The sequence below is a fragment of the Viridibacillus sp. FSL E2-0187 genome (genome assembly GCF_038006425.1).
GTDB lineage: Bacteria > Bacillota > Bacilli > Bacillales_A > Planococcaceae > Viridibacillus > Viridibacillus arvi.
This window is the reverse complement of the sequence record NZ_JBBOVG010000001.1, coordinates 2,076,175-2,133,845: the sequence shown is the minus strand read 5'-3', so window position 1 is coordinate 2,133,845 and position 57,671 is coordinate 2,076,175. Positions and strand designations below refer to the sequence as shown.

At 34.3% G+C, this 57,671-nt stretch carries 56 protein-coding genes and 3 pseudogenes; 41 read left to right on the top strand and 18 right to left on the bottom strand.

Translation table 11 applies throughout. From position 1 onward, the window contains the following. Positions 1–170: 170 nt before the first annotated feature. On the bottom strand, positions 171–329 hold the full coding sequence (locus MHH85_RS10335; protein WP_193739436.1) for a DUF1540 domain-containing protein: 159 nt from the start codon (positions 327–329) through the stop codon (positions 171–173). 232 nt (positions 330–561) lie between these two features. Continuing rightward, positions 562–891 (bottom strand): DUF3889 domain-containing protein, encoded by a 330-nt coding sequence (locus tag MHH85_RS10330; RefSeq protein ID WP_193739437.1) that lies wholly within the window; start codon positions 889–891, stop codon positions 562–564. A 737-nt stretch (positions 892–1,628) separates the two neighbouring features. Between MHH85_RS10330 and MHH85_RS10325 the strand changes: the two genes are divergently transcribed. The 4 genes from MHH85_RS10325 to MHH85_RS10310 are packed head-to-tail and all read left to right on the top strand — an operon-like array spanning position 1,629 to position 4,306. Beyond that, complete coding sequence (locus MHH85_RS10325) at positions 1,629–2,450, top strand: substrate-binding periplasmic protein (RefSeq protein ID WP_340706971.1); 822 nt, start codon at positions 1,629–1,631, stop codon at positions 2,448–2,450. 9 nt (positions 2,451–2,459) lie between these two features. Further along, entirely contained in the window at positions 2,460–3,101 is a 642-nt protein-coding gene (locus tag MHH85_RS10320; protein ID WP_340706970.1) for an amino acid ABC transporter permease, read from the top strand. A 12-nt stretch (positions 3,102–3,113) separates the two neighbouring features. Continuing rightward, a complete protein-coding gene (locus tag MHH85_RS10315; RefSeq protein ID WP_340706969.1) occupies positions 3,114–3,860 on the top strand; it encodes an amino acid ABC transporter ATP-binding protein in 747 nt (248 codons plus the stop codon). A 20-nt stretch (positions 3,861–3,880) separates the two neighbouring features. Then, the gene (locus tag MHH85_RS10310) at positions 3,881–4,306 is read left to right on the top strand and encodes an OsmC family protein (RefSeq protein WP_340706968.1); all 426 of its coding nucleotides are present in this window, start codon (positions 3,881–3,883) and stop codon (positions 4,304–4,306) included. A gap of 79 nt (positions 4,307–4,385) precedes the next feature. On the opposite strand, the gene MHH85_RS10305 is transcribed toward MHH85_RS10310, so the two are convergent. Next, on the bottom strand, positions 4,386–5,729 hold the full coding sequence (locus tag MHH85_RS10305) for a TldD/PmbA family protein (RefSeq protein ID WP_340706967.1): 1,344 nt from the start codon (positions 5,727–5,729) through the stop codon (positions 4,386–4,388). 3 nt (positions 5,730–5,732) lie between these two features. After that, positions 5,733–7,121: a TldD/PmbA family protein gene (locus tag MHH85_RS10300; RefSeq protein ID WP_340706966.1), complete on the bottom strand. Its 1,389-nt coding sequence runs from the start codon at positions 7,119–7,121 to the stop codon at positions 5,733–5,735. A 252-nt stretch (positions 7,122–7,373) separates the two neighbouring features. Between MHH85_RS10300 and MHH85_RS10295 the strand changes: the two are divergent. Continuing rightward, positions 7,374–7,841: pseudogene (locus tag MHH85_RS10295) on the top strand (AraC family transcriptional regulator); the annotation flags it as partial. Between the two features lie 18 nt (positions 7,842–7,859). Further along, positions 7,860–8,354 (top strand): DinB family protein, encoded by a 495-nt coding sequence (locus tag MHH85_RS10290; RefSeq protein WP_340708151.1) that lies wholly within the window; start codon positions 7,860–7,862, stop codon positions 8,352–8,354. Positions 8,355–8,406: 52 nt separating this feature from the next. Here the strand turns inward: MHH85_RS10290 and MHH85_RS10285 are convergent, their stop codons facing one another. Beyond that, positions 8,407–9,360: an alpha/beta hydrolase gene (locus tag MHH85_RS10285; protein WP_340706965.1), complete on the bottom strand. Its 954-nt coding sequence runs from the start codon at positions 9,358–9,360 to the stop codon at positions 8,407–8,409. Positions 9,361–9,659: 299 nt separating this feature from the next. Here MHH85_RS10285 and MHH85_RS10280 point away from each other — a divergent pair, with 299 nt between their 5' ends. Next, complete coding sequence (locus tag MHH85_RS10280) at positions 9,660–10,490, top strand: hypothetical protein (protein ID WP_340706964.1); 831 nt, start codon at positions 9,660–9,662, stop codon at positions 10,488–10,490. 108 nt (positions 10,491–10,598) lie between these two features. Here the strand turns inward: MHH85_RS10280 and MHH85_RS10275 are convergent, their stop codons facing one another. Further along, on the bottom strand, positions 10,599–11,135 hold the full coding sequence (locus tag MHH85_RS10275; RefSeq protein WP_340706963.1) for a GNAT family N-acetyltransferase: 537 nt from the start codon (positions 11,133–11,135) through the stop codon (positions 10,599–10,601). A gap of 324 nt (positions 11,136–11,459) precedes the next feature. On the opposite strand from MHH85_RS10275, the gene MHH85_RS10270 reads away from it, so the two are divergent. Then, a complete protein-coding gene (locus tag MHH85_RS10270; protein ID WP_340706962.1) occupies positions 11,460–12,074 on the top strand; it encodes a histidine phosphatase family protein in 615 nt (204 codons plus the stop codon). 68 nt (positions 12,075–12,142) lie between these two features. Here MHH85_RS10270 and MHH85_RS10265 read toward each other — a convergent pair whose 3' ends face one another. The 3 genes from MHH85_RS10265 to MHH85_RS10255 all read right to left on the bottom strand — a co-directional run bounded on the left by MHH85_RS10265 (position 12,143) and on the right by MHH85_RS10255 (position 15,583). Beyond that, positions 12,143–12,568: a ferritin-like domain-containing protein gene (locus MHH85_RS10265; RefSeq protein WP_340706961.1), complete on the bottom strand. Its 426-nt coding sequence runs from the start codon at positions 12,566–12,568 to the stop codon at positions 12,143–12,145. Between the two features lie 801 nt (positions 12,569–13,369). Then, a complete protein-coding gene (locus MHH85_RS10260; protein ID WP_340706960.1) occupies positions 13,370–14,581 on the bottom strand; it encodes an MFS transporter in 1,212 nt (403 codons plus the stop codon). Positions 14,582–14,722: 141 nt separating this feature from the next. Continuing rightward, complete coding sequence (locus tag MHH85_RS10255) at positions 14,723–15,583, bottom strand: metallophosphoesterase family protein (RefSeq protein WP_340706959.1); 861 nt, start codon at positions 15,581–15,583, stop codon at positions 14,723–14,725. An 850-nt stretch (positions 15,584–16,433) separates the two neighbouring features. Between MHH85_RS10255 and MHH85_RS10250 the strand changes: the two genes are divergently transcribed. Further along, positions 16,434–18,050: an extracellular solute-binding protein gene (locus tag MHH85_RS10250; protein WP_340706958.1), complete on the top strand. Its 1,617-nt coding sequence runs from the start codon at positions 16,434–16,436 to the stop codon at positions 18,048–18,050. Between the two features lie 135 nt (positions 18,051–18,185). On the opposite strand, the gene MHH85_RS10245 is transcribed toward MHH85_RS10250, so the two are convergent. Next, on the bottom strand, positions 18,186–18,719 hold the full coding sequence (locus MHH85_RS10245; protein WP_340706957.1) for a GNAT family N-acetyltransferase: 534 nt from the start codon (positions 18,717–18,719) through the stop codon (positions 18,186–18,188). Between the two features lie 211 nt (positions 18,720–18,930). On the opposite strand from MHH85_RS10245, the gene MHH85_RS10240 reads away from it, so the two are divergent. The 3 genes from MHH85_RS10240 (at position 18,931) to MHH85_RS10230 (ending at position 20,574) form a co-directional block, all read left to right on the top strand. Beyond that, positions 18,931–19,758 (top strand): DNA alkylation repair protein, encoded by an 828-nt coding sequence (locus MHH85_RS10240; protein WP_340706956.1) that lies wholly within the window; start codon positions 18,931–18,933, stop codon positions 19,756–19,758. Positions 19,759–19,990: 232 nt separating this feature from the next. Continuing rightward, a complete protein-coding gene (locus MHH85_RS10235) occupies positions 19,991–20,212 on the top strand; it encodes a transcriptional regulator (RefSeq protein WP_053415221.1) in 222 nt (73 codons plus the stop codon). After that, on the top strand, positions 20,209–20,574 hold the full coding sequence (locus MHH85_RS10230; protein WP_340706955.1) for a hypothetical protein: 366 nt from the start codon (positions 20,209–20,211) through the stop codon (positions 20,572–20,574). The genes MHH85_RS10235 and MHH85_RS10230 overlap by 4 nt, the downstream gene beginning before the upstream one ends. A gap of 309 nt (positions 20,575–20,883) precedes the next feature. On the opposite strand, the gene MHH85_RS10225 is transcribed toward MHH85_RS10230, so the two are convergent. The 3 genes from MHH85_RS10225 to MHH85_RS10215 form a co-directional block, all read right to left on the bottom strand. Further along, the gene (locus MHH85_RS10225; protein WP_340706954.1) at positions 20,884–21,078 is read right to left on the bottom strand and encodes a hypothetical protein; all 195 of its coding nucleotides are present in this window, start codon (positions 21,076–21,078) and stop codon (positions 20,884–20,886) included. 25 nt (positions 21,079–21,103) lie between these two features. Continuing rightward, positions 21,104–21,325 carry a hypothetical protein gene (locus tag MHH85_RS10220; protein WP_193739455.1) on the bottom strand — a complete coding sequence of 74 codons (222 nt, stop codon included), beginning with the start codon at positions 21,323–21,325 and terminating at the stop codon, positions 21,104–21,106. Between the two features lie 301 nt (positions 21,326–21,626). After that, the gene (locus MHH85_RS10215; RefSeq protein ID WP_193739456.1) at positions 21,627–21,911 is read right to left on the bottom strand and encodes a translation initiation factor 2; all 285 of its coding nucleotides are present in this window, start codon (positions 21,909–21,911) and stop codon (positions 21,627–21,629) included. Positions 21,912–22,300: 389 nt separating this feature from the next. On the opposite strand from MHH85_RS10215, the gene MHH85_RS10210 reads away from it, so the two are divergent. From MHH85_RS10210 to MHH85_RS10135, 17 genes and pseudogenes are all read left to right on the top strand, one after another. Then, on the top strand, positions 22,301–22,603 hold the full coding sequence (locus tag MHH85_RS10210; protein WP_340706953.1) for a hypothetical protein: 303 nt from the start codon (positions 22,301–22,303) through the stop codon (positions 22,601–22,603). 251 nt (positions 22,604–22,854) lie between these two features. Continuing rightward, positions 22,855–23,022, top strand: coding sequence for a hypothetical protein (locus MHH85_RS10205; RefSeq protein WP_193739458.1), 168 nt, complete (start codon positions 22,855–22,857; stop codon positions 23,020–23,022). A gap of 511 nt (positions 23,023–23,533) precedes the next feature. Next, entirely contained in the window at positions 23,534–24,175 is a 642-nt protein-coding gene (locus MHH85_RS10200; RefSeq protein WP_340706952.1) for a 2OG-Fe(II) oxygenase, read from the top strand. An 11-nt stretch (positions 24,176–24,186) separates the two neighbouring features. Beyond that, a pseudogene (locus MHH85_RS22280) lies at positions 24,187–24,503 on the top strand (hypothetical protein); the annotation flags it as partial. Between the two features lie 496 nt (positions 24,504–24,999). Beyond that, entirely contained in the window at positions 25,000–26,022 is a 1,023-nt protein-coding gene (locus MHH85_RS10195) for a LacI family DNA-binding transcriptional regulator (protein WP_340706951.1), read from the top strand. A gap of 104 nt (positions 26,023–26,126) precedes the next feature. Continuing rightward, positions 26,127–27,278: a Gfo/Idh/MocA family protein gene (locus MHH85_RS10190; RefSeq protein ID WP_053415228.1), complete on the top strand. Its 1,152-nt coding sequence runs from the start codon at positions 26,127–26,129 to the stop codon at positions 27,276–27,278. 27 nt (positions 27,279–27,305) lie between these two features. Next, the gene (locus tag MHH85_RS10185) at positions 27,306–28,307 is read left to right on the top strand and encodes an ABC transporter permease (RefSeq protein WP_193739460.1); all 1,002 of its coding nucleotides are present in this window, start codon (positions 27,306–27,308) and stop codon (positions 28,305–28,307) included. Between the two features lie 12 nt (positions 28,308–28,319). After that, complete coding sequence (locus MHH85_RS10180; RefSeq protein WP_053415230.1) at positions 28,320–29,198, top strand: carbohydrate ABC transporter permease; 879 nt, start codon at positions 28,320–28,322, stop codon at positions 29,196–29,198. 33 nt (positions 29,199–29,231) lie between these two features. Continuing rightward, positions 29,232–30,848: an extracellular solute-binding protein gene (locus tag MHH85_RS10175; RefSeq protein ID WP_193739461.1), complete on the top strand. Its 1,617-nt coding sequence runs from the start codon at positions 29,232–29,234 to the stop codon at positions 30,846–30,848. Between the two features lie 70 nt (positions 30,849–30,918). Next, positions 30,919–31,593, top strand: coding sequence for a YesL family protein (locus tag MHH85_RS10170; protein WP_340708150.1), 675 nt, complete (start codon positions 30,919–30,921; stop codon positions 31,591–31,593). Beyond that, entirely contained in the window at positions 31,590–32,783 is a 1,194-nt protein-coding gene (nagA, locus tag MHH85_RS10165; protein WP_340706950.1) for an N-acetylglucosamine-6-phosphate deacetylase, read from the top strand. The genes MHH85_RS10170 and nagA overlap by 4 nt, the downstream gene beginning before the upstream one ends. A gap of 65 nt (positions 32,784–32,848) precedes the next feature. Then, positions 32,849–33,580, top strand: coding sequence for a GntR family transcriptional regulator (locus tag MHH85_RS10160; protein WP_193739464.1), 732 nt, complete (start codon positions 32,849–32,851; stop codon positions 33,578–33,580). Between the two features lie 74 nt (positions 33,581–33,654). After that, positions 33,655–34,497 carry a class II fructose-bisphosphate aldolase gene (locus tag MHH85_RS10155; protein WP_193739465.1) on the top strand — a complete coding sequence of 281 codons (843 nt, stop codon included), beginning with the start codon at positions 33,655–33,657 and terminating at the stop codon, positions 34,495–34,497. Then, positions 34,494–35,423 (top strand): 1-phosphofructokinase, encoded by a 930-nt coding sequence (gene pfkB, locus MHH85_RS10150; RefSeq protein ID WP_340706949.1) that lies wholly within the window; start codon positions 34,494–34,496, stop codon positions 35,421–35,423. Before MHH85_RS10155 ends, pfkB begins: the two co-directional genes overlap by 4 nt. A gap of 16 nt (positions 35,424–35,439) precedes the next feature. Further along, positions 35,440–36,456 carry an SIS domain-containing protein gene (locus tag MHH85_RS10145; RefSeq protein ID WP_340706948.1) on the top strand — a complete coding sequence of 339 codons (1,017 nt, stop codon included), beginning with the start codon at positions 35,440–35,442 and terminating at the stop codon, positions 36,454–36,456. Positions 36,457–36,473: 17 nt separating this feature from the next. Continuing rightward, the gene (locus tag MHH85_RS10140; protein WP_340706947.1) at positions 36,474–37,367 is read left to right on the top strand and encodes an ROK family protein; all 894 of its coding nucleotides are present in this window, start codon (positions 36,474–36,476) and stop codon (positions 37,365–37,367) included. A gap of 296 nt (positions 37,368–37,663) precedes the next feature. Continuing rightward, positions 37,664–38,109 (top strand): annotated as a pseudogene (locus MHH85_RS10135) (transposase); the annotation flags it as partial. Positions 38,110–38,228: 119 nt separating this feature from the next. Here the strand turns inward: MHH85_RS10135 and MHH85_RS10130 are convergent. Both MHH85_RS10130 and MHH85_RS10125 read right to left on the bottom strand, forming a co-directional pair. Continuing rightward, positions 38,229–39,326, bottom strand: coding sequence for an ABC transporter ATP-binding protein (locus tag MHH85_RS10130; protein ID WP_340706946.1), 1,098 nt, complete (start codon positions 39,324–39,326; stop codon positions 38,229–38,231). Positions 39,327–39,424: 98 nt separating this feature from the next. Next, the gene (locus MHH85_RS10125) at positions 39,425–40,339 is read right to left on the bottom strand and encodes a PucR family transcriptional regulator (RefSeq protein WP_340706945.1); all 915 of its coding nucleotides are present in this window, start codon (positions 40,337–40,339) and stop codon (positions 39,425–39,427) included. A 306-nt stretch (positions 40,340–40,645) separates the two neighbouring features. Between MHH85_RS10125 and MHH85_RS10120 the strand changes: the two genes are divergently transcribed. Beyond that, positions 40,646–41,683: a hypothetical protein gene (locus MHH85_RS10120; protein WP_340706944.1), complete on the top strand. Its 1,038-nt coding sequence runs from the start codon at positions 40,646–40,648 to the stop codon at positions 41,681–41,683. Between the two features lie 163 nt (positions 41,684–41,846). Here the strand turns inward: MHH85_RS10120 and MHH85_RS10115 are convergent, their stop codons facing one another. From MHH85_RS10115 to MHH85_RS10105, 3 genes are all read right to left on the bottom strand, one after another. Further along, positions 41,847–42,455 (bottom strand): hypothetical protein, encoded by a 609-nt coding sequence (locus MHH85_RS10115; protein WP_340706943.1) that lies wholly within the window; start codon positions 42,453–42,455, stop codon positions 41,847–41,849. A 372-nt stretch (positions 42,456–42,827) separates the two neighbouring features. Further along, entirely contained in the window at positions 42,828–43,652 is an 825-nt protein-coding gene (locus tag MHH85_RS10110) for a dihydrodipicolinate synthase family protein (RefSeq protein WP_340706942.1), read from the bottom strand. 154 nt (positions 43,653–43,806) lie between these two features. Then, the gene (locus MHH85_RS10105; protein ID WP_340706941.1) at positions 43,807–45,213 is read right to left on the bottom strand and encodes a sigma-54 interaction domain-containing protein; all 1,407 of its coding nucleotides are present in this window, start codon (positions 45,211–45,213) and stop codon (positions 43,807–43,809) included. Positions 45,214–45,489: 276 nt separating this feature from the next. On the opposite strand from MHH85_RS10105, the gene MHH85_RS10100 reads away from it, so the two are divergent. The 11 genes from MHH85_RS10100 (at position 45,490) to MHH85_RS10050 (ending at position 57,521) form a co-directional block, all read left to right on the top strand. Then, on the top strand, positions 45,490–46,266 hold the full coding sequence (locus MHH85_RS10100; protein WP_340706940.1) for an SDR family NAD(P)-dependent oxidoreductase: 777 nt from the start codon (positions 45,490–45,492) through the stop codon (positions 46,264–46,266). 29 nt (positions 46,267–46,295) lie between these two features. Beyond that, positions 46,296–47,684 carry an aminomethyl-transferring glycine dehydrogenase subunit GcvPA gene (gene gcvPA, locus MHH85_RS10095; RefSeq protein WP_340706939.1) on the top strand — a complete coding sequence of 463 codons (1,389 nt, stop codon included), beginning with the start codon at positions 46,296–46,298 and terminating at the stop codon, positions 47,682–47,684. Positions 47,685–47,708: 24 nt separating this feature from the next. Beyond that, on the top strand, positions 47,709–49,283 hold the full coding sequence (gene gcvPB / locus MHH85_RS10090) for an aminomethyl-transferring glycine dehydrogenase subunit GcvPB (protein WP_340706938.1): 1,575 nt from the start codon (positions 47,709–47,711) through the stop codon (positions 49,281–49,283). Between the two features lie 132 nt (positions 49,284–49,415). After that, positions 49,416–50,240, top strand: a complete 825-nt coding sequence (locus MHH85_RS10085) for an ABC transporter substrate-binding protein (protein WP_340706937.1) — start codon at positions 49,416–49,418, stop codon at positions 50,238–50,240. Positions 50,241–50,303: 63 nt separating this feature from the next. After that, positions 50,304–50,984 carry an amino acid ABC transporter permease gene (locus tag MHH85_RS10080; RefSeq protein ID WP_370588348.1) on the top strand — a complete coding sequence of 227 codons (681 nt, stop codon included), beginning with the start codon at positions 50,304–50,306 and terminating at the stop codon, positions 50,982–50,984. After that, positions 50,959–51,681 carry an amino acid ABC transporter ATP-binding protein gene (locus MHH85_RS10075; protein ID WP_038181390.1) on the top strand — a complete coding sequence of 241 codons (723 nt, stop codon included), beginning with the start codon at positions 50,959–50,961 and terminating at the stop codon, positions 51,679–51,681. The genes MHH85_RS10080 and MHH85_RS10075 overlap by 26 nt, the downstream gene beginning before the upstream one ends. Positions 51,682–51,728: 47 nt before the next feature. Further along, positions 51,729–53,393, top strand: coding sequence for a M20/M25/M40 family metallo-hydrolase (locus MHH85_RS10070; RefSeq protein WP_340706936.1), 1,665 nt, complete (start codon positions 51,729–51,731; stop codon positions 53,391–53,393). Positions 53,394–53,450: 57 nt separating this feature from the next. Then, positions 53,451–54,203 (top strand): SDR family NAD(P)-dependent oxidoreductase, encoded by a 753-nt coding sequence (locus MHH85_RS10065; protein WP_340706935.1) that lies wholly within the window; start codon positions 53,451–53,453, stop codon positions 54,201–54,203. Between the two features lie 148 nt (positions 54,204–54,351). Further along, the gene (locus MHH85_RS10060; protein ID WP_340706934.1) at positions 54,352–55,743 is read left to right on the top strand and encodes a YfcC family protein; all 1,392 of its coding nucleotides are present in this window, start codon (positions 54,352–54,354) and stop codon (positions 55,741–55,743) included. A 30-nt stretch (positions 55,744–55,773) separates the two neighbouring features. Then, complete coding sequence (locus MHH85_RS10055) at positions 55,774–56,961, top strand: M20 metallopeptidase family protein (RefSeq protein WP_340706933.1); 1,188 nt, start codon at positions 55,774–55,776, stop codon at positions 56,959–56,961. Positions 56,962–57,041: 80 nt separating this feature from the next. Then, a complete protein-coding gene (locus tag MHH85_RS10050) occupies positions 57,042–57,521 on the top strand; it encodes a peptide ABC transporter substrate-binding protein (protein ID WP_340706932.1) in 480 nt (159 codons plus the stop codon). Positions 57,522–57,671: the final 150 nt, after the last annotated feature.

Below are 57,671 nucleotides of genomic sequence, written 5' to 3'. Positions count from 1 at the left end.
GCCTGAACAATAAGAAGAAGACTCATCTGAAAATAGCGCTTTTAAAGCAGTTATGCGTGATATACTTTTCTTTCGTTCAGCCCCCCAAAAAAGTTATTGATGAAATGGCGACTTTATATAGTAATGTGAATAGAAAAGGGTAACCATGAAATTGGTTACCCTAAAAACAGTTAATTTTTTTCTGGAGAGAATGTTTTACAATCCGTTTCTTCACTATTGGATGCTTGGTTACCTTTTTGACTTACTACATAAATTGCTTCAGCAGTACATTTGTTTCCAGACCCCCAAAATGTACAGTTATTCACTTCGCAAAGAACCTGTTGAGTCATAGTATCACACCTCCTCTTTCGTTTATCTTTAACAAAAATGAAGTGATTAATACTTGATTTAGGAAAGCTCAGCAAAAACTATTTCTTCACTACGGAGTTTATAGACGCTCATTCTTTTAGTGTTAGAGCCCCATAAAGTGGTGAAAAGAGGATCGTATGTTTTACATAGATCCATGTATGACCAATGAGAAAAAATAATACTATTGAGTGTATTTAACTCTACTGAGATGGCTTATTTAGAAGTTTCTTGAAGTTCAATTTTAAGCACTTTTTCAGTATGGGTATTATACTCAATTCTTACAAAAACGCCGAACTCTCTGTTGCCTTCTTTTAACCATAATTTAAATTTTTCAGTCGTTGTATCCTTTTTCGTTTCTCTACCTTGATGGAGGTAATCAATTATTTTTGCATTGGGATATTTTGAATTTGTCTCTATTAAAGCAAGCTTTCCCCATTTAACGTATGCAGGAATCTCTTGTTGAGCATAAGCGTTTGTTGGTATATGTAGTGATGTTGAATTGGCTATAATAAAAATTCCAAGTGCAATGAATGTTTTTCGCATAATTGACCATCTCCTTTTCATATAGAATGAGTTATTTGATTAAATTCATTCTCTACGAACTAATCTTTTTAAAAAAACCTAACTACAGAATTTAGACAACTAATAAAAGACTATTACTATGTTAAAATGAAAGTAAAATATAGAAAGATATAAAAATACATAAAAACTAGTGAATTTAAGTAATAATAGTTGACTATAACTTAGTAATCTTATAGGATTTAATTGACTCGTGATTCAGTCGAGCGAGTTGACTAACATTCAAACACAAGATAAGCGCAAACAAGAACGAAACAACATTAACTTTCGATTGCTTTAGAAATGATTGCTATTGAAATATTGAACGATTGACGTTTAGCAATTTTACATACAATTTCAATTGGATATAGAGTAGAAAAGCTTCTGTTCAAGATGCATTCATATCATCAAGAAATCTTTTTGAACAACTTTGCAATTTATAGTGAAAAATCGATATTTTATGGGAATCCTACTTAAAGGAATACATTCTCAGCTGATTTTTCAACAGAAAGTGGACAAGATATAGTAAGATCCGAGAAGCTTTTGCAAGTAATAAGATATTCGAAGAGCTTCTGCCTTGAAAATGTTAAAACGTCCTGTAGATTCTTTTTCAATCTACAAATGAGGAATAGCAACAATTAGAGTTAGAGCAGTTTGTTGAATTGACCGTTCAATTTGAGTTTTTTGTACTGTTTGGTATGTAATCAAAGGAGGAAAATAAAATGAAAAAAAGCAAAATTTTCTTCGCTTTTGCTGCAACTGCTGCACTTATTTTAGGGGCATGTGGCAATAGTGAGACAAAAAAAGAAAATAATAATACATTAAGCGCAATTCAAGAAAAAGGTGAAATGACAGTAGGGATTATGGGAACGTATGCACCTTATAATTTCATGAATAAAGATAAAGAATATACCGGTTTTGATGTGGATATTGCAAAAGAATTGGCAAAACGCCTAGATGTCAAAGCAAAATTTGTTGCTCAAGATTTTTCGGGGTTAATACCTGGATTACAAAAAGGGAAATATGATGCTTTATTAAGCCAAGTAACGATTACGCCAGATCGTGAAAAACAAGTTGATTTTACTGCACCTTATATTACAAATGATGTGAAAGTTATTGTAAAAGAGGATAATACTTCTATTAAGTCGGTAGAAGATTTCAAAGGCAAAAAAATCGGTGTTGGCCTCGGTACAAATGACGAAGCATTCTTACGAAATGAATTAATGCCAAAAGTCGGGGACTTCAAAATCAACACATATGATGATGTCATTACAACGTTAAAAGATTTAGATGCAGGCCGTGTAGATGCGACAATTAATAATGTTTATGCATTAAAACCAATCATTGAAAAGAATGGTTTTAAAGTGAAAGCTGTCGGTGAGCCGATTAAATCTGATCAAGCAGCAGTTGCCGTGAAAAAAGGTAATAAAGAATTAGTTGAAGCGATGAACAAAGCATTAGCGGATATGAAAAAAGATGGAACATATAAAGAAATCTTCGTAAAATGGTTTGATGAAGAACCAAAAGCAGATTTAGGAAAGTAGGAAGTTTAGATGGATATAGTTATTGATAATCTTCCTTTTTTACTAAAAGGTGCTTATTATACACTATTAATAACAGTGGTTTCAATGTTCTTTGGCTTAATAATCGGTTTAATAACGGCGATTGCTCGTATTAAGGGCAATCGTTTCTTCCGCGGAATTGCGAGAGTTTACGTATCGATTATTCGAGGAACACCACCACTTGTGCAAATAGTCATCGTCTATTATGGGCTTGTAGATTATGGTGTCGAATTAGATGCTTTAACAGCTGCATATATTGCGTTAAGTATAAATATTGGTGCCTATGTTTCTGAAGCGTTTCGTGGTGCAATTCAATCTGTACCATCTGGTCAAACAGAAGCGGCACTTGCAACAGGTATGACAGAAGCACAGGCGATGCGTCGCATTGTCATTCCACAAGCGATTCGCTATGCCATTCCACCACTTGGTAACACTTTTGTTGGTATGTTAAAAGAAACTTCACTCGTATCAGTAATTGCGGTAACGGAACTTATGCGTTCTGCTCAGCTACTTGTAGCACAGTATTATGTATATATGCCGTTCTATTTAGCAATTGGATTGATGTATTGGATTATGAGTACAGTCTTTACATTTATATTAAATAAAATCGAAAAAAGATTATCGATCTATTAAGGGGGGAACGTAATGTTACAAATAAAAGACTTGTCAAAGAGCTTTGATCAAAATGAGGTCTTAAAGCATATATCATTGACGATTCCTGCCCATCAAGTTGTTGCAGTTATTGGACCAAGTGGTTCAGGGAAAAGTACATTTTTACGTTGTTTAAACGGACTCGAAACTATCACAGGTGGTAGTGTTACTGTTAATAATCATTTATTACAAGCAACAGATTCAAAAAAGGTTCGTCATAAAACAATTCACACTATTAGACAAGATACAGGTATGGTGTTTCAACAGTTCAATTTGTATCCGCATAAAACGGTAATTGAAAATGTCATGGAAGCATTACTAATCGTGAAAAAGCAATCAAAAGAGCAGGCAAGAAAAATGGCCTCTGCATTATTAAAACGTGTTGGCTTACAAGAGAAAGAAGATGCTTATCCTTCAAGATTATCAGGTGGTCAGCAACAACGTGTAGCCATTGCTAGAGCACTTGCAATGGAACCAAAAATTATGCTATTCGATGAACCAACATCTGCACTGGATCCAGAACTAGTCGGTGAGGTTTTACAAGTAATGAAAGAACTTGCTGAAGAGGGCATGACGATGGTGATTGTCACACATGAAATGAAATTCGCAAGAGATGTGGCAGACCGTATTTTATTTATGGCAGATGGACAAATTGTCGAAGATGCAGAACCTAAAGTATTCTTCACACATCCATCAACAGAACGTGCTCAGAAATTTTTAGCAAATTTAAATGAATTTTAATAGAAGAAAGGTTGATTAATATGCAAATAAAAGCAAAATGGCAAGGTGGACGTGCCTTTGAAGCAGTAGGGCCAACAGGATATCCAATGGTAATGGATGCAACTGCTAACTACGGGGGAGAAGGTAAAGCTGCAACACCAACTGAAATGCTACTTAGTTCTTTAGCAGGCTGTATCGGTATTGACGTTACAATGATTTTAAAACCACATTTAGATAAGATCAAATCTATCGAAATTACAGTAGATGGTGAACGACGTGAAGAACTTCCAACGGCTTTCACAGCGGCTACTTTATTGTTTGATGTAAAAGGCGATATAGATGCAAAAAAAGTTTTACGTGCAATTAAGCTTGGAGAAGAGAAGTATTGTGCAGTTTCTGCCTCTTTGAAAGCAGAAATTACTTATCGTTTAATGTTGAACGGTGAGGAAGTAGCGATAACTGAATAAGATTTAATTAGGAGCTGCCTAGGATATAGGCAGCTTTTTTTGTATTCAATGATTTTTGTCTACATATCAGATTGGCTTATTAATCAACTGTAACGGAAAGTTCCTTAACAAGTAGTGAAGGGGAACCGTAGCCGTCTGGAAGGAAGTAAAGGTCTGTACAGGTTAACTCAATATCCTTCATCAATTCATAGAAGTTACCTGCAATGGTCATTTGTTTAACTGGCGAAGCAATTTTACCTTCTTTAATATGGAAACCAGTCGCCTCAACGGAGAAATCTCCCGAAATTGTATTCGTGCCTGAATGAAGACCAGACAAGTCTGTAATAAGGATTCCTTCAGATACTGATACGAGTAAGTCATCTAAAGTTCTTTCACCTGTTGCAATGTACATATTTTGTGGTGCGATAGAGAGCGTGCTTTTGTAAGAAGGTTTATGCGCATTTCCTGTTGTTTCGCAGCCTTCTAATTTTGCTGATTTCCTGTTATGGAGTAATGTTTCAAGAGTTCCATTTGAAATAATTGCTTGTTTTTTTGTAGCAACACCTTCTCCGTCAAAACTTGATCCAGACAGTGCCTCTGGGTGGAATGGATCATTTAGTACTGTCACTAAATTCGATGCAACTTGTGTTCCCACTTTTCCTTTTAAAAGTGACTGATCTTTTTGCGCGTTCTCTGCTGAGAAGATAGGCGTAAATATTGAAAGTAATGAAGCAGCCGCGTTATGGCGCATTATTATAGGATATTTTCCAGACGGAATGGATTTTTCACCGAGATTAGATAATGCTTCTTCTGCAGCTTCTTTGGCAATTTCATCGGCATCGAGCGATTGGAAATCACGAGTCATTTTCCTGAAGCTACCTGTTTTCATTTCTTCGCCGTCTTTAACGACTGTTGAAACGAATATGATAAGTCCATTCTTTTTCTCTGTTAATGAAAGACCTTTACTGTTTGCTAATGATTGTTCTCCTGAGAATTCATGAAGTACACAATAGTCGAGTGTTACAATACGCGGATCATATGCACGTATTTTCTCTTCAATAGACTTTATTAACTTTATCTTTTCAGAGATTTGTACATTCGCAAGTTCTTCACTATAAGATTGATAGTTTGTATATTCACTACTTCCATCGAAAATATCAGTCCCATCATCCTCATCAAGCACGTCTGCATTTGCTTTTGCATTGTCTATTAAAAATGATATCGAATCCTCATCGATTTTTTCTGTATAGGCATAACCCATTTTACCGTTATAAAGACCCCGTAAACTAAGTCCACCATCCACAGATGTTTCGTAGCTATCAATTTCTCCTTCAAAAATCATACATTGAAATGATTCAGCTTTTTCATAGTATACTTCAGCTTCTTTGAAACCGGCATCCATTGCTTTTTGAAGCAGTTTTTCTTGGAATTCAGTGATTTGCATTACTTATTCCCCCTTTGTCCCACCGACTGTAATTTCACTGACACGAATCATTGGCTGGCCGACATTAACTGGAAGGCTGCCACTCATCGCCCCACACATACCTGCGCCGTGTGCAAGGTTATTCCCAACGCGATCAACTAACTGTAATGTTTTTGCTCCGTTCCCTATAAGTGTTGCTCCCCGTACTGGGTGTGTAATTTTTCCATCTTTTACGATGTATGCTTCTTCAACTGCAAAGTTGTAGTCACCTGTAGATGGATTAACTTGACCTCCACCCATATATTTTGCGTAAATGCCATACTCTGTTGAAGCGATAATATCTTCTGGTGTTGATATACCTGGAGCGATATACGTATTTGTCATACGTGATGTCGGACTGAAGCGATAAGACTGGCGGCGTGAAGAGCCAGTTGATTCAGTTTTCATACGACGTGCATTCAATTTATCAATTAAATAACCTTTTAAAATACCATTTTCAATTAAGACATTTTTTCTTGTTTTCTCACCCTCATCATCAATATTAAGTGAACCCCATTCGTTTGCTAGGGTACCGTCATCGATGTAAGTGACAATTTCCGGTGCAACTCTTTCACCAACTCGATTTGCGAACACTGAATTGTTTTTTGCGACAGCTGTGGCTTCTAGTCCGTGTCCACAAGCCTCATGGAAAATAACGCCACCAAATTCATTGTCAATGATTACTGGGAATTTCCCACTAGGGCATTCTTCTGCATGTAGCATTGTTACTGCTATACGTGCTGCTTCTCCTGCATAGTGAGTCAAATCTAGGTTTTCCATAAATTCAAATCCGGCATGAGCACCAGGTCCGTAGAAACCTGTTTGCAGTTCATTGCCTTCTGAAGCAGTTGCTTGAATGGCTAGTCTACTGTGAACACGAGTGTCTTCCACAAACTTTCCTTCTGAGTTGGCAATGAGGATATTTTGTTCTTCGTCCATATAGCGTATACCAACTTGACGAATGCGTTCATCATAACTTCTAGCAATTTCATTTGCCTGTCTCATAATAGAAGCTTTCCTTGCATGTTCTACTGTTTGAGGCATTTGCGCGATTTGGTGAACTGGATTAAATATCTCTTTTTGGAGCGGGTGAATCGTACCTGTTCCGCCGCCTTTTATAGCAAGTGCAGCCCGCTTAGCTGCGAGTAACAAGCCTTCTTCAGATATATCATTCGTATATGTGTAAATACTTTGAAGACCAGAAAAAATACGTATACCTATTCCAAAATCACGACCAGATATACTTTTTTCTATTTTGTTACTTTGTAATGCAATGTTATTTACATACTTATCTTCAATGAATATTTCAGAGAAGTCACCCCCCGTAGAAAGAGCTGCATTAAGCACGTTTTCAATAATAGATTGTTTGATCATTTACCTTGCCCCCTTTATTAAATTATAACGTAAAAGGGTATTTTTAGTTGGTATAAATAGAATTTTTTGTATATTTTAAATTTATTTTCAAGGATACTATTGATTACAATAGTCATAAAAGTCAGTGTACTTAGGATTTAAATATCCAAAAGATTAACGATAATATCGATTGGAAATATGCCTTAATAAAAAGGAGTTTTTATATTAAATATAGAAGTTAGTGTTTAGTTGAATATTTGGAGGTTATTAGAAATGAGTATAGTGATTAAAAATCTTCCAGACTATGAGGTAGCCTATATTAGACATTTTGGAAGTTATTTTGAACCTAGTAATCATTGGGAAAGACTAGGGGAGTGGGCAGCAAGGAATGGATTGTTTCCACCTACGCAAAATTATATAGGATTGTCTCTTGATAATCCTGAATTTGTAGCTCCGGAATTGTGTCGACACGATGCTTGTATTACATTACCAAAGGATTTTGTAAAAGAAGAGCAATCGGAAATACAATTTAAAACAATAACAGGGGGACTGTATGCTCTATATCAGTTCTATGATACACCTGATAAATTAGTCATCGCTTATCAAGCCGTTTTTGGAGATTGGATACCTCAAAGTGACTATGTTGCAGATGATAAGATTAGTCTTGAATTTAGTTTGAATAATCCATTAGATGATAATGAGGGGAAATGCAAAGTTGATTTATATGTACCTATAAAGAAAAAGTTATCTAAAGATGAAGTGATTACAGAATTTGAGCAAGTACAAGGCTGGGTTTATAGCTTGAAAGAGTATCCTGAGAAGGATTTTTTCAAACCCATTGAGAATGGTAAATGGTCTGTAGCTGAAATTATTGCGCATTTAGCATTCTGGGATAAATATGTACTGGAAGCAATACTGCCAAATATGAAACAGAATACTGATATTAAGAGTATAGACTTTCAAGAATTAAATGATCAGGCTTCTAACTATGCTTTATCAGGTATATCTGTGAAGAGCCTAATTGATCAATTTGTTGAAAGTAGAAAACGTCTAGTGGCAGAATTAAAGACCAAATCTGACGTTGAATTTTATGTGCAATTTAAAATTAATGGAGATAAGATTGACCCAGATTCAGGGGCACCTTTTTCAATGTATAGCTATATTAGCAGCTTTATTTGGCATGATAACCATCACAAAAAGCAAATAATTGAATTTTTTAATAGTAAGTACGCTGAAGATTTTCAGGTGAAATAAAAAACAGGAGTTAAGCTGTGTTCACATGCTTAACTCCTGTTTTTTTGATTGCTTATATTAAGCTATCTTTTGTTGTATTTTCAAATGCTTTACTAAGCGTACTGGATACAAGTTTAATAGCATCTGCACCTTCTTCAAGTAGACCAGCCATCCAAAAGAAACCGTGAATGACACCATCGTAACGTTTTAGTTGAACAGGGATGTTCGCTTCTTGTAGTTTTTTAGCATAAGCTTCACCTTCATCTCTTAAAGGATCATATTCAGCGGTAATAACTAATGCAGGTGGTAAGTCCTTTAAATTTGTTGCTTTTAGAGGGGAGACGTAAGGACTTTCTCCATCGCTATCACTATTTAAATAATGGTTCCAAAACCATTGCATTGTGTCTTTTGTTAAGAAATATCCATCTGCGTAATCCAAATAAGAAGAAGTATTTAAATTATAATCTGTCACAGGATATACCAATACTTGTTGAATGATATTGTTGACATCAAGATCTCGCGCTTTCAATGATACAACAGCTGCGATATTACCCCCGGCACTATCCCCGCCTACTGCGATTCTAGAAGCATCTACGTTTAACTCTTTTTCATGATCTATTAACCATTCGATCACTGCATAGCTATCATCAATCGCTGCTGGAAACTTATTTTCTGGCGCTAATCGGTAGTCAACAGATACGACTATACATTGCGACTCGGACGCAATTTGGCGGCAAGGAATATCCACTGAATCAAGATTTCCAATAACCCAACCCCCACCATGATAATATACAAACACAGGTAGAGCTTCTTCACTTTTAATTGGTGTATATATTCGAACGGGAACTTCTCCAACATTCGTGTTTAGAACTCGATTGACAACACTCTCTACCTCTACACGCTCACCTGCGAATTCTTCTATAGCAATACCGTTTCGTGCTTCTTCTGGACTTAATTCGTGCGTTGGTGAAGTACCCGATTGTTCTAATTGCTCTAGCAATAACTTTACTTCTGGCTTCAATGCCATATTAATATGCCCCTTCCTTTAAATGAGAGATATAGATTATTATGAAAAGTATTAATACTTTATTCTATCAATCGTTTTATTTTAATATTTAATTAATTTGGTTCTATAATATTTGAATAAGGAAATGATCTACCAATTCGCCAATTCTAGCTATACAACAAAAATTTATTAAATAATGCTAAAATAGCAATACCTCTCATTCATTTGAAAGCGACAAAAACTAACCAAGTTTATGTTGTGAAATTTGAGGGTAAAACATCTAAAAGGGTAATTAATCAGTTAAAGGGAGGAAGATAATAATGAAAGCAATAGGAAAAGTATCATCTCTGCTTGTTATTATCAATTTACTATTTGCCTGTTCCAATGATAAGGCAGAAGTAAAGACAAATGATGAGAATAGTGTAAGTAAAACTCAAGTTCAAGAGGAAAAGGATAAGGACACTAAAGGTGAAATTGAACAAAATGATACTGTCGATAATGAAGTTGTCAAAACGAATAGAGTTCTTACCGAAGATGAAGTATTGAAGGCAATCAAAACACAGTTGAAAACGGATTTATCTAAAATATTACCAAGCAAATTACCATTATCTAAAGGAAAGCATTTAACAGCAACTACTAATTCATCAGCCAATTATTATGAAGTGGTATTTATGGAAAGTGATAAGCCGATTTCTATTAATAATAAGGCATTAAAAAATAAACACAAAGCAACTGTGATTGCTCGATTAAACGGTAAAAAGTACGCTAATTTGACAAAATCTAGTGAACAAATAGCATTTGAAGATTATAGCAAGCTCGGAGGACAAAAAGTGGATCTGGGTTATGGCATTACAGGGTATCAGGATGCTGGAGCGGGTTCAGTATTTACAAGCTGGAATGAAGGAAGGTGGGCACTTAATACACGCTCGCTAACAACGAAAGGGGAGCAAGGAGTAAAACTAGCAAAAGAAGCAACAAAGTTTTTAGAAACTAATACTCTTCCAATTCCTAAACCCAATGGACTCGTTCATCTTGATGTAGAGCGCTCAGGTAACAGAATTACTTGGCAAAAAGAAAAAATCGTGTATACCATTGATCAAGTAAAAGATCCTTTAGTCGCTTTAAGAATTGCAACTTCTTTCGAAAACTAAATCATTAAGAAATGGAAAATAGAGCTGATTCTACCATGAGGAGAATCGACTCTATTTTTTTATCCTAAGCCTCAATATTTGAGTAAAGTCGCCATTATTTAAATAACACTAGTTATTTTCTTTTTTAAGCATTGAGTAAATGAATGTATCGTGAGCTTTACCATTTTGGTACATATAGTCTCGAAGAATGCCTTCTTTTTGGAATCCAACTTTGGTAAGTAACTTACTAGATGCTGCATTATCAACAAATACTATAGCCCCTATACGAGTTAACTCCATATCATCAAAACCGTAAGAAAGAATTTTAGATACCGCTTCTAAAGCATAACCATTTCTCCAATGGTCTGGATGAATTTCATAACCTATTTCTGCTCGTTTATGATTAGGTGACCAAGCATGAAAGCCAATTGTTCCAATTATGCCCTTTATGCCTTTTCTTTGAATACCCCATCGTATGCCTCTTTTTTCAGCATAGTTTTTTGAAAAAAGATCGATGACTTTTTCTGCTTGTTGTAGATCTTTAAAAGTATCTTGTCCATAATAACGTGTAACATTGTCATTAGAAAAATATGCGAAAATATCTTCTGCGTCATCTGTAGTTATTTCTCTTAATAGTAATCTTTCTGTCTCTAATATAGGAAACATCTTATTACACCCCTTGTTCTTCATTTGAATATCTTTGAATACCTTAAATATGCCTATAACACTAAGTTGAAACCTCATACAACATGTAACGTTTTGTAGGTTTTGATTTAAAAAATATTACCAAAATCCCATAACTTAACAATAATAGTAACTTAAATCTTTGCAGATTTGAAGATACAATTGTTTCTTCAAAGGATAAAAATAATTAATTTCCCCAAAAATGTATGTATTTTCATATATGAATATGTGTAAGATAAAAGGGAATTATAGCTAAGATTTATTTCCGATTTAATATTTATAAAAACTATATTGGAGGAGCAGAATATGAGACTATTGATCATTAGACATGGAGAATCAGAAGCAGATATTCTGAACGTACATGAGGGAAGAGCAGATTTTGAACTTACAGAAGTTGGACAACAACAAGTGATTCTTTTATCAGAATGGGTAAACAATCATTATAAATTAGATAAAATTTATAGTAGTTCTTTGAAAAGAGCTACTCAAACAGCCTTATTATTAGGCAACAAACAGCAAATTGAAATCGAATATGAAGAAGATTTAATGGAATGGAATAATGGATTAATAGCTGGGCTATCAAGAGAAGAAGCGGAAGAAAAGTATCCTATAGTGAATGGTCTAGCACCTCATGATGCTGTTTATAAACAAGAGTCTATATTAGATTTTAGATATAGAGCAGAAAAGATACTTTCTAAAATCATTTCTGAAAATCCTGATGATGCCACTATTGCGATAGTAAGTCATGGAGGAATGATAAACAAACTATATCAATCATTTTTAAAGCTTCCATTTGATACAAATACGATTTTTCATTGTGGTGACACTAGCTTGCACGAATGGACAATTAAAGATAATAAAAGGCATATTGTATTTTCAAATCGCTTGGAACATCTAAATAAATTATGTATAAAGAGCTGACTAATTTTCGTCAGTTTTTTATTTTTGCATATTAAGGAGAGGCAAATAATATTGCCTCTCTTTTTCAATTAACCATTGTTCATAAAATACAAAAACCAAACAGCGTGATTTTGTTCATCAAATGATACTTGCATAAATTGTTGTTGTATAAATGAATTATTAGCTTCTCTAGCAACACTGTGATAAAAGTCTACGGTTTCTTGTTCATCTTTAAAGGCATGAAGAATGCCACTCCGATAATTAGTAGGACAATTCACATTCCTTTTAGGAGTGTACTGTGTCCCTGTAAGTGAAAAATAGATTTGTGAAAAAATCTGATAATGTCTCATTTCATCACTTCTAATTTCCAAAATTCTATCTCGGATATCTTTATTTGGGGCTTGTTTTGACAATACTTCATAACACTGAATAGCTGTGAATTCCCCGTCAAGGGCTTTAGCAATATCAGCTAACAACTTGTTCGGTACTTGTTGTTGTAACGAATTATAATTCAATATCCATTCACCTCGTTGGATATTTTATGTAATGTTATGAGAAAATGTTACTAGCTTAAGAATGATTTATCGAACAAAAAAGGATGAAGATAGATATTATCTTTCATCCAATGTAAGAATCATTAATCTATAAATGATGAATATTCCAAGGTACCCCCCTGTGATTAAGAACAGAGGATCGAGAAAAACCTTGTGGATTGTAGTCATAAACACAGCATTGTCAACGATGATTTGATATATGGATGTGGATGCAATACTTCCAAAAATAATGGTTGATATAACTGCGATTATATTAAAAAGCATTGCGATCAAATTATTTTTATTCTGAAGATAAACCATAATAATAGGTAAAACTATGCTAGACAATACTAATAAAACCTTCAAAATGCCACTCCTTTAAATAAGGCTATAGTTAGCTAATTATTACCTTAAATAAACGTATATAAACAAAAATATAATCAATTTTTCTTGCATGAAGAATAATATTGAGTAATAAAAAAATTAGGAGTGACTTGTATTAGTAAAAAGGCTGTAACTAACAAATATTCTATTAATAGATGGCGTTTAGCAAGTAAGCTTAATTAGATACATAATCTCCAATTTATACTTGTTTGAGGAGAGGAGCTATGGCTAGTATTAAAAGTTTATCAATGGAAACTGCAGAAGAACTTTTAATTTAAAAAAAGTGGCAATCAGCATCAAAAAATAAATGATCTTTTTAAGACTCTTATTTCATTTTCTCCTAAGTTAAAAATACTAATTTATTTGAAATACTCGCGTCATTTAGACATCGAGTAAATCTTATAAATTTCTTAATTTCTTATCAGCACGCATCCATTGGAAAGCAAGGATTAGTAGTAGTAGGCCAGTGATCCAATAAAGCCAACTAATGCCTAGAAAATCCATCATGACAAAAGCAATCAATGCACCAAATGCTGCTCCTATATCTGAAGATAATGTATATAAAGAGAGGACAGTCATCTGTGATTGACCAGTTGCCACATCAGTTGCGATTGAATCACTCATTGTCACTAAAAGTGTTATAGCTAATTGGAAAACAAAAATAAAGAAGATAAATAGTATAGTTGAAAATCTTAAAGGTAAAATGAAAAAGCAAACAGAGGCCATCAATAAGGCGAAGATTAAGACTTTACTTCTTTCCCATTTTTGATCTGACCATTTTCCAAGTAATGGAGCTAAAAAAGGTTCCCATCCTGTTCTTATTGCTTGGAATATACCCGCAAGTGATGCTGCTCCTAAAGATAACCCAAAGACTAATAGATTTTCTTTAATTTGCATGCCGATTAAATTACTTAAAGTAGAATTAAAAACGCCAAATATGACAAAGTAAATGATTATACCAGTAGCCAAGGATAATACGATGCGCTCATTTTTCCATATACTTTGATGTTTTTTCTTCTCCTCATTCATCTGTTCCTCTTTATCTTTTGTTTTTGGTATATACTTCAAAACAAAAGGAATGCTACAAGCGCCTATGATGGAGAACACAGTTGTAACAGATTGAATGCCAATTTGTTCAGCTAGTATTCCTCCAAACAGCATCCCAATTAGCGTACCTAATCCCCAAAAACCATTAAATAATCCTACATATTCGCCTCTTGTTTTCTCAGTACTATATGTAATGATGGTTAGATATCCGCCTAAACGAAATAAAGACCATGAGAACCCCCATAAACACCTCGCTATAAGAAGCAACCATATGCCTTTTAAGTATCCATAGGAAAAAGTAGAGATTACAGCTAATACGACTGCTAACAAAATTCCCATTCGGGTGTTTACTTTACGATAGAACCAGGCAATTAATGAATTAATGACAATCCTGATGAAACGATTAACAGATAAAAGTACGCCAACCTGCCATAATGCTGTTAAACCAAAGAATTTCCAATACAATGGAAGGACAATGAAAAGCATTTCGTTGCCCAATAAACAAACAGCCATTACGAGTGCAATAACAATAACAGGCTTCTTCGAAGGTACATTTTCAATCATTTGATGTAATAACCTTCTTTCTTATTAAAGCAGTAATCCAATTTATGGGGCCCCCCACTTAGAAGTGAGGAATGGTCGTGAAAGCCCTTTTGAACCAACAAATAATCGAGAGAGTAGCTTACCATTGATGGAAGTGCTAACTTATAACATTATTTTATGATCAAATTCTTGAATCCATTGCTTGTTCGCAAAGTCACGTCCCGCAATTTGGATGCTATCGTGGAATACTTGCACATACAGCCCTTGACTTCCATCTGAGTTCACTACTGTATCTCCACCTTCTCCATCAGGGCCCCATGTATTATAAATTGCTCCTGTACTAACGAAAGTTGTTTCCTGTTTCACTAACATATTTGGGTTACGAAGATCCCAATGAGAATGCCCTGCAAAGAGAAAAGCGTGTTTCAATTTTGCTAATAAATTTCTTACTTCTTTATCTTGTATAACACCATTTTGATAATATTCTAAATCTGTTTCGTATGTAGAATAAGGTAGTGGCTGATGTAGGAATACGAAAACAGGCTTGTTATCCTGTTTCAAAGCGTTTACTTTCTCTTCTAACCAGTTTAATTGTTGCTCGCTTAATACAGCTGAATCTTTTGTAGGGCTACCAATAGGACCCCAACTCTCCGTTCCTAAAAAAAGAAAAGGATATTCGTGTATCATTGCATCATCATATACGTTTTCAAGGTTACTGAAATTCAAAAAACGTTGAATGGAAGGTTCATTTCCATCATTTTTGAAGAATTCATGATTACCAATTGTATAATACGTCTGTTCTGGATGAGGATTTTCTTCGATGATTCTTTTGAAAATTTCATAGCTTTTACTTTCACCATTATTTACTAAATCACCATTAATAATTAATGCCTCTACCTCAGGATTTACATCATTCATATCTTGTAAAGCAGAAGCAAGTTTCTGTTGAGACACTAAATCAAGCTCAGTAAGCTGAATATCACTGACTACAAAAAATGAAAATATAGGTTGTTTACTACTCATAGTATGTATCCTCCTTGATAATCAATTGTCGATCTTGCTCTTGTGAATGACTTCATTACTAATCAATGAATATTGCTATTTTCTGTATTAACTAATAGAAACTAATATTCAAATATAGATTTAGGCTTAGAAAGCCACATAATAATAATCCTTCCACAATGTAGTCTGCTGAATCAGTTATCTGGTTGAAGAAAAAATGAAAAATGAAAAGAGAGTTAGACTGTTTTAAAATGCTCAGTTTGTTTAGTTTTGAAAGACAAAAGGTCATTAGTTAGAATATTCAATTTAATAGTAACACCAAAAGTTATAGTGTCAACCCATTCAATTTTATTGTTGAAGGGGGAACATAATCAATAAAAATTCATTTAGCATTTTAGGCAATCACTATAATCTTTATCAGATTCAATAACAAATAAAAATCTAGAGGGGCATAAAGTCTCGAGTTGAATATTTGGGAAATTATGTTGACTATTGGTATATTTGACTATATATTATTTGTAGTCACAATATTCTGATTATAATTAAACGTTCTGGTGTTTTTTAATAAAACTTATACCTACAACCCGTTAGTGGTATATGTGAAATGAAAATGTTTACTAAGTTCTGTTTTTAGTAAATGAGAGTATCGTTACATATTTACTTATGCTTCATAGACAAATACATATGTAAGATCAACCAGTTGACTTGATAAAAAAATAGCGATTTCGAAGAGAAATTCTCTCAACAATGAAGAAGTGCTAGAAAACCTATTCGTTGCACCTTGAGTTACAATAGTATTTTTTCTAAAGGTGTTACGAATGGGAAATTCAAAGGGTAACAAGGAAAAGAGATAAATGAGGGGGAGATTGTATTGAAGAAAGGGTATTTTGCAGGTATTGTAACAAGTTTATTACTAACAACTAGTATTTTAGGAGCTTGTTCAAGTAATGAGGGAGCAGATGGTAAAAGTGAGAATGTAAGTAACTTAAATAAAACGGGCATGCCCATTGTGAAAGAAAAGATAGAGGTTGATGGATTTGCTGCAAAGCGCTTTTCTTCACAAGATTGGAGCAAGCTTATGCTTTGGGATGAGTATGAGAAAATGACGAACGTTGAAGTAAACTGGGAAACCGTTTCTACAGAGGTATTGTCTGAAAAGCGAAACTTAAAGCTTGCAGCTGGGGATTATCCTGAATTTTATTTTGCTTCGGCTTTTCCAAAAACAGACTTAATTAAATATGGACGACAAGGTGTATTTTTGCCCTTAAATGACTATATCGATAAGTACGCGCCAAATTTCAAAAAAATACTAGATGAATATCCGTCGATGAGAAAAGGAATTACTATGGCAGATGGGAACATTTATGGATTCCCTGCAATTTACGATCCGAACTTTGAAGCCTTACATCTTGGGACACCTTGGATCATGCAAGAATGGTTGGACAAAGTAGGGCTGAAGGAACCTGAAACGCCTGATGAATTATACAGAGTATTGAAAGCATTTAAAGAAAAAGACCCGAATGGCAATGGAAAAGCAGATGAGCAAGGATGGGGTGGAGGAGATGGTATTGCTCCATTCATTGACTATTTACGAGGGACATATGGTTTGAATAAACAAGGGACTATGAACAAAAACCTCGACTTTAAAGAAGGTACTGAAGAATTCCGCTTTGTTCCTGCTACTGATGAATACAAGGAATTACTTACATTCTTGAATAAACTTTATACAGAAGGCCTAATTAACAAAGATGTGTTCACGACTGAATCCTTACAATTTTCTACAGAATCGTCTAAAGGGGTCTATGGAATGCTAAGTGAGATTGACCCAGCAACATTACTGCAACTTGATGGTTATGTTGGTGTGCCAGTTCTTAAAGGGCCAGCAGGAGAGCGTGCATACAATGCAATGACGAACGGTCTTGGAAACTTAGGTATGTTTGTCTTAACAGATAAAGCAAAAAATCCAGAAGCAATGGTTCGCTGGATGGATTACTTTTATGGAGATGAAGGTAATAAGATGTTCTTCATGGGTTTCGAAGGTGTGACATATGAAGAAAATGCAGATGGAACAGTTAACTATTTAGATAGCATTACAAATAACCCTGACGGCAAAAATTTAGACCAGGCGGTAAGCGAGTACTTGACTTGGCCTGGTGGATATTACCCTGGAATCGTCAGAAAGCAATATTTCCAAGGAGCTGAAGGAAAAGAAGCTTCTGCAATAAATGCTGAGAAAGCGAGACCATATCGTATAAAAGATGAAGATATTCTTCCAGGACTAAACTATACATTGGAAGAGACAGACAAGATTAGTACTATTACTACTGATGTTCAAACATACGTAGACGAGATGACAGCCGGATTTATTACTGGTAAACAAGATTTTAGTAAATGGAATGATTACAAGAAATCACTTGATAAGATGGGAGTACAAACTTATCTTGAGGTTTCTCAAGAAGCATACGAACGTATGAAAAAAGAAAAGTAAAATGAAAGAACGCATACGAAGTTATTACTTTGTATGCGTTTTACTATGTAGTATTAAAAATGTTCAGATTGTATTGTAAAGTCATTTTATTGAGTTCTCAGTACAATAATCATCCATTTTATTAAGGTCTAGTTATTAATTTTTCACTTTAAAATCTTTAAGAAAATACAGAACTAAATCATCATCATTTTCACATTTTGTATATTGTTCTAATTGTTCTTCCTTATACCAAACGCCGGAACCATCAGGAATATACCCTCGTTTTACATACATGCGTTGAGCAGAACCATATCCATAATGCAATCCAACCGCAAGTGAAACAAAGTTAGTTTTCTCTTTGGCAAGTCTCTCTGCTACATCCATCATTTTGTTGCCAACACCTTTATTTTGAAATTTAATAAGGACATTTAGGTCAACGATTTCCGGTATGTTTTTATTTGCAAAAGGACCAATTTCAGTGTTTGGAAGTAATGTAACGTATCCAGCAACTTCATTGTTTACTTCAGCAACTATTACAGACCTTTCATTCTTCTCCTGCTGATTGCAATAGTTATTAAATAAATCAGAAGGTTTCTCCCAATTTTGCTCCGCGAACGCAGTGACAAACTTTTCTACATCGCTTTTCAGCATTGAACGAATAAGAACACTATTATCTTTATGATATATCATTATTATCCACCTTTCTCCAATTCTTGTTTTATATAAGTGATTGTTAATAGTTTATCTTGTTTTACTGAAAATTTCTATTTATTAAAATATTACCAAAGGTGTGAGGTGATAAGATTTTTTAAATAGTTTACAATAATATTATTGTAAAATTACCTTATTTTTATATTAAAGGTATAATTAGGGTTATTTTTGATGAAAAGGAGGGTGTTAAATGCTTGTTAGTGAAGACATTTTAAACAGAAAAGGTGCCAGAAAGGCTAGTGAAATCCCCAATGAAGTTCTAGAATTACTTAATCAAGGTGAAATAGAGAGTGTTAATTTAACTGAATGGCTTTCAATTGATCATAGGTCATTAGTAAAGAGTATTTTACCAGCGATTGGTTTAGAAGAAAAAGTTGAATTTGTCATATCTGAATTAGAGCAACAAGAAGCCCACTCTGGCATGAAAGCTATACGTATGACAGGAGCTTTGTTAGATAAAGTGATGGAAGGACAAATCGATAGAAAAAGGGAAGAAATCATTATGAAATGCTCCACTCATATGTCAGATAGTGTAAGGTGTTGGGCAACATTTATGAATAAAACTTCTAATGACTCATTAGAATTTAAATTGGAGTATATTGAGCCATTCGCAGCAGATCCTCATTTTGGTGTTCGGGAAATTGCCTGGATGTCTATTCGAGAAAACCTTACAGAGAACATAGAGCTGAGTGTGAATTTGTTAGAGGAATGGGCAAAAAGTGATGATGAGAATATTCGCAGATTCTCAGTTGAATCTATTCGTCCACGTGGTGTATGGACGAAGCACATTGAAACACTAAAACAAGATCCTCACAAAGCCCTCCCTATTCTTAATATACTCAAATCAGATTCCTCTAAGTATGTTCAAGATTCTGTTGGAAACTGGTTAAATGATGCTAGCAAAACCCAACCAGAATGGGTAATAAACGTGTGTGAAAAGTGGGAGAAAGATTCAAATACTAGGGCAACGAGTAGAATTATTAAAAAAGCCAAGAGAACAATTATGAAGGATAATTAAATTGAAAATCATATGCTTTCAACTCAATATCCTAAAGGCTAATTATTTGCCCCTGTAAAACAGCTTTCTTACTCAAAGTTGCCAAAAGTGGAATTAGCAAATATAGAGTGGATATTTGCAGTAGAAAAGAAATACATAGTCTGACCAGTTAGTGATTAAAAGCTAATTGGTTATTTTTTTATTTGAAATAAGAACAAACGTTCTGTATAATAATGAAAAAGGAGTGAACATAGTGAAAGAGCAGCTAATCAAAGCCATGCAGCGCAATCAAATTATTGATTTAATGTATATGTCGAAAGGTGGAGAGATAACTAAAAGGCGTGTGAAAATCATTAAAATGACCGATGGAATCTTCCAAGCTTATTGCTTTGTAAAACATGCTAAAAGAACTTTTATCATAGAAAATGTTCTTGCTACTAGTCCAGTAATTCGAAAAGAGAATGAAGTTGTATGATCCATCAAGACCCACAAATTCATATTCATAATGCAATAATATTAGAACTTACACTTCGCACCTTAGAACGTGATAAAAAACATATGGATTCGTTAAAAACAAATTTTGCTTTTAAAGAGTGGATTGATCAAGAGTTAAAAAATTTAACGAGAGATCTAAGAGATGTGAGCCGAACATTGGGTATGCATGGCATGAAGGTATTGGAAGGTATAAAGGAAATTGACGAATATTTCGTTGCTTATACTGTTAAGACTCGAGGAAATGACAAGGAATTACGTTACTCTAAAGTAGCTTTAAGAAATCAAGTAAATGAAGAAGTAAAGAAAAGACTAGGATTGGAATATAGAGGGCAACAGAGTTAAATTACTTAACTCAGTCGAAATGTAATAATAAAAGTAACTATAAAAAATAATTACAGAGTGAAATTCGGCATCCTTCGGGGTGCTTTTTTACTGTAGTAAAAAAAAATATTTAACTAATACTTATTGAATGTTTAATATTCCTTAATTTGAGGGCGTAAATTGGCACCACCCCAACTATGTTCAATTATTAACTAAAGGCTGTTTTCGTATAGCTTGTTGCTTTTGGACTATACTCTTAAAAGGTTTATATAATGGGGGTCAAGGAGTCGTTCAAGTATGTGGGAAGATGTTTATGAAGAGTTCAGCGAATTAATCTTTTTTATCTTTTCTAACTTTTACAGCAACCATTATACAGACAAACGCTCCCATAAAACTTGAAGAAATTGCAACAAAAGTACAGTTATCTATTTCCAACACCCCCAACACAAAGTTAAATCCAACATCTATAATAAATTTTATAGTTATTTTATCAAAATAGATGATTTTTAGAAAACAGCCTAACAAAAAAACACCCTATATGGATGTTTTATTAATATAATTTTTGGTTATGGCAAGGTGGGAATGCATTGATATCTTGAATCATGTGGAAGTCGTATTGTTTGAGGGCGAATTGTGCTTGATATAGGTATTCTGTAACAAGAAGTTTTCCGCCAGATACACCACACAAAATACCTGAAGTCCCTTGACCATTTGTGAATGAGATTCCAACAGGTTGACCTATTAAGTACCCAATTTTATAATGCCAATGCATAATTTTCAATCCTTTTTGCACAGTATATGTTTTTTGAGTTACTAGGTGCCTGTACGTTTTAAGATTTTATAAAAGAGAGGCATTGGATGTTTGCTAAGGGGCTATGTACTAATGCAACGACCTTTGAAGTCGAAGAAACAAAAAGAGAATGAAATTGGTTCTGTCTGATTGTAAGCTAAAGAAAACAATTGAAGAAACTGAGGATGAGAAATTTCAAATTATTTTGGATAAACAAGAAGAGGTGCAGTAGAACAACTGAAAGTTTACGAAAATATTCAATCATACAGTAGAATTTTTCATACTATTTCCTATAAGGTTTCTGTTTATTAACTTGATACTTTAGTTTTTCTAATTCAGTTGTTAAATAATCAATTTGCTTTTGCATATTTTTATTATCTTCCTTATTCTTTTTATCATTATTTATTTCTTGTCGTTCTGCCTCTAATGCAAGTAATGCTGAAATAGTGGATATGGTATCACCGAGTGTAGATACTATTTCTCCAAGGACGGCTAGCTCAGCTGCCTGAAGTGCTAATTGATCGCTATTATCTTGACCTTGACCTAAGCCTTTATTATTTGCATTCAAACTTTTAGCCTCCAGTAATCAATGTCATATCATAACTATTTTATGCTACATGTATTTTTTTATGAAGGATTAGCAGTGTATCTAATTCTCATTTAGGAAATTTATTGCAACAGGAAATTAATTATTAATAGTATCTTTTACTATGTTCATCATTACTAAGTGATCGCAAATAAGCGTAAGTTATTGCCATGTTTAAAAAAACATTTGTTAACAGGTTAGTTGAAGAAAAACGGGGAACCTCGACAGATGAATGTTTCCTAATTACTAAATAAAAATCAACATTTAAAAGTGTCGAAGTAATCAAGTTATATTTAACTGATGGATGTTGTGATTTACATCACAGACATGGAGTCTTTTACAACTTATAATTAGTGTGGGAGGCGAATATTATGTTAGATATCGATTATTTAGAAGATGAAGCATTTGAGAGTGTCGAAGAAATTATTAGCCAATTTATCGTGAAAATTAGTGATCAGAAGATTAAAATAAGAATTACTAAAGACGCAAATGGACATTTTCAATTTGTAAACAGCCATTACTATCAAGGAAGTAAGCAAGCAGATCCATATATTGCATATGTAACAAATTTTCCTTCTGAAAAAATAGCCATAATGAATGCAAAATTACAAATAGCTGGGTCTTATGATCCAACAGATAAAAATGGTATTTGGATAGAAAATGATTCCTTTTAAAACTGAAGCATCCTTATGGGTGCTTTTTATTTTGCTTTGATACAATGATACATTCGATATGGTATACCCATTAAACTTGCAGATAAGATAAAGGCGCTCGACTTTTTAACGTAGCTTATGGATTTGTTGAAACTAAAATAAAATTAATGGCTGATAAAAATTTTAGAAATTCAGAAAAATAAGAGGGTTTCATTAAAATACCTAGAATATTACAAAAGAGGAATAAAATACTATAAATGGAGGTTTTGTTGATGAAGAAGAAAAAATCGCTGTTTACGATCGCTGGTGCATTATTAGTTTTGAGTTTATCGTTTGCTGGAAGTGCTGGAGCATCTCTACCACATCATTTAGGTGACGGTGGAGGGGGAGTTGCTCCACCGAAATGTGATAGTAAAGGTAACTGCCCAATAAGACCATAACTATAAAGAATAAATGAGTATCCTTCGGGATGCTCTTTTTTATTGGAAAAAGAAGTTTATATATGTGTGTTTTGGTGATTGTAAGTTAAAAATCAATAGACTTATATATTAGCATTAAAAAAATGAAAAGAGAGGTAAATAATCCTTTATATTTCATTTAAATAGAATGATTAAATCGTAATAAATTGAGTTTCTTCTATACTCAAGAGTTCATTTGTAAGAAAGGTCGTATGCTTGAAGAACGTATCGAGCAAATTCAAGTTTGCTTGATTCAAATTATTTAAAGAACAAGTCAATGACGGCCTTGAAGAAACATGCGAGGCATTGTTCGTAGAGTCCTGTATTCTAGCGAATTATATGAACCTTGATTCTTAATTGAATCGAGGTTTTTTATGATGAAGTATAAATAAAACGGAACAGCACTCGTTTTTTTTTTTTTTTTTGAAAAAACTGAATATAGAGAAAAGTGTGATATATTGATAATATCCAATCAGAGATGGGGAAAAGAAAAATGGGAGATCAAACGGTTAAACATAAGGAACTAACGATTTTTAAACACATTGGAAACACAATTGTAACAGAAGATCGAGAAATCCAAATTATTTCAAGATTGGAAGAGCCTCTTATTGTAGTGTTAGCAAATGTATTAAGTAATGAAGAATGTGAAACGTTAATTGAAATGTCTGAAAATAAAATGAAACGTTCTAAAATTGGAGTTTCGCGCAAAATAAATAACGTTCGGACGAGTAGTGGTACGTTTTTAGAAGAATGTGAGGCCGTTACTAGAATCGAAAGACGAATCGCTTCAATCATGAATGTTCCTGTTGAACATGGAGAAGGGTTACATATTTTAAAGTACACAGTCGGCCAAGAATATAAAGCACATTATGATTTTTTCGCAAAAAACAGTGAAGCAGCAAATAATAATCGTATTAGTACCCTTGTCATGTACCTAAATGATGTAGAAGAAGGAGGAGAGACTTTCTTTCCAAAACTCAACCTTTCTGTATCTCCCAAAAGAGGAATGGCGGTATATTTCGAATATTTTTATCAGGATACATCATTAAATGAGCTCACTCTACATGGTGGTGAACCTGTTATTAAAGGTGAAAAATGGGTTGCGACGCAATGGATGAGAAGACGTTCGTATTAAGATAACAATTTATGGCGATTTTTTTATCATTTTCGACTTCTTGTTTATTTAAGAAAAGGGCACAATTGTGGAGACTCATTCATAAAAAAGAATACTAAAAACTATTAGCCAGTGGCGCCAAAGGGCAGGGATTTTCGTTCATCATAGGTGGCGCTACAAAGGCTAGTATTAGGCGTAATATCCTAAACGATATGGAAACTGTCATTGGTAAGGAATTGAAGACTGAACAAGGCTAATGCAGATGCTTTGAAAAAGGCCGTGGCTTACTGCTACACGCTCATTACTAAAAGAAGGTACAGCACTTCATGATTCATTCGTGAAGGAAGTTACAGAACAATTCAAGAAGGTTAATATCGTTAAATACTATGCGGGCTTTGACTGGTGTTATAATAAAATCGCCAAATACGATTTACAATTATTATAAAATACGTTTAATTATTATAAATAAGATATAAATTTAAACAGCCTTTTTAAGGTTTTGATAATTGAAGAATCAGTATAATTAAAACGTATAAATACGCTGATAGCTATAGTTTTATATTGTTTTAACATTAAACAACCCAAGAGTTTAAAGACTGGCTTAATGATAAATTATGTTAATAAAGTAAATAAAAAAATATATTGACAATTAATATTCAGGATTATATATTGTATTTAGTACCAATTTTCAGAATATAAAAAAGGTATTGAAATTTTTTTAATTTAACTTGTACCTACAACCTGTTGACCTAATATAAGGTGAGTAAAAAATTTCCTATACTACTATAAAATATGTTGTATAATAATAGGAATTGAAAACGGTTGCAAGGGAATGAGGTACAAAAATGGTTAGATTAAAAGAAATAGCGGAACATGTTGGTGTTTCAATTACGACAGTTTCACGCGTCATTAAAAATGATCCCACACGGAATGTGAACCCTGATACAAAGAAGAAAATATGGAAGGCAGTTAAAGAGCTAGGTTATATACCAAATGAATATGCAAGACAACTTGTATCATCTTCAGCGCAAGAGAAGAAACATACAAAGAGGATCGCATGGCTCGCAAGTTCGCGTTTAGCGGAGACTAACCCTTACTTTTCTAAAATTTATTCAGGTATTAACGAAACCTTAAATGATGCGGGCTATACTTTATTGTTGATAAGCAATGAAGATTTAGAAGATGATGTACTTTTTCATCAAATAATCCGAGAAAAAGAAGTAGATGGTGTATTACTGATTGATAAGGTTGACGAAGAAAAACTCACTGAAATTAAGGATTTAATTCCAGTTGTTGGCGTTGACTTTAACTATAGTGATCATGCAATTTCTACTGTGGATTACGATAGGGAAGAAGCTGCGTATCAAGCTGTTGAACATTTAATTACAAGAGGTCATGAAAAAATTGGTTTCATCGGCGGTGGAATTGGAATTGAAATGACGAAAGAAAAACGTTACAAAGGCTTTAAAAAGGCAATGAATGATTTTGAATTAGCAATTGAAAAGCACTGGATCATTAATTCTGATTGGTGCATGGAACAAAGCTATCTGGCAGCAAAAAAAATATTGAGTGAGACAAAAAATAACCGTCCAACCGCAATTTTTTGTGCAGGTGATTTACTTGCCATAGCAGCTATGCGGGCTGCTCATGAACTTGGACTTAATATTCCAAGTGATATTGCATTCATAGGAATTGATAATAACGAAATGGCCCAATACATTGTTCCTGCGTTAACAACTATATCAGTTCCACAATATGAAATGGGTGTAATAGCAGCAAAAACGTTAATGAGTCAAATCGAAGATAATCCGAATATGGCCTTAAAAACTTTATTACCATTCGAATTATTAGTTCGCCAGTCTACATAACAAATCGTAAATTAATTTTTAAAACTCTTTAGGAAAACGTTTTCCGGAAATCAGGAAATATTCCCCCGTTATTTAAATAATTAAAAAATAGATGAGGTGTAAAAATGAAAAAAGTAAGAATTGGTGTCATTGGTGCAGGTTTACGTGGTGGACTTGCTCAGTATTGGCATAAACCAGATGGTGAATCAGAAGTTGTTGCACTTGCTGATTTATCTCAAGAACGATTAGATAAGTTTCAAGAGAAAATCGGCTCACCGTTATTTTTAACAAAAGATTATAAAGAATTATTGACTCGTGATGATATCGATGCAATTGCAGTATTGTCTCCAGATTATTTACATGAAGAACATGTAATTGCGGCTCTTGAAGCTGGAAAACATGTGTATTCTGAAAAACCACTTGCTATTACGGTCGAAGGTTGTGACCGAATTATTGAAGCTTGGGAAAAATCAGGAAAGCATTTAATGGTTGGGTTCAACATGCGTTATATGAGCATGTACCAAACTATGAAAGACATTATTGACTCAGGTGCTATCGGCGAATTGAAAACTATTTGGGTTCGTCACTTCGTAGGATTTGGTGGCTATTTCTACTACCACGATTGGCACGGGAATTCAAAAAATACAACTTCTCTTCTATTACAAAAAGGTTCGCATGACCTTGATGTTATTCATTGGATTTCAGGTAAATATGCGACAAAAGTTTCAGCATTTGGTTCACTTGATTACTACGGAGGGGACAAGCCAAACACTTTAACATGTCCTGAGTGTGATCTAAAGAATACGTGTCCTGAATATGTTCCTCATACATTTACAGAATGTGCTTTCCGAGAAGAAATCGATGTAGAAGACAACAATATGCTTATTATGGAACTTGAAGGCGGCATTAAGGCATCCTATCTGCAATGTCACTTTACACCAGATTATAACCGTAACTATACGTTCATCGGTACAGAAGGTCGTATAGAGAACGATGATGTAAACGACAAAATATACTTAAAAACACGTAAAACTAACACTGTGAAAGAGTTTAGTAATGTAACATACGAAATGAAACCAGAAGAAGGAAGTCATGGCGGAGCAGATCCGAAAATTGCACAAGATTTTGTTGAATTAATCTTACGCAATAAACAACCACTTACAACTCCATTTGCTGGAAGAATGAGCGTAGCAGTTGGATGTGCAGCTACAGAGTCTATCCGTTCGGGTGGTAAAGTAGTCAACATTTCTCAAGAATCTACTATCGTACACAGTTAATAAGTTTGTAAGAAAAGGGGTGTGACCATGACTAAACTGGATGAAGGTGTAGGTTATGTAGATGAAATAGAGAAAAGTGAAATAAAGAAGCCATTAAAAAATAGACCGAAAGTGAAGAAAAGTGCTCGAATTGAATGGAAAAAATCATTCAAGAAAAACTGGGAACTTTATCTATTACTTACACCTGTTATTTTATACTTTGTTGTATTTCATTACTTTCCTCTTTATGGTCTGCAGATCGCATTTAAAGATTTTATCGCGACAAAAGGGATTTCGGGGAGTCCTTGGGTAGGATTAAAACACTTTGAGAGATTCTTTGATAGTTACTATTTCTGGAGACTTATTAAAAACACTGTAGGAATTGGAGTATTCACGCTATTAGTTTCATTCCCGGTTCCTATCATTCTAGCTCTTATGCTAAATGAAGTAAAAAGCTTACGATATAAGAAATTTGTTCAAACAGTAATTTATGCTCCGCATTTCCTATCAACAGTTGTTGTCGTTGGGATGCTTCTATTGTTCTTAAAATCAGATGGTCTTGTCAATCAAGTGATTATGTTATTTGGAGGCAATTCAATTGATTTTATAACAGAACCAGGTTGGTTTAAAACGCTGTTTGTATTCTCTGATGTATGGCAAACAATGGGGTGGAGCTCAATAATTTATATTGCTGCACTCGCAGCGGTTGATCCCGCTCAACACGAAGCAGCAATGATTGATGGTGCTTCTAAGTTCCAACGAATAATTCATATTAACATTCCGGCAATTATGCCAACAATTGTTATTCTGTTCATTTTGAATGCAGGATCAGTTATGGCTGTTGGATTTGAAAAAGTATTTCTTATGCAAAATGATTTAAATATGTCGACGTCTGATGTTATCTCAACTTTCGTATACCGTAGTGGTATCTTGGAAGCTCAATATAGTTTCTCAGCTGCAGTTGGTCTGTTCAACTCGCTCATTAACTTCATCATGCTCATCATGGTAAATCAAATTGCTAAAAAAGTGAGTGAGACAAGTCTATGGTAAGGGGTGACTAAATTGAGAGAAACGAAAACAGATCGCGCGTTTAATATATTCAACATTGTATTTCTTGCAATTGTCGCTTTACTAGTAATCTATCCATTGGTTTTTGTTCTCAGTGCATCGCTTAGTAACCCACAGTATGTATTATCAGGTGAACTGTGGTTATGGCCTAAAGAATTTACATTAGATGCATATGAAAAGGTATTCAAGAACGAGGATATTATTAATGGTTTTGTGAACACGTTGAAATATACAGTATTTGGTACTATCTTGAATGTTATTATGACCATTCTAGCTGCATATCCGTTGTCACGCAGAGATTTAAAGGGACGCGGATTCATAATGGCATTTATCGTTTTCACAATGTTCTTTAGTGGGGGGCTTATCCCTACATATTTACTTATTCGTGATTTAGGAATGTTAAATACGTTTTGGGTTATGATCATTCCGAATGCTGTTGCAGTTTGGAATATTATCATAATGCGTACGTTCTTCCAGTCTATTCCTCATGAGTTAGAGGAGTCGGCAATGATTGATGGTGCAGGGAATTTCAAAATTCTTTGGAGTATTGTCCTACCATTATCATTTCCTGTAATTGCAGTAATGGTACTTTTCTATTCAGTAGGCCATTGGAATTCTTACTTCCAAGCATTGATTTATTTGCAAGATCAAGATAAGTTCCCACTTCAATTGATTCTTCGCCAAATACTGATTCAAGGTCAAACTGATGACATGATTAAAGCAACTTCTGAAAGCTTTTTAGCTCAACAACTAAGTGTTGAAGGATTGAAATATGCAGTACTGATTGTGGCAAACTTGCCGATGCTTATGCTTTATCCGTTTTTACAACGATATTTTGTAAAAGGGGTTATGATCGGCTCACTTAAGGGGTAGCAAAGAAAAGAGATATATGAGGGGGAGATTGTATTGAAGAAGAGATATTTTGCTGGTATTGTAACAAGTCTATTATTAACATCTAGTATTTTAGGAGCTTGCTCTAGTGATGAAGGAACAACTGGAAAAAGCGAGAATATAGATAATGTTAATAAAACGGGTATGCCTATTGCTAAAGAAAAAATCGAAGTTGATGGTTTTGGAGCAAAATTCTTTGCATCACAAGATTGGAACAAACTGATGCTTTGGGATGAGTACGCGAAAAAATCGAATATAGAAGTGAACTGGAAAACAGTACAAGTTGAAGCATTAGCAGAGAAAAGAAACTTAATGCTTGCAGCTGGGGATTATCCAGAATTATTCTTTGCTTCAGCTTTTCCTAAAACAGATTTAGTTAAATACGGACAGCAAGGTGTGTTTCTACCATTAAACGACTATATTGATGAATATGCGCCAAACTTTAAGAAGATTATGGAAGAGTATCCATCAGTGAAACAAGGCGTTACAATGGCAGATGGCAATATTTATGGCTTCCCTACAATCTATGACCCGAAATTTGAATCGCTTCGAGCTGGGACACCTTGGATTAACCAAGATTGGTTAGATAAGTTAAACCTAAAAGCGCCTGAAACAACGGATGAATTATATAAAGTATTAAAAGCATTCAAAGAAGAAGATCCGAATGGCAATGGTAAAGCGGATGAACAAGCTTGGGGTGGCGGATATGGTATTCTTGAATTCATTAACTATTTACGTGGTACGTATGGCTTGAATAAGCAAGGATCTATGAACATAAACCTTGACTTTAAAGAAGGAACTGAAGAATTCCGCTTTGTCCCATCAACGGATGAATATAAAGAATTACTTACTTTCTTGAACAAACTTTATACAGAAGGTTTAATTAACAAAGATGTTTTCACAACAGAACCGCAAACGTTTTCTGCTGAAGCATCTAAAGGCAATTATGGTATGTTAAACGAAGTTGACCCTAAAGAATTGTTGAAGCTTGATGGATATGTTGGTGTACCTGTTCTAGAAGGTCCTACTGGAGAACGTGCTTATAACTCAGTTTCAAATGGACTTGGAAACCTTGGTATGTTTGTTTTAACTGATAAGGCAAAAAATCCAGAAGCTTTAGTTCGTTGGATTGATTACCTTTATGGTGATGAAGGGACGAAGATGTTCTTCATGGGCTTCGAGGGCGTAACATATGAAGAAGACAAAGATGGAAACTTCAAGTTTTTACCGGAAATCACTGATAATCCTGATGGTAAAAATATGGACCAAGCAATTAGTGAATTTTTAACTTGGCCAGGTGGGTATTATCCAGGAATTGTAAAGCAGAAGTTTTTCCAAGGTGCTGAAGGAAAAGAAAACACAATTAAAAACGCTGAGCAAGTTCGTCCATATCGTATTAAAGATGAAGATATCCTACCAGGATTGAACTATACGCTTGAAGAAAGTGATAAAGTTAGTGCGGTTATGACAGATATTCAGACATATATTGATGAAATGGCTGCAGGCTTTATTACTGGTAAACAAGACTTCAGCAAGTGGGATGACTACAAGAAGACTCTTGATAAAATGGGATTACAAGATTATCTTAAAACTGCTCAAGGAGCATACGATCGCACTAAAGGTGAAAAGTAAATTTAAAATTGCTCATACAAGGACCTCCTTGTATGAGTTTTACCCTTTAAGGGAGGTAGTATAATTGAACATGAACGGATGGAAAGGGAAGCTCTATTGGTTTGTAGAATTTGTGACGATGCTAGCTGTGCTGCAATTAATGTGGATTGGATTAGTTTTACTAGGTCTAATTATTTTTGGTATATCACCAGCTACTGTTGGTCTATTTTCAATAATGAGAAAAAGATTACATGGTCAAGATGATTTAAAAACACTTATCAAAAATTATTGGAAAGTATACAAAGAAGAGTTTATTAACTCAAATAAGATTGGTGTTATTTTAATTGGTATTGGTTATTTTTTAATAATCAATTTGAAAATTGTTTTAAATATGAGTGGTAGTTATAGTTTATTAATGTTGACGTTGATTGTCATGATTACGATTTTATATGCAGTAATGGTAATGAATATATTCCAAGTGTTTGCACATTACGACCTACCATTCTCTCGTTATTTTTCGACATCTCTTCTATTAAGTATCTCATTTCCACTCCAAATGTTAGGTTCTATTATCGGTCTCTATGTGTTGTATCGAATTTTCTTATTCATACCAGGGCTACTGCCGTTTTTTGGAATAAGTGTAACGATACTATTTCTTACATGGATGTCATCCCAAATTTTCAAGTTAAAAGGGGAATCGGATGGTTCTATACAGAACGAAGATAAAAATACTAAACAGCAATTTGAAGAAGGTACAATATCATGAAAAATATACTATTAATTAACGCAACAGTTGTTCTTGAAAAAACAATTGTTCAAAATGGATTTGTTTATATAAAAGGGGAAAAGATTGAGTCGGTAGGAGAAATGACAGATTGTCCGACATTTAGCGATGAGGACCAAGTTTTTGATTGTACCGGAAAGCAATATGTTATTCCAGGTATGATCGATATGCATATACATGGTGCTGCCGGATATGATTTTATGGATTCGACTAAAGAATCTTTTGAAGAAATAGCTTATGCACTTGCCAAAGAGGGAACAACTTCTTTCCTTGCAACAACGATGACGAATCCAATATTACATATAAATGAGGTTATTGAAAATCTTGCAAGCTATATGAAAGATAATAATCTTTCAGGTGTGGCGGAGATGCTAGGTATTCATGTAGAGGGACCATTTATTAATAAGGTACAAAAAGGGGCTCAACCGGAAGGTGCGATTCTAGTACCTAATGTTAGTTTGTTTAAAGAATGGCAAACGCTATCTGAAGACAATATTAAAGTTTTAACATTTGCTCCTGAGTTAGATAACCATTTTGAATTGCTAAAGGAACTTAAAAGTAACGGTGTCATTCCATCGATGGGCCATACAGATGGTTCATACGAAGAGTGTTTGCAAGCTATAGATCATGGAGTTGAACATGCTACGCATCTCTTTAATGGAATGAGAGGATTGCATCATCGTGATCCGGGTGTCGTAGGAAGTTCACTTTTAAATGATAATGTGTATGTTGAAGTCATTCCTGATGGTATTCATTTTCATCCAGACTTATTAAAAATGGTTGTAAAAATGAAAGGGCTTGAAAGAATGCTCGTTATTACAGACGGAATTCGAGCAAAGGGAATGTCGGATGGGGTTTATGATCTAGGTGGTCAAAGTGTGAAGGTTAATGATGGAAAATGCATTTTAACTTCTACAGGATCACTTGCAGGTAGTATAGTAACGATGAATAATGCACGTAAGAATCTTATTAAATGGCTAGGACTTACTATTCATGAACAATTACAGGTCACTTCTACTAACCAAGCTAAACGTCTAGGTTTATACGATCGAAAAGGATCTATTCAAGTTGGAAAAGATGCTGATATCGTAGTCCTAGGAGAAAATGATGAAGTGGAATTGACAATTTGTAGAGGATTAGTTGCTTTTCAACAGAAAGATGCATTCAAATAATGTCAATCTTTGTGAAATGATGATATATTGAATTTATGAAGAAGTAAGAAGAGGATGAGTAACGTATGAAACCGTTAGATCAAAAAAGTATTATTCCATTATATCATCAACTAAAGCAACGTTTAGATGCGCGCATTAGAGGAGGTGAATGGAAGCCAGGTGATAAAATCGATTCTGAAAATCGTTTAATGGAGTTGTTCCAAGTAAGTAGAAACACAGCGAAAAAAGCGATTGAAGAATTAGTTCAAGAAGGTACATTGTATCGTGTACAAGGAAAAGGAACTTTTGTTTCGAAACCTAAATTTGAACAATCACTAGGTGGTTTTTATAGTTTTAGTCGAGTTTTACAAGAACAAGGTCTACATCCAAAAGATCATGTGCTTGAAGTGAAGGAAGTCGAGCCATCAGCGACTGTAAGGCAAGGACTACAGCTTCCAGAAGGTGAAATGGTCGTTGAAATAAAACGACTACGCTGTGCGGAAGATGAACCTATTATTCTTGAATCATCATTTTTGCCAAAATCAGTTATTCAAGATATGTCCGTTTTGCATGAAGTTGGCACGTTTTCCCTTTATGATTTATTGGCTGAACGATATAATGTGATAGTTGTTCGAGCAAAAGAGGCTTTTGAACCGGTTCTAATTCGAGAGGAAGAAAGTATACTTTTAGAGACAGAAATCGGAAAGCCTGCTTTACTATTGGAACGAACAGCTTATGACACGAATAATCGCCCCGTAGAGTTTTGTATTTCAATTGTACGTGGTGATCGTTGCAGATTTTACACTGAGCTCCATTAATACTCATAGAATATTCTATGAGTTTTTAAATAATTAAAGTTAACCCAACAACCCATCTATAGGAGGATGAAATTATGTCATTAGTTACAACGAAAGAAATGTTAAAAGACGCTTACGATAATCATTATGCAATCGGTGCATTCGGTGCACACAATTTAGAAATCATTAAAGCAGTAATTGCAGGAGCTGAAGCAACAGGATCACCAGTTATTCTGCAAACTACTGCAAGCACATATAAATATGTAGAAATGCCATATATGATTGCAATGGCAAAAGCAGCTGCCGAACAAGCAAAAGTACCAGTAGCACTACATTTGGACCACGGTGAATCTTATGATGTTGTGATGGAATGTTTACGCGCAGGTTATACATCAATTATGATCGACGGTTCAAGACTACCGTTAGAAGAAAATATTGCGCTTGTTCGTAAAGTAACGGATGCAGCAAATGCTATCAATGTACCAGTTGAAGCAGAGTTAGGAACAATTGGTGGTGTAGAGGATGATCTTGAACTTGAAGAGTCTAAAGCATTTTTCACTGATCCGGTAATTGCTGAACGATTTGTACGAGAAACTGGAATCTATTCATTTGCCCCTGCATTTGGAACAGCACACGGAAATTATAAAAAAGAGCCAAAGTTGCAATTTGATTTACTAGAAGAAATTCAAAAATTAACAAATATCCCTCTAGTAATGCACGGAGCATCGGGTGTACCGGATGCTAGTTTAAAAAAAGCATTAGATTATGGTGTTGCAAAAGTGAACTTCTCAACTGAATTGAAAGACATGTTTGCAGAAGAAGTTCGAGCATTTTTCAAAGAAAATCCTAATGAAAACGACCCACGCAAATATTTCATGCCTGCACGTGAAGCGCTTATTGACTTAGTGAAAACAAAGATTGTTACTCTACAAAAATGATAACAACTATCACGTTAAATGCAGCAATCGATCAAGTGTATGAAGTTGATTCGTTAGCTGTTGGAGGTACGAATCGAGTTTCAAACATAATTCAAGAAGCGGGCGGTAAAGGGATTAATGTTGCAAAGGTTCTTAAGCGTTCTGGAGCAGACGTTACTGTCGGTGGGTTTGCAGGTGGTATAAATGGCGAGAGAATTCGCCAGTTACTTTTGAAGAAAAGTATTCCAAGTGAGTTAATTCAAGTAGAGGGTGAAAGCCGGGTCTGCTTAACAGTACTAGATTCAAAGAAAAGTAAAGTAACAGAATTACTTGAGAGTGGTCCAGAGATTACAGAGGAAGAATGGCAATCAATGCTAAATTGGATTGATGATCAGTCTAAAGATGTGAAGTGGTTTGCATTATCCGGGAGTTTACCGAAAGGTTTACCAACAACGGCGTATGCAGAACTTATTGATATTATCAATGCAAACGGAGCAAAAGCTATTCTTGATTCAAGTGGAGATGCTTTGCAAAATGGCATTAAAGCAAAACCTTATGCGATCAAACCGAATGAGTTTGAAATTGCGACAATTCTCGGTAAAGCAACTGTAAATGAAACGGATCTACTTGATGTAGGAAAACGATTTGTAGATGATGGGGTTGAGCATGTCTGCTTTAGTTTAGGAGAAAAAGGTGCGATTTTTGTCAATCAAGATGGTTATTTCAAAGCAGATGCACCAAAAGTAGAGGTCATTAACACAGTAGGAAGTGGAGATGCTTTTGTCGGTGGTTTGTTATATGGATTAGCTAATGGTGAAGAACCTTTAATAGCTTATAAAAGAGCATTAGCATGTGGTTCAGTCAACGCAATGTATAGCAAAATTGGTTTCATTGATTCTCAACAAGTTGAAGAATTAATGGCACAAATTACAATCATAAAATTATAGATTGGGGAAAAGAAATATGTATACTTATAAAGAAATAACTGGTCAAGGTGAACAACTTCAAAAAACTCTTGAGATTGTAGAGAATTTAAATCTTGAAATCGGAAATGTAGATCAAGTTTTATTTACAGGATGCGGTACATCATATTATATAGCAGCTTCTGCGGCTAAATATTTCCAAACAGTGACAGGCGTATTTGCTTCGGCAATCCCTGCATCTGAATTATTCCTTCATACATCTTCATGTATAGTACCAGGGAAAAAATATCTTATCGTTGCAATTTCAAGATCGGGAACTACTTCAGAAATACTTATTGCACTTGATCATTTAAAAGGCCATGCTGACCTTAGCACAATGGCAATTACATGTAACGGTGATACGCCGATGGCAACTGCAGCAGATAATGTGATCGCACTTGATCATATTTCTGAAAAAAGCGTCGTAATGACACAGTCATTCTCGAATATGTTGTATGGCCTACAAGTATTTGCTGCAACACTAGCAAACGCAACTCACAATTTAAATGAGTTAAAACAAATACCACAATTGGTTGCAGATGCGTTAACAAATGAAGACTTAACAAAAGTTGTTGCTGAGGATCTTACTAAAACACGCATTATCTTTTTAGGATCTGGTTCATATAACGGGATTGCGAAAGAGGCAACACTAAAATTAAAAGAGATGACGCAAACAGAATGTGAAAGCTATTCTAATTTAGAGTTTAGACACGGACCTATTTCAATTGTAGATGAAACTACAGTTGTAATCTTGATGACTCAACTAGAAACAGCAGATTATGATCAAGCGCTAGTTAAAGATATTCAAAAACTTGGTGGTCGTGTTCTTACTATTGGTACAACACCTGAAGGTTTTGAAGCGGACCATATTATTAAATTGACTGATGAAATTAGCGATTTAAATAGACATGGAATTTATGTTCCTTATCTGCAATTGCTTGCGTATCAACGTGCGATTCATCTTGGATATAATCCAGATAAGCCTCGTAACCTTACTCAAGTTGTTAAATTGGCGTAATTGGATGGTGAATGAAGATGGAATACATTTTAGCAGCCGATGTTGGTGGCACTAAATTAGCTACAGCTTTGTTTCGCAAAGATGGAACTGTTGTTGAAGAAATCGTAATACCAAGTGAAAAATATGACGGCGAAAAACTATTCCATTCACTAGTAGATTCTTTTAAGAATCTACTAGTGAATTCATGTGTGTACATGGATGATGTGATGGGGATTGCATTGGGAATTCCCGGAATTGTGGACTTTGAAAAAGGGATAGCAGTTTTTCAAAATAATCTACCTTGGAGAGACTTTCCATTAGCAGATAGATTAGCTATTGAGTTTCCCGAAACACAGATTAAAATAGACAATGATGTCTATATGGCTACTTGGGGGGAATATACGAACCGTGGATTTTCTAATGAGTCTATGGTTTATGTGACACTGAGTACTGGCATTTCTTGTTGTTCGATTCACAGAGGAGAGTTTTTACGAGGCGCAGGCATGGCAGGAGAAATTGGATTTAGCCTAACAGACAATCCAGAGACAACGCTTGAACCTCTAGTTTCTGGTCCTGCATTGGAATCAAAAGGGCGAGAACATTTTAATAATCCTACATTGCAATTACATGAAATGATGGAATTATACTATCAAGGTGACGATGCAACAGTCTCTATCATAAACGAGGCAGTTACTTCATTAGCTAAAGAAGTACATCATATTATGGTCTTTTTAGATCCGCACTGTATCGTTCTTGGCGGTGGTGTTTTCAATCATCATCCAGAGCTGATCAAGGCAGTTAAGAATGAGGTCAGAAAGCACCTTAGCCATCCATTATTAAAAGGCAAAGAAGAGCGTATTGAAGCGAGCGTGTATAAAGACGAAGCCGTATTACGTGGAGTTGCTTCAACGATAATAGATGAAAAGAGATAAAAAATTAAGAGGTTGGGACAAAACAACTAACCTCAAAAATGATAAGCCTCGAAAATTTTACAATTAGTAAAATCTTCGAGGCTTTGTTTTTTAGTTTACTTCGTAGCCGTTGTTCTCCGCTACGGCGGACGCTTTCCGCGGGCACGGCTCCAGCCTTCTCCCTCGCTTCGCTCAGTCCGAGTGCTTCCGCTCGTGCTGTTCCCGCTGGAGTCGCCGCCTTCGCTCCGAACAACTAATGAAACACGTCTATTTCAATTAAATCTATTCATAATTTCAGGCATAAAAAAAGACATCTTCGGATTAAATTTAAGTACTCTTACAAAAAATTAACACAGAAAGTGAAACAAGTGTATGAGTGGATTACACGCAAACAGAAGTATGAAAGAGGTTTTGAGATTTTTGGCACACGTAATAGTTATTCAAAAATGGAAAATGATGCGACATCTATGCGCATGAAAGATGACTACATGCAAAACGGACAACTAAAGGCAGGATATAACGTGCAAGTTGCGACGGAAGGACAATTTACGTTGGCGTATGGCGTTTTTCCTAATCTAACAGACATGAAAACACTTATACCATGCCTTGAGCTGCAATTTATCGTAAACGTAAAATTGACATAGAACCAGTTTTTGGATTTCTGAAGGCTAATTTAGATTTCACGCGATTTTCTGTTAGTGGAAAATCGAAGGTTGATAACGATATTGGTCTCGCATTAATGGCCATAAACTTAAGAAAATATGCGGTACGCGGATAATCTTCCATCATATATTGTCAAAATTAAACGCAAAAATCGAGATTGCATCATGCAATCTCGACTTTTTACGTGAACTGAAACTATTTATGTCCCAACCTCTTTTGTTATCTAATGCGACTCTTACTTTCTTTATCAAAGAAATGACTTTTTGAAATATCGAACGCAAGCTTAATTTTTTGACCAGGTTGGATTAGTGAATCAGAAGATAATCGAGCAATATATTGTTGACTATCTAATGTAGAATAGACCATTAATTCAGCCCCTGTTAATTCGGATACTTCAATATTTGCCTCAACTGTAGACTCAGTATGTTGAGCTAGTACTAATGGATCTTCAGAAATATGTTCCGGTCTAACACCGAGAATAATTTCTTTACCGTTATAGCCTTGGCTATTTAAGATTGCTAGTTTATCTTGAGGGATTTTCAATAAGATACTTCCAGCTTTGAAGTAACCACTATCTATTGTGCCTTCAAAAAAGTTCATTGCAGGTGATCCAATAAAGCCACCTACAAATACGTTTTCGGGATTCTCATATACATCTTTTGGTGTACCAATTTGTTGAATTAGACCGTCTTTCATAACAACTAGGCGTGAAGCCATTGTCATCGCTTCAGTTTGGTCATGTGTTACATAGATTGTTGTCGTTTTCAAACGCTTATGCAATTTTGCAATTTCAGCACGCATTTGAACACGTAATTTTGCATCCAAGTTTGATAATGGTTCATCCATTAAGAATACTTTTGCATCACGAACGATTGCGCGGCCTAGTGCAACACGTTGTCGTTGTCCACCTGATAATGCTTTTGGTTTACGATCTAAGTAAGGCTCAAGATCAAGAATACTCGCTGCATTTTTTACACGTTTCTCAATTTCTGCTTTTGAGAATTTTCTAAGCTTTAAGCCGAACGCCATATTGTCATATACACTCATATGAGGATATAGTGCATAGTTTTGGAATACCATTGCGATATCGCGTTCTTTTGGAGGAACATTATTCATAGATTTACCATCAATGCTAAATTCCCCTTCAGAAATTTCTTCAAGTCCAGCAATCATACGAAGTGTTGTCGATTTCCCACATCCAGAAGGACCTACAAGAACGATAAACTCTTCATCTTGGACACGCAAATTGAAATTAGAAACTGCCGTACTTCCGTCATCATAAACTTTAAAAATATCTTCAAGAACCATTTTCTCCATATTAAGCACCCCTTTAATATCAATATTTCTTTATATATTAAAGTTTAACAATCATAGGTGAAACATCATATGTATAATGTGCACAATTTTCTGACGTATTAATTGTGCGCTTTGTCTTCATCCTCACTAGCTATCAAACTTGCACAATATGAAACAAGTGCTCCATCAAAATACCTTACAGAAATACCGGTAATATCTTGGAACTTTGTAAGACGATACTGGAGTGTATTTCTATGCACATGCAATTCTTTAGCCGTAACTGAAGCATTAAATCCATTCTCAAAAAAGAGCTGGACTGTTTGAAGTAACTCCATATCAAATTCAATTGGCTCTAATACTTCTTTCCGGATTATCTGTTTCATTTCGTCAGACATTTGTTCAATTAGATTAATAGGGAAAGTCTTTTCCATCGTATAGATTTGTTCAGCATGATTTCTTCCAAGACCTTTATTAAACCATTCTTTTTCTTTTATAAAATGACTCGAAAATAATGTAGCTGTCGAATGGAATTTTCCGATATATATCTTGACCTGTAAGAAAAAATCACTTTCAAGTGCAACGATAAAAGAAGAGAAGTCATCAAAAGTATGTATATATGAAGCTTTCTGTTCAATGAGGACGGCTTCATGTGTAGAAATAAAAATAAGTTGCATAGCATCATTAAAATACGCTTGAACAGCTTGATTCAAGTCGGATTTTAAGATGTCGTCAGTTTTAAAATGCAGCTGAATAATACGGATATCACAATCCTCTTTTAAAGGAGAAGGACCACTTTGTAATAAAAATTGAATCCATTTCTCCGAGATAGAATCATTACTAAATAATGTAGGTTGAATCTCTTTAAAAAGTGAAGTTAACAGAGCATAATCACGAGCTGTTAATTCTTTTCTGTCGACGGTCATCCAAGTATTGTTGAATTGATTATGGAATATATGAACATTTTCTTCAATATTGACAGGACATTCGGTAAGTAGATTGATAGAAGGAAAAAGAGCTGCTAAGTTAGTTGACATTATATGTAATCTCCTATCCTAAAGCCATTACAGCTTATGATATTAGTGAAGTAATTCGATACTAGGAAGTACCTATATTCTATTATAAATCACAGAACACTATTTGACATAACTGAACAGTTAAAATATTTAAAAGATATATAATAGTTATTTTCATTTATTTTTAAGCATATCTATTAAGGCTAGGGGTGTATTAAAAAAGCCAAATTTAACAATGAATAAAAACAGAATATCGTAATTTTATCGATCTAATAATTTTAAGCAACAGTCAATAGAAGTTAGTTTAATAGGAAGGGGAGAAAGTATTTGAAAAAGGTTATCTTTAGTTTCTTATTATTTATTGCATCCATTGTGTTTCTTACACCCGAAGAAATTTTGGCAGCTGCAAATGAATATTACATTTCAAAAGATAGTGAAAATGTTACCAAAGGGATGTACTATGCAAAACCAAATGGCAAAGCAAAAATGGTTGTTAAATTTACTCGTTATAATACTAATAAAAAGGTGAAGAAATCACTTGGATTAAAGGATATGACAGCTCAGTATAAACTAACGACAAAATCTGGTGACCTAATTCATGATTTTGATCGTTCCATATATAAACTACAAAAAGTTGGGTCTAAACTCTACCTCCCAAAGCCTGTCTATCGAACTGAAAGTATTTATGGACCGGCAGAAGGATACGCTCTAAAGTTATATGAAATGACAGCTAACGGCAATAAAAAACGTGTGATAAAAGATTATATCCCATCTAATACTGTCACTCCATTTATAATCGAAGGTTCTAGCCTGTTTTACGTTACTTATAACAAACAATCCATGAAGGAATATGATTTAAATGTATATGATCTAAAATCAAAAAAGAAAAAGACTCTGAAGAGATTGGTAGATAGTTTCTGGATACAATCTGGAACCATTTATTTCACGGAAAAAGGTAGTTTGTATTCGATGCAACAGAATGGAGAAAAAATAAAACAATACAAATCAATTGATTACTTATATAATGCTATTGGTTTTGAGGCTAGGAGCTATGGTGTTACGATAAATGATATTCTCATTTATTATAGTGGTAGAGAGGGTAGGTATTATTATTTAGACACCAATACAGGGAAAAGTATTAAGTTGCCTTATATTAATATTTATGAAGGCAATCAATACATCGACTATTCTTCACAACGCATTTTTTATACAGATAAAGAAGGCTTGAAAATGTATGATAGTAAAATTAGAAAGACTAAGTTGATTAAACGAACAAAAACCATTGTTTACATTCATCAAGTAAAAATGAATGCTAAAAAAATTCAATATATACAAGGTAATCGGTTGTATGAGATTGGGTTTTAACATGTGAATTAATATTATTTAGAGGATGTATAAATAACGTTAGTTTCAAAACAAATCTTGAGTGTTTTTTCATTTACTTAAATTTATTAAAAAAGCGTTTGTATCTCTAAATAGGATACAAACGCTTATTTCTTTCATAAAAGGAATACGTACATTTCGTATTTTACTTAACAGGAGCTAAAACTTTATATTCCTCGGGAATATGTAAAATTGTTTCGTAATATGCATGTTTCGTATATACTTTAGAGATGTTTTTATTTATAGATTTATATGTTATATAAGGTTCTTTAATTGGTTCTTTTTTAATAATAGTCTGAACAGATATTGTTTTAGAAGTGTTATTTTTGTCAAGAATATCTAATTCAACCCAAATCGTTTTAACGTTATTATTTAAATAGATAGATTTAATTTTTTTGTTGTGATTTTTTTGTATTTCTAATATTTGTGTAAAATCTTGTACATATGTTTTGTTTTCAGGTAATGCAGTTATGTACGGCTTTAAATAATCATCTTTCCATTGTTTTTCATCCATTGAAAAATCAGCTTTCATAATATTAATAGTGAAAAACCCTACTAATGATAGTGTGAAAATAAAGAAAAGTCCTCTCATTATAAAGCCGGAAGATGAAATTGTTTTTTTGTTTTTTATTAAATCCATCAGGGAATAAATACCGATTATGATCCATAACAGTTCAGCAGGTATTAATATGAATGCTGAATCAGCTTGTGAGATACTTTCTTGTATTTCAATTACTTTGTCAATACTGGACACTTTAAAATCCTCCAATTTTACTTCATGTATAATTTGTATGAAAAAAATAATTTACATGGTTTACTTTCAAGCTATACGATATACTATCGCGAAGTTAATGTATATAATAATTTCCTTTTATACTATATTTATAGCGAAAATATATGATAGAAGAAATGCCATAGTTATATTTTGGGAGAGCTAGATGATGTAGAATTTGCACTTATAAACGTAATAAATAAAATACCTTTTATTCCATGCAATATATACAATCATCTTAAAAAATAAGAATAAAAAGAAGCCAATATCACTCACTTGTCGTACTGAGGATATTGGCTTCTGAAATTTTAAAAGCGGCCTCATTAGTAGGGGAGGAACATAAAATATAGTATTTTAAATTTTACCTAAAGGACTTCTACAAATACCTATGTCTATTCCTTTTTCATTTATCCTTTCTTTTAAATTTACTAAAGCAGAACCTGTATAGATTTGTTCAATAATGCTTGATATTTCAATTTTTTCTTGATCGGTTAACGGTTGATTAGTTAATAATTTTATAAACCAATTTTTGATTGCATCAGGATATATATTTGCTGCAATTGAGGATAATCGATTAAACCCCATTTGAACTTTTTCTTCTAAATCTATTTCGCCACCGGCATAATAATAAAAGTCATTTTTAATTTGATCCTTCATTTTTATTATTTTATCTTTAAGACCTGCTTCTTTAATTCCTATTACATTTTCATTCTTACTTAATATAATGATATTTTCTATCGATAAATCAAATCCTGTTCTTCTTGGATTATTGTAGATTATTGTTGGTTTGTTAGTTTGTTCAATAATCTTTTCAGAATATCTCAATGCTTCTTCTTGAGTCGGAAGAATATAAGGTGGATATCCCAGTAAAATTCCTGCAATCTTTGTCTTACTTATCGCTTTAGCAAACTCCATAGCCTCCAGCTGTCTAATAGAAGAAACACCAAATAATATTTCCATGTTGTTTATGAGTTCTTCTTCTATTGAGACAGCTTTAAGCAAGTCCAACTTTTCTTTGAGATTTAAACTATGTTGCTCTCCAGTAGACCCACCTACAAGAACAGATTTTATTCCCTTACTATATAAATATTTAATATGGTCTATTGTACCTTGTATGTTTAACGATTCATCTTTTATAAATGCGGTAGGTACAGCAATATGAAAGGATTCTTTTAACATTTAAATCATTCCTCATTTCTAATAAGAATAATAAACTATTTTTAGTTTATTTAAAGTAATACAAAGATTAGGTGATAAAGCCTTTCCGATGAATGATAGTTAAAGACTTTCATATAAATGGGTACATGATAGTAGGGCTATTGTTAACGACAAATCATCTGACAGGAACAGAAATATTATATTTCTCCATTTTTCTATATAGTGTACGTACACTTATGCCTAATTGCTCGGCAACTAACTTTTTACCTTCAAAATCAAAGCCATATCGATTGAGGGCTAGAATTATCCCATCCTTTTCCATATCCTTTAAATCGTTTTTTTCTTTTAGTTTCTTAGGTGGTTGGAGTAGTGTGGGATTTAAGTAGTCGGGAAGTGAAGATTCTGTTAGTTGATGACCCCTCTCCATATTCATACTGTATTCAATGACATTTTCTAGTTCGCGAATATTTCCTGGCCAATGGTATTGTTGTAATCTTTTCAAATATTCGTCTGAGCATGTTTGAATGAATTTTCCTGTACGATTTTGAAGTCGATCTATCAAGATGGGGACTAATGTGTCTATATCTTCTTTTCTTTCTCTTAAAGCAGGTAAGTGAATTGGGATGACATTTAATCTATAATACAAATCTGAACGGAATTGTTTAGCCTCCATCATTTCCTCTAGGGGCTGATTCGTGGCAGCAATCACACGGATATTTACTTTTTTTGGATTGATTCCACCGACTCGATTAACCATGCCATCTTGTAAAACTTTTAATAACTTAGGCTGTAAATGAACAGGTAAATCTGCAACTTCATCTAAAAATAATGTCCCTCGATCTGCAAGTTCAAAATAGCCCGGTTTGCCTTTTTTATTTGCCCCTGTAAATGCTCCTTCCTCATATCCGAATAATTCACTTTCAAATAATGTTTCAGGAATGCTAGCGCAGTTAATTTCGATAAATTCACCTTTTCTTAACATACTTTGCTCATGTATAAACTTTGCTAAAAGGCTTTTTCCTGTACCCGTTTCACCTGTAATAACAATTGAAGAAGTACTGTTAGCAATTCTAGAAAGAAGTTCTTTTAGCTTTTTTAGCTGAGTATTGTTCCCGATAATATAATTAATATTTTCCTTCGAATTTCTCCCTGTATATTTAAATTCACCTGAACCGTCCAATATCGTTAAAATAATTTCGCTTAATTGTGTTAACCAGTATTTAAATTGATCTTGTTGTGCAATCAACTTTTCTTGTCCCTCTGAAGTGAAACTTACAAAGGAAAGAAAGCCATAATGGTTATCATTTTTTGTGATTTTAATTAAAATTTCTGCTTTTGAGGGGCATTTCGATTGGAAGTGGCAACCTTTACACATTTTCATATGTCCGGGATCTTTTACAAAACTAACAGCTTCTTTGTTTTGTTTTTGAAAAAATGGTAAATAGACTCGATCTTTTTTTTGAACTTGATATTCTTCAGTGGATGCTACTAATACACCTTCATAATTGAAGAAAGCAATTTCAACCTGTAAAAGTTCTGCAAATGTTCGAATAGTCTTTGCAATTGAGGAAATAGATGACATTCATACAACCTCCCACTTTTAGTGTGTAATTATTTGTGAATAGTAAGTTTAGACATAGAAATATCAATCAATCATTCTACATTATTATTAGGATTTTTAATTATATGAATAATTTAGTTGTCATAATTGTAGTTTAATGAAGTTAAAATTGTCAATTTTCAGTCAATTATGGCAAAAATAATATTTTATTTTGAACAAAAGCTAGGAATCATCACGAATGAGAGTTGGCACACTAATTGCTTTATTACTAATAAAACAGTTCAAGGGGGTTTTTACATGGAAAAGGATTATTTTAAGTTAACTAACAAAGTAGCTGTTGTAACAGGAGCGGCCTCTGGAATTGGATATGCTACAGCAGAACTATTAGCTGAAGTAGGATTGCAAGTCATTTTACTAGATATTGATGAAGTTAAAGGTGAGCAAGCTGCTAGTACAATTCTAGAGAATGGTTTTCAGGCTCAATTTATGAAATGTGATGTAACAAGTGCAGCAAATTGCCAGGCAGTAAGTGAAGAGATTAAGCAAACATATGGCAATGTAGATGTACTTTTCAATAATGCAGGGATTATTAAGCGAAAAACTGTAGTGGATTTAGAAGAACATGAATGGGATGCCGTTATAGATGTTTCCTTAAAAGGTGTGTATCTCCTATCTAAATACATCATTCCTATTATGGCTGAAGGTACAGGTGGAAGTATTATCAATACTGGATCTGGTTGGGGACTAAAAGGTGGAGACAAAGCTGCATCATATTGTGCGGCAAAAGCTGGTGTTGTCAATTTGACAAAAGCAATGGCCATTGACCATGGACCACAAAATATCCGTGTCAATTGTATCTGTCCTGGAGATACAGATACACCTTTATTAAGAAGTGAGGCACAACAGTTAAACCTTGAAGAAGGCTCTTTCTTAAAAGATTCTGCAGTGAGCCGTCCATTGGCACGATTAGGAACACCACAAGATATTGCTAAAGGAGTGCTCTTCTTAGCAAGCGATTTATCTAGTTGGGTAACAGGAACGGAATTAGTCGTTGATGGTGGCGGCTTGGCATAACGATAACCAAAATACTAGGAGGTAATACTATGACAAAAAAGGTGCACCCATACATCCCAAATATGGTACCTAAAGTTAAAGAAGAAATGCTGAAAGTTATTGGGGTAGAGAACAGTATGGAATTATATTCATGTATCCCTGAAGAACTTCAGCTGAAGGAAGAGATGAATATACCAAAAGCATTAACAGAATACGAATTACGAAGACATATTGAAGGTCTTTTGAAGAAAAATATTAGTACAAACGACTATATTAACTTTTTAGGTGCCGGATGTTGGCAACATTTTGTTCCAGCGGTTTGTGACGAAATAAATCAAAGGTCGGAATTTCTAACAGCTTATGCTGGAGAGCCGTATGAAGACCATGGTAGATTTCAGTCTTTATTTGAATATCAAAGTCTATTAGCTGAGTTAGTAGATATGGATGTTGTGAATGTTCCTACATTTGATTGGGGGCAGGCTGCAGCAACTTCAATTAGAATGGCAGCTCGCATTAATGGAAGAAAGAAAGTTTTGATAGCTACAACAGTTGCTCCGGAAAGAACAAAGATTATTGCTAATTACGGTTCACCAGAGCTCGAATTTACCAATATTGCTTTCGATCTTGATACAGGTTTAATGGATTTAGATGACTTGAATAGTAAAATTTCAAATGAAGTAGCAGCGATTTACTTTGAAAATCCATCCTATTTAGGATTTATTGAATCACAAGGAAATGAGATTTCTGCAATCGCTAAAGAACATGATGTAATACTTGTTGTAGGGGTGGATCCTATCTCATTAGGTGTATTGGCACCACCGAGTCATTATGGTGCTGATATTGTTTGTGGAGATTTACAACCACTTGGTATGCATATGAATTACAGCGGAGGTCAAGCCGGTTTTATCGCTACTCTAGATGAAGAAAAATTCATTAATGAATTTCCATCACGTTTATTTGGTATCGTACCAACAATAAAAGAAGGGGAATATGGATTTGGTGATGTGGCGTATGAACGGACTTCTTTTGCCCAAAGAGAAAAAGGAAAAGAATCGGTTGGTACTCAAACGGCATTATGGGGTATTACAGCTGGCGTGTACTTATCTTTGCTTGGGCCTGAGGGGATGTATGAATTAGGGCAAACCATTATGCAAAATAGTCAATACACCGTAAAGAAATTGAATAAAATTGCGGGTATACAAGGTTCAAGAATTGTTTCGCCATTCTTTAAAGAATTTATTGTGGACTTTAATGAAACGGGAATCTCGGTTCAAACAATTAATGAAATGTTATTAGAAAAGAAGATTTTTGGAGGTAAGGATCTTTCTAAGGAGTTCCCAGAGTATGGACAATGTGCTCTGTTTTGTGTGACAGAGGTGCATACGAAAGAAGATATGGATTGTTTGATAGAGGCTCTTGAAGATATTGTCACAAAATAAACGTCTACAAAAGGAGTTTTGAGAATGAAACCAATAATTAGAACTGAAGCTACTCGCGATTTTCATCAAGCGAAATGGAATGAACCTATAATTTTTGAACTTCATCAAGAAGGAGAAAAAGGTGTTGAAGTACCACTAGCAAATGAAGAAGTGGTATCTACTATTGGTGACGGTGTATCTACTATTCCTGCATCTATGTCTAGAAGAAATAGACCGAATCTTCCGGAAATTGGTCAAGCACGTGTACTTCGCCATTACTTACGACTTTCTCAAGAGACATTGGGATCAGACTTTAATGTAGAAATCGGTCAAGGTACATGTACGATGAAATATATCCCGAAAATAAATGAATTATTGATTAGAAATCCCAAGATGATGGACCTTCACCCGCTTCAAGAAGAGAGCACTGTACAAGGTATGTTGGAAATTATTCATAATTTAGATTTGTGTATGCGTGAAATCTCAGGGATGGGCGCTTTTTCATTCCAGCCAGGTGGAGGAACACAAGCGCTATTTGCTATGGCTTCCATCGTAAGAAAATATCATGAGACACATGATGAAGGAAATCAGCGTGATGAAATCATCACAACTATCTTCTCGCATCCATCACAAGCAGCAACAGCTGTTGTGAAAGGATATAAAGTGATTACATTACATCCAGATGAAAATGGCTTCCCGGATATTGAAAAATTAAAAGAAGTTGTTTCTGAAAGAACGGCTGGGTTTGTTGTAGCAAATCCTGAAGATACAGGAATCTTTAATTCTAAAATTAAAGAGTTTACTAAGATTGTACATGAAGCGGGTGGTATTTGTTATTACGATCAAGCAAATGCAAATGGGTTATTAGGTATAACAAGAGCAAAAGAAGCGGGCTTTGATATGTGTTTCTTTAACCTTCATAAAACGTTCGCTGCACCTCATATGTGTGGGGGGCCAGCAACAGGAGCTCTAGGGGTTACTGAAGCATTAAAAGAATATTTACCAGGACCAATTGTAGAATATGATGGAGAAAAATATTCATTAAATGATAATCTACAACATTCGATTGGCAAAGTACGTGCATTCCATGGAGTAGCCCAAACAATCTTAAGGTCTTATGCATGGATACGCGCATTAGGTCCAGATGGCTTACGAGAAGTAGCCCAAACAGCAGTATTGAATAATAATTACTTATACCATAAAGTACAAAAAATTCGTGGTGCAAGTGCTCCCTACGTTCAAGGCCAGCGATTAGAACAAGTTCGATATAGTTGGGAACAGATGACTAGTGAAACAGGTATTACTACAGAAGATGTACAAAGAAGGATGACTGATTTCGGTCTACATTACTGGACTAGTCACCACCCGTATATCGTTCCACAACCATTTACACTTGAACCAACTGAATCTTATTCAAAAACGGATTTAGATGAATACATTAATGCGCTTCAGCAAATTTCAGATGAAGCATATAACAATCCTGAAATTGTGAAAAATGCTCCGTACAATAGTACAATTCATCAACTAGTTGAAGAAGATTATTTAGATAATCCCGAAAAATGGTGTATTACTTGGAGGATGTATCAAAAGAAAGTATTAAAACCAGAACTTATTAAGTAAAAGCAGCGGCAATCAATTGATAAGAATTGATTGCCTTTGTTACCTGGAAAAGAGTGAGGGGTGGAAATACTTAAGTTTTTCGAGTAGAGTCCAGATGATTTTTATTTAATAAAAATAAGGAGTGGATGAATAATGAAGAAGAATAAAAATGCTTTATTATCTCTTTTTGTTGGATTATTAGTTATTTTTGTTTTAAGTGCTTGTAACAGTAATTCTTCTAACAATTCTAAAGGAAACGAAAAGACAGATGATAATAAAGTGAAAATGGAACTTGTTAATGAGGGGAAATTGACTTTTGCAATGAGCGGTCTATTAAAGCCTCTAAACTATAAAGAAAATGAAAAACTAGTAGGGTTTGATGTTGAAATTGGGACCGAGATTGCAAAACGAATTGGACTAGAGGCTAATCCAGTAACAAACCCTTGGGAAACGATTATACAAGGGTTAAAAGGGAAAAAATATGATGCGATTATTGGCAGTATGACAGCTACAGAAGATCGCTCTAAACAAGTAGATTTTTCAGATCCTTACTACACTTCGGGAGCACAAGTTTTTGTAGCAGAAGGAAATAATGAGATAAAGGCGAAAGAGAATTTAAAGGACAAAACGATTGGTGTTATGCAAGCGAGTACTTATACAGACGATGCAAAAAAATATACGACTAAAATTAAGAGTTTTCCAAGTGATATATATGCATTGCAAGATTTGCCACCAGGTCGTGTAGATGCAGTAATTACAGACCGTATTGTTGGCGTTTCTGCAATTAAAGAATCAGGATTGAAAATTAAACCAATCGATGATGTGATCAAAACTGAAGAAATTGCAGTTGCAATAAATAAAGGAAATCCAGAGTTATTAAAAGCGATTAATGAAGCGATAGCATCTATGGTTGAAGATGGAACATATGAGAAAATCAGCACAAAGTGGTTTGGAGTAAATCTACTTGATAAAAAATAGAGTTTAAATTGAACAGTACAAGATTTAGAAAGGAGGAGATTGCTATTGAACTTCTTAACCAATATTGCTTCAATATTTCAAACTCATGGAATTGAATTTTTAAAAGCGACATTAATAACAGTAGAACTTACCTTTGTGTCATTAATAATTGCTACTATAATTGGTTTAGTTTTCGCATTCTTTAAAGTCTCAAATATTAAAATACTAGGAAAAATTGCAGATATATATATCTTCTTAATTCGAGGAATGCCATTAATTGTTCAATTAATGTTTTTATATTATGGTATTTCAAGTGTTTTTGTATTATCAGATTTTACAGCAGGAGCTTTAGCATTAGGAATACATTCAGGAGCTTATATAGCTGAGATTTTCCGTGGTTCTATCCAATCTATTGACCGTGGACAGGTGGAGGCAGCTCGCTCATTAGGAATGCCATATATGCTGGGAATGCGCCGCATTATACTCCCTCAAGCTTTTAAAAGAGCCATACCAGCTCTAGGAAATCAATTTATCATTGGTTTGAAGGATTCATCGTTGGTGGCTTATATTGCAGTATCCGAACTATTCAATCATGCATTATCTGCTCAAGCGGCTAACTATATGCCATTTGAAACCTATTTTGTAGTCGGCATTTATTATTTAATCTTAGTTCTTATCTTCACACTTCTTTTCAATAAGCTGGAGAAAAAATTAGATGTTGGAGGGAGAGAGAAGAAAAATGATAAAACTGAAAAATTTGCGTAAATCATTTGGTGATTTAGAAGTACTCAAAGATATTTCTTTAGAAATACAGAAGTCAGAAGTTGTCGTATTAATTGGTGCAAGTGGTTCAGGGAAAAGTACTTTACTAAGATGTCTGAATTTTCTTGAAATTAATAATGGTGGTCAAATAGAGATTAACGGAAAATTAATCGATGCAGGAAAAGAGAACCTAAATAAAGTTCGTGAAAATATGGGAATGGTTTTTCAACATTTTAATTTATTCCCTCATTTATCGATTTTACAAAATGTTATAGAGGCACCTGTTCATGTGAAAAAACAAAGTAAGGAAGAAGCGACAAGAAAGGCAAAAGAACTTTTACAAAAAGTAGGTTTAGCTGATAAAGCAAACTTTTATCCGGATCAACTGTCAGGTGGTCAAAAACAGAGAGTCGCGATAGCAAGAGCGCTTGCTATGGAGCCTGAAGTTATGTTATTTGATGAACCGACTTCTGCTCTAGACCCAGAGCTTGTAGGAGAAGTTTTAGAAACGATGAAAAATCTAGCAAAGGAAGGAATGACAATGGTCATAGTAACCCATGAAATGGGCTTTGCTAGGGAAGTAGCTGATCGTGTCATCATGTTGGCTGATGGTAAAATTATTGAAGAAGGACCGCCGTCTGAATTTTTTAAAAATCCAAAAGAAGAAAAAACAATCCGTTTTTTACAGCAAGTTTTATAAAGGCGATTAATAAGTGCTTAGAATTAATTTCAAAGGAGTGCATTTGAATGTTGACTTGTTATGATGATGTTTTAAAAGTAACTGATGAATTAGTTGGCGTGGAAAGTATCGTAAATACTATGGGAGAAATTGAAGTTGCTAAGAGATTATATGATTTAATTTTCTCGCAAAATTATTTCAAAAGTAACCCATCTCATGTATTCATGTCACGTACAGAAGAAGATAAAGTCGAACGCTACAATGTCTTTGCTTTTGTCAAAGGTACAAAGGAAAAATCGAATAAGACGGTTATCTTAATGGGTCATACCGATACGGTAGGAATTGATGATTTTAGTCATTTGAAAGATAAAGCATGTTCACCAAGTGAGTTAAAGAAAGCGCTTGCAAATGAGAAGCTTCCGGATTTAGTGAAAGAACATTTACTATCAGATGAATGGCATTTTGGACGTGGTGTTTTAGATATGAAGAGTGGAGTTGCAAGTCATTTCTATTTATTAAAGTACTATTCAGAACATCCTGAAGAACTTATTGGTAATCTAGTATTCTTCGCAGAATGTGACGAAGAAGATAGTTCACATGGTGTTTTATCTGGTTTGAAGGATTTAAAACGATTAAAGGAAGAACATCTTTTTGATTATCAAGCATTGATCAATTCAGATTTCGTTGCCCCTCGCTATGAAGGTGACCCTAATCGATATATCTATAAAGGAACAGTCGGTAAATTATTACCTTCTTTCTTTATAACAGGTGCTGAAACACATGCCGGATCTAGTTTTGAAGGATTAGATCCAAATTATATTGCAGCGGAGTTAACGAGACAGATTAGTTATAATCCCGATTTATGCGATCAATCACTAGGTGAAACCCCTATGCCACCAGTTTCGTTGAAACAAACTGATTTTAAGCCAACTTATACGATTCAAACAGCCTTATCAGCTTACGTTTACTATAATTTTTTTATCCAATCATGGTCGCCTAAAGAAGTACTTTCATTGTTGAAAGAACAAGCGGAAATGGCCTTTGATAACGGAATTTATACAATGAAGGAAAGACATCGAAAATATTGCGAAATAAGTGGGCAACCATATTCAGAATTACCTTGGAAGACTAGAGTAATTGTTTATGAAGATATGCAAAAAACGCTGATGGAACTTCATGGAGATAAATACTTAGACCATATGAAACAATTTAAAGAAAATCTACTATTAGATGAAACGCTTGATGTTCGGATGTATTCTGCTCGAGTTGTTGAAGAAGAATGGAATTGGATGAAGGATAAAAGTCCAGCAATTATTCTATTTTACTCTTCACTCTATTCGCCTCGTGTCGATTTGAGTGGAAAAAATGAAAAAGAGCAAAATTTGATAGAGGCATTGGACTATGCAATTGAAATTGTGCAACCTCATTATTCAAAACCAATCGTAACGCGTAACTATTTCCCTTATGTATGTGATATGAGCTGTGTTGCATTAAGTGATGGGGAAGAGGATATAAAAGCAGTTATTGAAAATAATCCAAGTTGGGGCACAAAGCATTATGTAAACTATGATGCAATCCGTGAAATAAATGTTCCAACAATTAACATTGGTCCATATGGATACGATGCCCATAATCGATATGAACGTACAGAACTAGCATACACGATGGAAGTAGTTCCGAATCTAACAAATCAAGTGATTAGAAAGTTATTAGGAATGGAAGAAGCTAAGTAGAAAGCGTATATAATTGATCGTTTTATTTAAAAAATTGTGCAGAGGGTGTGAAATTTCATGGGATTCAGAAGATATTCAGATAGTCTTCAAAATAAACGTGTTGTAGTGACAGGAGGCGCTAGTGGTATTGGTCTAGCCACATCACTTCGATTTGCTGCAGAAGGATCAATAGTAACCGTATTAGATAATAATGAAGAACAATTAAAAAAGACTTTAGAAGAACATTCTTCTATTAAATACGGGATTTTAGTTGATGTTAGTAATCCTGATGAAGTGAAGGAAGCCTTTAAAGAAGTTGATGAGGCAATGGATGGAATCGATATCTTAATATCAAATGCAGGAATTAGTATAAGAAATAAATTTATAGACATCACTCCAGAACAATGGAAAAAAGTATTGGGTATTAATTTAGATGGTATTTTTTACACAGCACAAGAAGCAGCTAAACGAATGTTGATACAAGGTAGCGGGGTTATTTTAATGACAGCTTCTACAAATGGAATAACAGGTCATCCATATTACGCCGATTATAATGCCTCAAAAGCTGGTGTAAACCTGTTAGCAAAAACAATGGCTTTAGAACTTGCACCAACGATTCGTGTAAATACAGTTTGTCCGGGTTATGTATTAACTGCTATGCAAATCGCCGAGTATTCACCTGAAATGTTAGAACAGGTTAATGAAAATATCCCGCTTAAAAGACATGCTACTCCCAAAGAAATTGCAGGGGTTTATGCGTTCCTAGCTTCTGATGAGGGGGTATATATTACAGGTCAGAACATCCCCGTAGACGGAGGAGAATTAGCTTAACAACATATTTTATACTTACTTTGTTTTCGCTTAATTCTTATATTCTATCAAATTTATTTAATAGAACCTAGATTGTTAAGTAGATTGAATTACAGACTATTAATAAGGCGTTTTAAAAGTAATTGTAAAAGGGGTGTTGATTATAGAAATGCAAACAGAGAAAAAGGCTAGGTTCAAAGTTCCTCATGTGTATGTCATTTTATTTTCTGTCATTATAATTGGAGCTATTTGTACTTACATTATTCCAGCTGGAGAATTTGAGCGTATCGAACAAGATGGTAGAACGATTGTGGTACCTGGAAGTTATCACGAAATACCAGAAAATCGAACGACAATTTTAAATGTATTTGAGTCGATTCATAAAGGGATGATTGCCACTGCGCCGCTAATTTTTTATATTTTTATAGTAGGTGGAGCATTTGGAATATTGCGAGCTACTGGGGCTATCGAAGGTGCTGTCCATAGCATGGCGAAAAAAATTGCTGGCAGAGAGCAGCTTTTAATCCCAGTATTAATGACATTCTTTGCATTATCAGGTGCAATGTTAGGATTAGCAGAAGAGACAATCCCCTACATTACAATTCTAATCCCGTTAGCAGTTCTAATTGGATTTGACTCGATGGTAGGGACAGCAATCGTACTGCTCGGAACATCTGCAGGCTTCACGGCAGCATTTATGAACCCGTTTACGGTTGGTATAGCTCAAGGAATTGCAGAATTACCTATTTTCTCAGGTATGTATTTAAGAATTATTTTCTTTGTCATTTTCTTAACCGTTAGTATTTGGTATGTCATGCGATACGCAAATAAAATAAAAAAGAACCCAAAGGCAAGTGTTATGTTCGGTGAAAAAAATGCACTCATAAATAGTTCGGATTCCGATCAAACATTTCCTTTTACTACACGGCATAAACTCGCTTTCTTTGTATTATTAGGGACACTTGTCGGGCTAGCTGTAGGTGTCATTAAATTTGAGTGGGGATTAACACAAATGACAGGACTGTTTTTGATAATGGGTATACTTATTGGCCTTGTCTCAAAAATGAATTTTAGTAGTATGGCTGAGGCATTTATTAAAGGCTGTGAGGTTTTAATTATGGGTGCGTTAGTAGTCGGCATTGCGAATGCAATTCTAATTATTTTAAGAGAAGGCCTTATAATGGATACGATTTTATATGGGCTTGCTTCTGCTGTAGACTCTTTACCACCACAACTAGCTGCACTTGGCATGTATATTGTGCAATGTTTAGTGAATTATATTGTCCCATCGGGTAGTGGCCAAGCCGCTTTAACGATGCCAATAATGGTTCCATTATCAGATTTATTAGGGGTTACTCGTCAAACAGCAGTATTAGCTTTCCAATTTGGTGATGGAATTTCAAATATTTTCACGCCTACTTCTGGTTATTTTATGGCCGGTTTAGCATTAGGTGGTATCTCGTGGATTAAATGGGTGAAGTGGATTTGGCCATTGATCGTTATTCATTATGTTCTGGGAGCTATTTTTGTGACCATTGCTCAATTAATCAATTATCAATAATAAGATGAAGTGGTAGGAGGTGGTTCATATATGAATTTGACTAATTTACATCAAATTATGGTTAATTACCGTAGACATTTTCATCAATATCCAGAAGTATCTTATGATGAGATCAATACTAGAAAATATATTATTAAGGAATTAGAGAAATTAGGATTAAAACCCTTCACATTTTCAGGGAAAGACGTTGCTGTTGAAATAGCCGGGCAACAACCAGGTAAGACTGCTATCATAAGAGCCGATATGGATGCTCTACCTGTATTTGAAGAAACGGGCTTATCATTTTCTTCAAAAATAGATGGTGTAATGCATGCTTGTGGACATGATGGACATATGGCAATTTTATTAGGATTGATTCATTATTTTAAAGAACATCCTGATAAAATCATAGGGAAAATACGTTTTCTATTTCAACACGCCGAAGAAGATGTTCCAGCAGGTGCCATTGAAGTCGTAAAAAGTGGTGGTTTAAAAGATGCAGACGCAATTTTTGGCTTTCATTTATGGGAGCCTTTAGAATTAGGTAAAATAGGTGTTCGTAGTGGCCCAACAATGGCAGGCTGTGATAAATTTACTCTCACTATTTTTGGTAATGGAGGGCATGGGTCAATGCCAAATGAAACTGTGGATCCGACCATTATTGCTGCTCAGTTTATTACACAGATTCAAACTATTATTAGTAGGTCATTACATCCTCTTGAACAGGCAGTTATAAGTATTGGTGAATTAAAATCTGGAACTAACTATAATGTTATTCCAGATACAGCCTATATAGCGGGAACTGTGCGGCAATTCGGAAAAGAAATTGCTGAGAAGATCCATAATCGGATGGATAAAATAATTAGTGGATTATGTGAATCATTCGGTGCAAAATATCAATTGGAGTATTTACATGGGGACCCTACATTGGTGAATGATGACGAGCTATATAAAATGTTGAAGAAAAATGCTATTCAATTATTCGGTGAAAAAAGAGTAGAGGAGATTACTCCGATACTTGGAAGCGAGGATTTTTCTAATTATACAGAAGTCATTCCAGGTATGTATACTTATATTGGTATTGGGCGACCAGGGGAAACCTATGGACACCATCATCCAAAATTTGATATCGACGAGTCAATGCTAGTTCCAGCAGCTACATTGATTTCACAATCTGTTATCCATTTTTTAGCTGGTGAAGAAAAATCAATTAATCTATATCAAGCTAACAATATTTAGAAAATTCTTATAAAATATGATAATATTCTAATAAAGAAGTATTAGTAGTATATTTAATTATTTATATCAGGGGGAGGCAAATGAAAAATAAACTAACGGCTATGCTATTTATGCTGACGTTTTTACTTATAGCCTGCAACACTGACATAAATATAAAAGAACATGCAAGTGAAATATATTGCGTTGCTTTAGATGCCATTATGGAAACAGACAAATCATTGAATGATGGTATGAAATATATTGCGATTGATATGAGTAATTTTGATGCAGTAAATGAAAAACAGAAAAAATCTATTCTAGACTATTTCGAAGATAAATATAAAGTTAAAGTAATGGACGCTACTTTCGATGATATAAAAGAAAAAGGGTACTATAATGAGAATACCTTGGACGGAGTACTACTAACAGTTCAAAAAGTGAATTTTAACGTAAAAAACAATATCTTCTTTAATGGTTCGAAATATAGATCAGCAAAAGGGGCTATTGGTGTAGAAAGTACAGTTCACTATAAAGGTGGTACTTGGCGAATAAAGAAATTAAAAGAATCTTGGGTGAGCTAAAAGAGTTATTTTTATAAGCATGCTATTTAAACATTAATTTGACAGCTATACCTCAAAAAAAACGCAGGATGTAATATCCTGCGTTTTTAATAATTGAAAATTTGTTATCTAACTAGAACCACTATTCAACGTATAATTTATCTTCATTAA

Excerpts from the sequence above, each read along its gene's own strand:
- MHH85_RS10335 (WP_193739436.1), bottom strand. The coding sequence starts at position 329 with ATGACTCAACAGGTTCTTTGCGAAGTGAATAACTGTACATTTTGGGGG.
- MHH85_RS10330 (WP_193739437.1), bottom strand. The coding sequence starts at position 891 with ATGCGAAAAACATTCATTGCACTTGGAATTTTTATTATAGCCAATTCA.
- MHH85_RS10325 (WP_340706971.1), top strand. The coding sequence starts at position 1,629 with ATGAAAAAAAGCAAAATTTTCTTCGCTTTTGCTGCAACTGCTGCACTT.
- MHH85_RS10320 (WP_340706970.1), top strand. The coding sequence starts at position 2,460 with ATGGATATAGTTATTGATAATCTTCCTTTTTTACTAAAAGGTGCTTAT.
- MHH85_RS10315 (WP_340706969.1), top strand. The coding sequence starts at position 3,114 with ATGTTACAAATAAAAGACTTGTCAAAGAGCTTTGATCAAAATGAGGTC.
- MHH85_RS10310 (WP_340706968.1), top strand. The coding sequence starts at position 3,881 with ATGCAAATAAAAGCAAAATGGCAAGGTGGACGTGCCTTTGAAGCAGTA.
- MHH85_RS10305 (WP_340706967.1), bottom strand. The coding sequence starts at position 5,729 with ATGCAAATCACTGAATTCCAAGAAAAACTGCTTCAAAAAGCAATGGAT.
- MHH85_RS10300 (WP_340706966.1), bottom strand. The coding sequence starts at position 7,121 with ATGATCAAACAATCTATTATTGAAAACGTGCTTAATGCAGCTCTTTCT.
- MHH85_RS10285 (WP_340706965.1), bottom strand. The coding sequence starts at position 9,360 with ATGGCATTGAAGCCAGAAGTAAAGTTATTGCTAGAGCAATTAGAACAA.
- MHH85_RS10280 (WP_340706964.1), top strand. The coding sequence starts at position 9,660 with ATGAAAGCAATAGGAAAAGTATCATCTCTGCTTGTTATTATCAATTTA.
- MHH85_RS10275 (WP_340706963.1), bottom strand. The coding sequence starts at position 11,135 with ATGTTTCCTATATTAGAGACAGAAAGATTACTATTAAGAGAAATAACT.
- MHH85_RS10270 (WP_340706962.1), top strand. The coding sequence starts at position 11,460 with ATGAGACTATTGATCATTAGACATGGAGAATCAGAAGCAGATATTCTG.
- MHH85_RS10260 (WP_340706960.1), bottom strand. The coding sequence starts at position 14,581 with ATGATTGAAAATGTACCTTCGAAGAAGCCTGTTATTGTTATTGCACTC.
- MHH85_RS10255 (WP_340706959.1), bottom strand. The coding sequence starts at position 15,583 with ATGAGTAGTAAACAACCTATATTTTCATTTTTTGTAGTCAGTGATATT.
- MHH85_RS10245 (WP_340706957.1), bottom strand. The coding sequence starts at position 18,719 with ATGATATATCATAAAGATAATAGTGTTCTTATTCGTTCAATGCTGAAA.
- MHH85_RS10240 (WP_340706956.1), top strand. The coding sequence starts at position 18,931 with ATGCTTGTTAGTGAAGACATTTTAAACAGAAAAGGTGCCAGAAAGGCT.
- MHH85_RS10230 (WP_340706955.1), top strand. The coding sequence starts at position 20,209 with ATGATCCATCAAGACCCACAAATTCATATTCATAATGCAATAATATTA.
- MHH85_RS10220 (WP_193739455.1), bottom strand. The coding sequence starts at position 21,325 with ATGCATTGGCATTATAAAATTGGGTACTTAATAGGTCAACCTGTTGGA.
- MHH85_RS10210 (WP_340706953.1), top strand. The coding sequence starts at position 22,301 with ATGTTAGATATCGATTATTTAGAAGATGAAGCATTTGAGAGTGTCGAA.
- MHH85_RS10205 (WP_193739458.1), top strand. The coding sequence starts at position 22,855 with ATGAAGAAGAAAAAATCGCTGTTTACGATCGCTGGTGCATTATTAGTT.
- MHH85_RS10200 (WP_340706952.1), top strand. The coding sequence starts at position 23,534 with ATGGGAGATCAAACGGTTAAACATAAGGAACTAACGATTTTTAAACAC.
- MHH85_RS10195 (WP_340706951.1), top strand. The coding sequence starts at position 25,000 with ATGGTTAGATTAAAAGAAATAGCGGAACATGTTGGTGTTTCAATTACG.
- MHH85_RS10190 (WP_053415228.1), top strand. The coding sequence starts at position 26,127 with ATGAAAAAAGTAAGAATTGGTGTCATTGGTGCAGGTTTACGTGGTGGA.
- MHH85_RS10185 (WP_193739460.1), top strand. The coding sequence starts at position 27,306 with ATGACTAAACTGGATGAAGGTGTAGGTTATGTAGATGAAATAGAGAAA.
- MHH85_RS10170 (WP_340708150.1), top strand. The coding sequence starts at position 30,919 with ATGAACGGATGGAAAGGGAAGCTCTATTGGTTTGTAGAATTTGTGACG.
- nagA (WP_340706950.1), top strand. The coding sequence starts at position 31,590 with ATGAAAAATATACTATTAATTAACGCAACAGTTGTTCTTGAAAAAACA.
- MHH85_RS10160 (WP_193739464.1), top strand. The coding sequence starts at position 32,849 with ATGAAACCGTTAGATCAAAAAAGTATTATTCCATTATATCATCAACTA.
- MHH85_RS10155 (WP_193739465.1), top strand. The coding sequence starts at position 33,655 with ATGTCATTAGTTACAACGAAAGAAATGTTAAAAGACGCTTACGATAAT.
- pfkB (WP_340706949.1), top strand. The coding sequence starts at position 34,494 with ATGATAACAACTATCACGTTAAATGCAGCAATCGATCAAGTGTATGAA.
- MHH85_RS10145 (WP_340706948.1), top strand. The coding sequence starts at position 35,440 with ATGTATACTTATAAAGAAATAACTGGTCAAGGTGAACAACTTCAAAAA.
- MHH85_RS10140 (WP_340706947.1), top strand. The coding sequence starts at position 36,474 with ATGGAATACATTTTAGCAGCCGATGTTGGTGGCACTAAATTAGCTACA.
- MHH85_RS10130 (WP_340706946.1), bottom strand. The coding sequence starts at position 39,326 with ATGGAGAAAATGGTTCTTGAAGATATTTTTAAAGTTTATGATGACGGA.
- MHH85_RS10125 (WP_340706945.1), bottom strand. The coding sequence starts at position 40,339 with ATGTCAACTAACTTAGCAGCTCTTTTTCCTTCTATCAATCTACTTACC.
- MHH85_RS10110 (WP_340706942.1), bottom strand. The coding sequence starts at position 43,652 with ATGTTAAAAGAATCCTTTCATATTGCTGTACCTACCGCATTTATAAAA.
- MHH85_RS10105 (WP_340706941.1), bottom strand. The coding sequence starts at position 45,213 with ATGTCATCTATTTCCTCAATTGCAAAGACTATTCGAACATTTGCAGAA.
- MHH85_RS10100 (WP_340706940.1), top strand. The coding sequence starts at position 45,490 with ATGGAAAAGGATTATTTTAAGTTAACTAACAAAGTAGCTGTTGTAACA.
- gcvPA (WP_340706939.1), top strand. The coding sequence starts at position 46,296 with ATGACAAAAAAGGTGCACCCATACATCCCAAATATGGTACCTAAAGTT.
- gcvPB (WP_340706938.1), top strand. The coding sequence starts at position 47,709 with ATGAAACCAATAATTAGAACTGAAGCTACTCGCGATTTTCATCAAGCG.
- MHH85_RS10085 (WP_340706937.1), top strand. The coding sequence starts at position 49,416 with ATGAAGAAGAATAAAAATGCTTTATTATCTCTTTTTGTTGGATTATTA.
- MHH85_RS10075 (WP_038181390.1), top strand. The coding sequence starts at position 50,959 with ATGATAAAACTGAAAAATTTGCGTAAATCATTTGGTGATTTAGAAGTA.
- MHH85_RS10070 (WP_340706936.1), top strand. The coding sequence starts at position 51,729 with ATGTTGACTTGTTATGATGATGTTTTAAAAGTAACTGATGAATTAGTT.
- MHH85_RS10065 (WP_340706935.1), top strand. The coding sequence starts at position 53,451 with ATGGGATTCAGAAGATATTCAGATAGTCTTCAAAATAAACGTGTTGTA.
- MHH85_RS10060 (WP_340706934.1), top strand. The coding sequence starts at position 54,352 with ATGCAAACAGAGAAAAAGGCTAGGTTCAAAGTTCCTCATGTGTATGTC.
- MHH85_RS10055 (WP_340706933.1), top strand. The coding sequence starts at position 55,774 with ATGAATTTGACTAATTTACATCAAATTATGGTTAATTACCGTAGACAT.
- MHH85_RS10050 (WP_340706932.1), top strand. The coding sequence starts at position 57,042 with ATGAAAAATAAACTAACGGCTATGCTATTTATGCTGACGTTTTTACTT.